This window comes from Salegentibacter lacus (genome assembly GCF_020164555.1).
Taxonomy (GTDB): domain Bacteria; phylum Bacteroidota; class Bacteroidia; order Flavobacteriales; family Flavobacteriaceae; genus Salegentibacter; species Salegentibacter lacus.
On sequence record NZ_JAIQZB010000001.1, the window covers coordinates 1 to 57325 of the forward strand.

At 37.2% G+C, this 57325-nt stretch carries 60 protein-coding genes, 1 tRNA gene, 1 pseudogene and 1 riboswitch (1 of these 63 cut by a window edge); of the genes and pseudogenes, 15 read left to right on the plus strand and 47 right to left on the minus strand.

The window, feature by feature from the left end; genetic code table 11:
* Positions 1 to 197 (minus strand): annotated as a pseudogene (locus LB465_RS00005) (IS1595 family transposase); the annotation flags it as partial.
* Positions 198 to 284: 87 nt separating this feature from the next.
* Between LB465_RS00005 and LB465_RS00010 the strand changes: the two are divergent.
* Positions 285 to 1253 (plus strand): insulinase family protein, encoded by a 969-nt coding sequence (locus tag LB465_RS00010; protein ID WP_224465754.1) that lies wholly within the window; start codon positions 285 to 287, stop codon positions 1251 to 1253.
* A gap of 156 nt (positions 1254 to 1409) precedes the next feature.
* On the opposite strand, the gene LB465_RS00015 is transcribed toward LB465_RS00010, so the two are convergent.
* The 5 genes from LB465_RS00015 to LB465_RS00035 all read right to left on the minus strand — a co-directional run bounded on the left by LB465_RS00015 (position 1410) and on the right by LB465_RS00035 (position 5385).
* A complete protein-coding gene (locus tag LB465_RS00015; RefSeq protein WP_224465755.1) occupies positions 1410 to 1697 on the minus strand; it encodes a DUF6520 family protein in 288 nt (95 codons plus the stop codon).
* A 249-nt stretch (positions 1698 to 1946) separates the two neighbouring features.
* Positions 1947 to 2885, minus strand: coding sequence for a helix-turn-helix transcriptional regulator (locus LB465_RS00020; protein WP_224465756.1), 939 nt, complete (start codon positions 2883 to 2885; stop codon positions 1947 to 1949).
* Position 2886: 1 nt separating this feature from the next.
* Positions 2887 to 3270 (minus strand): DUF7793 family protein, encoded by a 384-nt coding sequence (locus LB465_RS00025; protein ID WP_224465757.1) that lies wholly within the window; start codon positions 3268 to 3270, stop codon positions 2887 to 2889.
* Between the two features lie 247 nt (positions 3271 to 3517).
* Complete coding sequence (locus tag LB465_RS00030) at positions 3518 to 3991, minus strand: UpxY family transcription antiterminator (RefSeq protein WP_224465759.1); 474 nt, start codon at positions 3989 to 3991, stop codon at positions 3518 to 3520.
* A gap of 293 nt (positions 3992 to 4284) precedes the next feature.
* Positions 4285 to 5385: a DUF6544 family protein gene (locus tag LB465_RS00035; RefSeq protein WP_224465761.1), complete on the minus strand. Its 1101-nt coding sequence runs from the start codon at positions 5383 to 5385 to the stop codon at positions 4285 to 4287.
* Positions 5386 to 5825: 440 nt separating this feature from the next.
* On the opposite strand from LB465_RS00035, the gene LB465_RS00040 reads away from it, so the two are divergent.
* The 4 genes from LB465_RS00040 (at position 5826) to LB465_RS00055 (ending at position 8147) form a co-directional block, all read left to right on the plus strand.
* A complete protein-coding gene (locus LB465_RS00040; RefSeq protein ID WP_224465763.1) occupies positions 5826 to 6320 on the plus strand; it encodes a hypothetical protein in 495 nt (164 codons plus the stop codon).
* Positions 6321 to 6324: 4 nt separating this feature from the next.
* The gene (locus LB465_RS00045) at positions 6325 to 7116 is read left to right on the plus strand and encodes a tetratricopeptide repeat protein (RefSeq protein ID WP_224465764.1); all 792 of its coding nucleotides are present in this window, start codon (positions 6325 to 6327) and stop codon (positions 7114 to 7116) included.
* Positions 7117 to 7167: 51 nt separating this feature from the next.
* A complete protein-coding gene (locus LB465_RS00050; protein WP_224465765.1) occupies positions 7168 to 7641 on the plus strand; it encodes a hypothetical protein in 474 nt (157 codons plus the stop codon).
* Positions 7642 to 7721: 80 nt separating this feature from the next.
* The gene (locus tag LB465_RS00055; protein ID WP_224465767.1) at positions 7722 to 8147 is read left to right on the plus strand and encodes a DUF1801 domain-containing protein; all 426 of its coding nucleotides are present in this window, start codon (positions 7722 to 7724) and stop codon (positions 8145 to 8147) included.
* Between the two features lie 269 nt (positions 8148 to 8416).
* On the opposite strand, the gene LB465_RS00060 is transcribed toward LB465_RS00055, so the two are convergent.
* From LB465_RS00060 to LB465_RS00095, 8 genes are all read right to left on the minus strand, one after another.
* Positions 8417 to 9859, minus strand: a complete 1443-nt coding sequence (locus LB465_RS00060; protein ID WP_224465768.1) for a phytoene desaturase family protein — start codon at positions 9857 to 9859, stop codon at positions 8417 to 8419.
* A 45-nt stretch (positions 9860 to 9904) separates the two neighbouring features.
* Positions 9905 to 10774, minus strand: coding sequence for an SDR family oxidoreductase (locus tag LB465_RS00065; RefSeq protein ID WP_224465770.1), 870 nt, complete (start codon positions 10772 to 10774; stop codon positions 9905 to 9907).
* A 177-nt stretch (positions 10775 to 10951) separates the two neighbouring features.
* Positions 10952 to 11140, minus strand: coding sequence for a hypothetical protein (locus LB465_RS00070; protein ID WP_224465771.1), 189 nt, complete (start codon positions 11138 to 11140; stop codon positions 10952 to 10954).
* 395 nt (positions 11141 to 11535) lie between these two features.
* Entirely contained in the window at positions 11536 to 12486 is a 951-nt protein-coding gene (gene rlmF / locus LB465_RS00075) for a 23S rRNA (adenine(1618)-N(6))-methyltransferase RlmF (protein ID WP_224465772.1), read from the minus strand.
* Positions 12487 to 12677: 191 nt separating this feature from the next.
* Positions 12678 to 14552 carry a sensor histidine kinase gene (locus tag LB465_RS00080; protein WP_224465774.1) on the minus strand — a complete coding sequence of 625 codons (1875 nt, stop codon included), beginning with the start codon at positions 14550 to 14552 and terminating at the stop codon, positions 12678 to 12680.
* Positions 14553 to 14798: 246 nt separating this feature from the next.
* Positions 14799 to 15233, minus strand: coding sequence for a CHY zinc finger protein (locus LB465_RS00085; RefSeq protein WP_224465776.1), 435 nt, complete (start codon positions 15231 to 15233; stop codon positions 14799 to 14801).
* Positions 15234 to 15429: 196 nt separating this feature from the next.
* Positions 15430 to 15503 (minus strand) — tRNA-Arg (locus LB465_RS00090).
* A 150-nt stretch (positions 15504 to 15653) separates the two neighbouring features.
* The gene (locus LB465_RS00095; RefSeq protein WP_224465778.1) at positions 15654 to 16106 is read right to left on the minus strand and encodes a GatB/YqeY domain-containing protein; all 453 of its coding nucleotides are present in this window, start codon (positions 16104 to 16106) and stop codon (positions 15654 to 15656) included.
* A gap of 108 nt (positions 16107 to 16214) precedes the next feature.
* Between LB465_RS00095 and LB465_RS00100 the strand changes: the two genes are divergently transcribed.
* The 5 genes from LB465_RS00100 to LB465_RS00120 all read left to right on the plus strand — a co-directional run bounded on the left by LB465_RS00100 (position 16215) and on the right by LB465_RS00120 (position 19121).
* Complete coding sequence (locus LB465_RS00100; protein ID WP_224465779.1) at positions 16215 to 16406, plus strand: hypothetical protein; 192 nt, start codon at positions 16215 to 16217, stop codon at positions 16404 to 16406.
* A gap of 79 nt (positions 16407 to 16485) precedes the next feature.
* Complete coding sequence (locus LB465_RS00105; RefSeq protein ID WP_224465780.1) at positions 16486 to 17745, plus strand: putative DNA modification/repair radical SAM protein; 1260 nt, start codon at positions 16486 to 16488, stop codon at positions 17743 to 17745.
* A complete protein-coding gene (locus LB465_RS00110; RefSeq protein ID WP_224465782.1) occupies positions 17746 to 18528 on the plus strand; it encodes a TIGR03915 family putative DNA repair protein in 783 nt (260 codons plus the stop codon). It abuts the gene before it with no gap.
* Between the two features lie 46 nt (positions 18529 to 18574).
* On the plus strand, positions 18575 to 18811 hold the full coding sequence (locus LB465_RS00115; RefSeq protein WP_224465783.1) for a hypothetical protein: 237 nt from the start codon (positions 18575 to 18577) through the stop codon (positions 18809 to 18811).
* Between the two features lie 79 nt (positions 18812 to 18890).
* Positions 18891 to 19121 (plus strand): hypothetical protein, encoded by a 231-nt coding sequence (locus LB465_RS00120; protein ID WP_224465785.1) that lies wholly within the window; start codon positions 18891 to 18893, stop codon positions 19119 to 19121.
* A 121-nt stretch (positions 19122 to 19242) separates the two neighbouring features.
* Here the strand turns inward: LB465_RS00120 and LB465_RS00125 are convergent, their stop codons facing one another.
* From LB465_RS00125 to LB465_RS00140, 4 genes are all read right to left on the minus strand, one after another.
* Positions 19243 to 20220: a polyprenyl synthetase family protein gene (locus LB465_RS00125; RefSeq protein ID WP_224465787.1), complete on the minus strand. Its 978-nt coding sequence runs from the start codon at positions 20218 to 20220 to the stop codon at positions 19243 to 19245.
* A gap of 79 nt (positions 20221 to 20299) precedes the next feature.
* Positions 20300 to 21343 carry a 23S rRNA (adenine(2503)-C(2))-methyltransferase RlmN gene (rlmN, locus tag LB465_RS00130; protein ID WP_224465788.1) on the minus strand — a complete coding sequence of 348 codons (1044 nt, stop codon included), beginning with the start codon at positions 21341 to 21343 and terminating at the stop codon, positions 20300 to 20302.
* 621 nt (positions 21344 to 21964) lie between these two features.
* The gene (locus tag LB465_RS00135) at positions 21965 to 23005 is read right to left on the minus strand and encodes a hypothetical protein (protein WP_224465789.1); all 1041 of its coding nucleotides are present in this window, start codon (positions 23003 to 23005) and stop codon (positions 21965 to 21967) included.
* Between the two features lie 98 nt (positions 23006 to 23103).
* Entirely contained in the window at positions 23104 to 23439 is a 336-nt protein-coding gene (locus tag LB465_RS00140) for a hypothetical protein (RefSeq protein ID WP_224465791.1), read from the minus strand.
* Between the two features lie 217 nt (positions 23440 to 23656).
* Between LB465_RS00140 and LB465_RS00145 the strand changes: the two genes are divergently transcribed.
* Complete coding sequence (locus LB465_RS00145) at positions 23657 to 24223, plus strand: hypothetical protein (protein ID WP_224465793.1); 567 nt, start codon at positions 23657 to 23659, stop codon at positions 24221 to 24223.
* A gap of 19 nt (positions 24224 to 24242) precedes the next feature.
* Here the strand turns inward: LB465_RS00145 and LB465_RS00150 are convergent, their stop codons facing one another.
* The 11 genes from LB465_RS00150 to LB465_RS00200 form a co-directional block, all read right to left on the minus strand.
* Positions 24243 to 25712 (minus strand): tyrosine-type recombinase/integrase, encoded by a 1470-nt coding sequence (locus LB465_RS00150; protein ID WP_224465795.1) that lies wholly within the window; start codon positions 25710 to 25712, stop codon positions 24243 to 24245.
* 272 nt (positions 25713 to 25984) lie between these two features.
* Positions 25985 to 27040, minus strand: a complete 1056-nt coding sequence (gene queA, locus LB465_RS00155; RefSeq protein WP_224465797.1) for a tRNA preQ1(34) S-adenosylmethionine ribosyltransferase-isomerase QueA — start codon at positions 27038 to 27040, stop codon at positions 25985 to 25987.
* Positions 27041 to 27121: 81 nt separating this feature from the next.
* Positions 27122 to 28351 (minus strand): 3-phosphoshikimate 1-carboxyvinyltransferase, encoded by a 1230-nt coding sequence (gene aroA / locus LB465_RS00160; protein ID WP_224465799.1) that lies wholly within the window; start codon positions 28349 to 28351, stop codon positions 27122 to 27124.
* A 12-nt stretch (positions 28352 to 28363) separates the two neighbouring features.
* Complete coding sequence (locus LB465_RS00165; protein WP_224465800.1) at positions 28364 to 28627, minus strand: hypothetical protein; 264 nt, start codon at positions 28625 to 28627, stop codon at positions 28364 to 28366.
* Positions 28627 to 28953, minus strand: a complete 327-nt coding sequence (locus LB465_RS00170) for a nucleotide pyrophosphohydrolase (protein WP_224465802.1) — start codon at positions 28951 to 28953, stop codon at positions 28627 to 28629. Before LB465_RS00170 ends, LB465_RS00165 begins: the two co-directional genes overlap by 1 nt.
* Before the next feature lie 2 nt (positions 28954 to 28955).
* Positions 28956 to 29408, minus strand: a complete 453-nt coding sequence (gene dtd / locus LB465_RS00175; RefSeq protein ID WP_224465803.1) for a D-aminoacyl-tRNA deacylase — start codon at positions 29406 to 29408, stop codon at positions 28956 to 28958.
* Entirely contained in the window at positions 29405 to 30355 is a 951-nt protein-coding gene (gene rsgA / locus LB465_RS00180; protein WP_224465804.1) for a ribosome small subunit-dependent GTPase A, read from the minus strand. Before rsgA ends, dtd begins: the two co-directional genes overlap by 4 nt.
* Positions 30356 to 30575: 220 nt before the next feature.
* Positions 30576 to 31658: a bifunctional 3-deoxy-7-phosphoheptulonate synthase/chorismate mutase type II gene (locus LB465_RS00185; protein ID WP_224465806.1), complete on the minus strand. Its 1083-nt coding sequence runs from the start codon at positions 31656 to 31658 to the stop codon at positions 30576 to 30578.
* A 23-nt stretch (positions 31659 to 31681) separates the two neighbouring features.
* Positions 31682 to 32530: a prephenate dehydrogenase gene (locus LB465_RS00190; RefSeq protein ID WP_224465807.1), complete on the minus strand. Its 849-nt coding sequence runs from the start codon at positions 32528 to 32530 to the stop codon at positions 31682 to 31684.
* Positions 32527 to 33675, minus strand: a complete 1149-nt coding sequence (locus tag LB465_RS00195) for a pyridoxal phosphate-dependent aminotransferase (RefSeq protein ID WP_224465808.1) — start codon at positions 33673 to 33675, stop codon at positions 32527 to 32529. The genes LB465_RS00190 and LB465_RS00195 overlap by 4 nt, the downstream gene beginning before the upstream one ends.
* A complete protein-coding gene (locus LB465_RS00200; RefSeq protein ID WP_224465810.1) occupies positions 33675 to 34499 on the minus strand; it encodes a prephenate dehydratase in 825 nt (274 codons plus the stop codon). Before LB465_RS00200 ends, LB465_RS00195 begins: the two co-directional genes overlap by 1 nt.
* Positions 34500 to 35012: 513 nt before the next feature.
* On the opposite strand from LB465_RS00200, the gene gldA reads away from it, so the two are divergent.
* Complete coding sequence (gene gldA / locus LB465_RS00205; protein WP_224466185.1) at positions 35013 to 35918, plus strand: gliding motility-associated ABC transporter ATP-binding subunit GldA; 906 nt, start codon at positions 35013 to 35015, stop codon at positions 35916 to 35918.
* On the opposite strand, the gene LB465_RS00210 is transcribed toward gldA, so the two are convergent.
* The 7 genes from LB465_RS00210 to LB465_RS00240 all read right to left on the minus strand — a co-directional run bounded on the left by LB465_RS00210 (position 35905) and on the right by LB465_RS00240 (position 44262).
* Entirely contained in the window at positions 35905 to 36660 is a 756-nt protein-coding gene (locus LB465_RS00210; protein ID WP_224465812.1) for a head GIN domain-containing protein, read from the minus strand. The two genes, gldA and LB465_RS00210, sit on opposite strands and share 14 nt — an antisense overlap.
* Positions 36657 to 37757 (minus strand): acyloxyacyl hydrolase, encoded by a 1101-nt coding sequence (locus LB465_RS00215; protein WP_224465814.1) that lies wholly within the window; start codon positions 37755 to 37757, stop codon positions 36657 to 36659. The genes LB465_RS00210 and LB465_RS00215 overlap by 4 nt, the downstream gene beginning before the upstream one ends.
* Positions 37758 to 37781: 24 nt before the next feature.
* On the minus strand, positions 37782 to 38738 hold the full coding sequence (metF, locus tag LB465_RS00220) for a methylenetetrahydrofolate reductase [NAD(P)H] (protein WP_224465816.1): 957 nt from the start codon (positions 38736 to 38738) through the stop codon (positions 37782 to 37784).
* A gap of 83 nt (positions 38739 to 38821) precedes the next feature.
* Positions 38822 to 41950, minus strand: a complete 3129-nt coding sequence (locus LB465_RS00225) for a vitamin B12 dependent-methionine synthase activation domain-containing protein (protein ID WP_394370910.1) — start codon at positions 41948 to 41950, stop codon at positions 38822 to 38824.
* 8 nt (positions 41951 to 41958) lie between these two features.
* Positions 41959 to 42975 carry a homocysteine S-methyltransferase family protein gene (locus tag LB465_RS00230; protein WP_224465817.1) on the minus strand — a complete coding sequence of 339 codons (1017 nt, stop codon included), beginning with the start codon at positions 42973 to 42975 and terminating at the stop codon, positions 41959 to 41961.
* Positions 42976 to 43027: 52 nt separating this feature from the next.
* Positions 43028 to 43136: riboswitch (SAM riboswitch) on the minus strand.
* A gap of 193 nt (positions 43137 to 43329) precedes the next feature.
* The gene (locus LB465_RS00235; protein ID WP_224465818.1) at positions 43330 to 43836 is read right to left on the minus strand and encodes a hypothetical protein; all 507 of its coding nucleotides are present in this window, start codon (positions 43834 to 43836) and stop codon (positions 43330 to 43332) included.
* Positions 43837 to 44262: an OsmC family protein gene (locus LB465_RS00240; protein WP_394370911.1), complete on the minus strand. Its 426-nt coding sequence runs from the start codon at positions 44260 to 44262 to the stop codon at positions 43837 to 43839.
* A 231-nt stretch (positions 44263 to 44493) separates the two neighbouring features.
* On the opposite strand from LB465_RS00240, the gene LB465_RS00245 reads away from it, so the two are divergent.
* The 3 genes from LB465_RS00245 (at position 44494) to LB465_RS00255 (ending at position 47230) form a co-directional block, all read left to right on the plus strand.
* The gene (locus tag LB465_RS00245; protein ID WP_224465820.1) at positions 44494 to 46215 is read left to right on the plus strand and encodes an RNA-directed DNA polymerase; all 1722 of its coding nucleotides are present in this window, start codon (positions 44494 to 44496) and stop codon (positions 46213 to 46215) included.
* 242 nt (positions 46216 to 46457) lie between these two features.
* Positions 46458 to 46814, plus strand: coding sequence for a DUF6567 family protein (locus LB465_RS00250; protein ID WP_224465821.1), 357 nt, complete (start codon positions 46458 to 46460; stop codon positions 46812 to 46814).
* Between the two features lie 68 nt (positions 46815 to 46882).
* Positions 46883 to 47230 carry a PEGA domain-containing protein gene (locus LB465_RS00255; RefSeq protein WP_224465822.1) on the plus strand — a complete coding sequence of 116 codons (348 nt, stop codon included), beginning with the start codon at positions 46883 to 46885 and terminating at the stop codon, positions 47228 to 47230.
* 177 nt (positions 47231 to 47407) lie between these two features.
* Here LB465_RS00255 and LB465_RS00260 read toward each other — a convergent pair whose 3' ends face one another.
* The 11 genes from LB465_RS00260 to LB465_RS00310 all read right to left on the minus strand — a co-directional run.
* Complete coding sequence (locus LB465_RS00260) at positions 47408 to 48472, minus strand: NAD(P)/FAD-dependent oxidoreductase (RefSeq protein WP_224465823.1); 1065 nt, start codon at positions 48470 to 48472, stop codon at positions 47408 to 47410.
* The gene (locus LB465_RS00265) at positions 48465 to 49058 is read right to left on the minus strand and encodes a precorrin-2 dehydrogenase/sirohydrochlorin ferrochelatase family protein (RefSeq protein ID WP_224465825.1); all 594 of its coding nucleotides are present in this window, start codon (positions 49056 to 49058) and stop codon (positions 48465 to 48467) included. The genes LB465_RS00260 and LB465_RS00265 overlap by 8 nt, the downstream gene beginning before the upstream one ends.
* A gap of 3 nt (positions 49059 to 49061) precedes the next feature.
* Complete coding sequence (gene cobA, locus LB465_RS00270) at positions 49062 to 49844, minus strand: uroporphyrinogen-III C-methyltransferase (RefSeq protein ID WP_224465826.1); 783 nt, start codon at positions 49842 to 49844, stop codon at positions 49062 to 49064.
* Positions 49837 to 51930, minus strand: coding sequence for a HEPN domain-containing protein (locus tag LB465_RS00275; RefSeq protein ID WP_224465827.1), 2094 nt, complete (start codon positions 51928 to 51930; stop codon positions 49837 to 49839). The genes cobA and LB465_RS00275 overlap by 8 nt, the downstream gene beginning before the upstream one ends.
* A 178-nt stretch (positions 51931 to 52108) precedes the next feature.
* Complete coding sequence (locus LB465_RS00280) at positions 52109 to 52738, minus strand: phosphoadenosine phosphosulfate reductase domain-containing protein (protein ID WP_224465829.1); 630 nt, start codon at positions 52736 to 52738, stop codon at positions 52109 to 52111.
* Positions 52739 to 52898: 160 nt separating this feature from the next.
* Complete coding sequence (locus LB465_RS00285) at positions 52899 to 53150, minus strand: DUF2061 domain-containing protein (RefSeq protein WP_224465830.1); 252 nt, start codon at positions 53148 to 53150, stop codon at positions 52899 to 52901.
* A 129-nt stretch (positions 53151 to 53279) separates the two neighbouring features.
* The gene (locus LB465_RS00290) at positions 53280 to 53696 is read right to left on the minus strand and encodes an RrF2 family transcriptional regulator (protein ID WP_224466191.1); all 417 of its coding nucleotides are present in this window, start codon (positions 53694 to 53696) and stop codon (positions 53280 to 53282) included.
* A gap of 95 nt (positions 53697 to 53791) precedes the next feature.
* Positions 53792 to 54955 (minus strand): trans-sulfuration enzyme family protein, encoded by a 1164-nt coding sequence (locus LB465_RS00295; RefSeq protein ID WP_224465831.1) that lies wholly within the window; start codon positions 54953 to 54955, stop codon positions 53792 to 53794.
* Between the two features lie 20 nt (positions 54956 to 54975).
* Positions 54976 to 56049 carry a homoserine dehydrogenase family protein gene (locus LB465_RS00300; RefSeq protein WP_224465832.1) on the minus strand — a complete coding sequence of 358 codons (1074 nt, stop codon included), beginning with the start codon at positions 56047 to 56049 and terminating at the stop codon, positions 54976 to 54978.
* Entirely contained in the window at positions 56012 to 57025 is a 1014-nt protein-coding gene (locus LB465_RS00305) for an alpha/beta fold hydrolase (RefSeq protein WP_224465833.1), read from the minus strand. Before LB465_RS00305 ends, LB465_RS00300 begins: the two co-directional genes overlap by 38 nt.
* Positions 57026 to 57110: 85 nt before the next feature.
* On the minus strand, positions 57111 to 57325 hold the 3' portion of the coding sequence (locus tag LB465_RS00310; RefSeq protein ID WP_224465835.1) for an O-acetylhomoserine aminocarboxypropyltransferase/cysteine synthase family protein. Its footprint extends 1078 nt past the window's final position; 215 of the gene's 1293 nt are visible here — the last part of the coding sequence; the start codon falls outside the window, past its right edge; it ends in the stop codon at positions 57111 to 57113.

Below are 57325 nucleotides of genomic sequence, written 5' to 3' on the forward strand. Positions count from 1 at the left end.
GCAGTGGCAGATTCGATATGGTGGCAAATATTGCATTGCCTGGCAAAATCCTTACGTACTTGACAAGCATTGTGGTTACATCTTGTACATTTAAAGCCATTTTTGGACTTGATTGAAGCAAGGTATTGCTTGCAATCCTCGTTAGATTTGAACCGATCAGAGAACTCCAGAAGATTTTGACCCTTAAAAACATCCATAATTTTAAATATTTACTGGTAATTAAGATACGTATTTAAATACTGACCTCTATAAAATTATATTCCAGTAAAAAAGATTTCGAGACGATGCTTCAACTAATTAATCTATTTTTTACTAAGGCTAAAGTTTCAAAGGTTGCCTTCCAGGATTGGAAGCAAATTGAGCAAAATCTATATCAACATCCTATAGGAGATTTAAAATATTTAGATTTAAACGTCTTAGGAAAAAATGCTATTAATGACCACTCCGGGGTAACCTATGGTACTGCTAGGTTTAAAGGTTTGGAAAAAACAGATATTAATCAAGGATTTAAAATGTATAATAAGGTTTTCGGTAATATAGAGGAATTCACTTTTTTAGTAAGTGGAAATTTTAACCCTGAAGTCCTCTTACCGCTACTCAATAAATATCTTGGTAGTATTCCAAATTCTAGCGATATCCCAAGTAAAAATCCACCTAAGAAAAATACTTTACCATCCGGTCCCATTTTTCAGGAATTTTCATTTCCTGATGCTTACAATAAAAATAATATAATGTATATGCCAAAATATATCAAAAGTAAGGATACTTTGGATGATTGGAAAGAAAGAATAAGGGTTGAAGCATTAGGGGCGGTAACCAACTCCAAAGTTTGGGGCCTCCGTTTTGATAAAGGTTATTCCTTATATATCACAGGGACTTCAGGAAAAGAAAATTATGAAATGGATCGATATGAAATAAATACTTCTTTCGATTGTGTACCGGATGAGCTACCCTTTATAAAAAAAGAATTTAATATCATTATAAATGATTTACGAAAAAAATTAGTTTCCCCTGATCACCTTCAACAAGGTTTGAATAGAATGAAGATGCTTTACAATCCAAAGGGAAGGGGAAATAGTCAACGAGCAATGCAAGAAAAATTATATAAACATTATCGGTTTGGTAGTAAATGGATTAGTAACGGCAAAATTTTACAGTTCATAAATAGCCTTACTCCAAAAGATATCCTAGAAGCAGCTAATAAATATTACCAAAAAAATAATTATTACCAATTTGTTTTAAAATCCGATTAAACTTGCATTACATTTTATAGGAATTCTATCCCAAAAAATATATCTCAGTTTATCTGAGTAATTTCATCACTATAAACGGAAAGATTTCAAAGTTTCCATAAAAAAGACAAGCCGGGATTGACCGGCTTGCTTTTTCAAGAACGTATTCCTAATAATTTAATACAATTCAACAACTTGACCACTTCCTTTTTTTCTGTTTTTAAGGGCTTGATCATCAAATACTGGATAAGCAGGTTCCCCTTCCGCCAACCGGGCTTCACAATTTATTTCTCCCATGCCACAGTTTATTTCAGCAATAGCCACGACACCATCTGGAGTAAGGACATAATCCTGAGCCTCCATTTCAATCATTTCTAAATCTGGCTTAAGGTCTACTGTAGCAAAAGCCATTCCTATGGCAAATACAAATGCCATCATCGGTAAAATTAATTTTTTAAGTTTCATAATTTTCAAATTTAATTATTAATGAATATGCCGTTGTAAAACAGGTATTCGGCCTCACCTGCATCATCGCGCAATAATATTTTAGTACTATTCTGTTTCTATATCCTTGAATTTCAACCTGAATATTGAGTTTAAAAATTTTATAAACCCAGAATAGTTTTTTCTTTTTCTATGAGTATAAAGGTCTGCAATAATCATATTCCAGAGGAACCATGGAATGTTCTGGGAAGGTATTTTTCGGTTCCTGGCCTAATTATGCTTATTAAAGAAGGCCTTCTTTCGGAATTGCAAGGGTGTAATTCCATATTTTTTACGAAAGCGGCTGATGTAGTGTGAAGCTGTCTTAAAACCATAATTTTTAGATACTTCCTTTATTTCAATATCGCTCTCCTTAAGTAAAAAAGTACTGGCCTCAAGACGCTTTTCCATATCGTATTTTAATACTGCCTTGCCGTAACGATCTTTAAAAGCTTTCTGCATGGCACTTATACTGGCTCCTGCCTCACTTGCTATAACCTCTAAAGAAGGAATGGAAGAAGTTTGGTGTTTAAGAAGTGCATCGTGAACCCGTTGTGCCAGCAAAAAATCACCAATAGTTTTAGAATTATTTTTAGCCTTTTTACTGCGAAAAGTTTTTAAAGTATCTTGCTCTTTTGTGCGCAATGAAGGAACCGGCTGTTGGGGATCAAAACCCAAAATATAATACCAGGAATCCTCTAGCAAAGCGCTGCTCTGTCTAACCTGAATATGTAATGGGACCAATAATTCAGTCTCTCCCCGGAAATCCAGGATTCCCATATCGTAACAGCCTAAGGTTTTCTTATCCCATTTATACCAATGTTTTGAGAATATCTTCTTTCCTTTTACGGATAACAAGTCGTTTAGTGTTTTTGGTATTAACTCTTTTGAGATAATTTGGTGGTTCTCATCCGTATGCGTCAGCAATTCTTTCTTTGAATTTATTAGAAGAATAATTTGGGGATGTGTAAAAACCTGGGTTTTCTTGATTTCATTAAACATAGTGTTTAGACGAATATTCGTTTTGTTGATTAACATACCAAGGGTGTCTTTCCAGTCTCTAGCGTCGGAAATGGGAATTCTGTATAAGAAATTACCTGAAGCCATTTTTAGCAAAGCCTTTACTAATTGCATGAACCTGTGATCGTATATCGCATGTGGGGTGAGCATTTCAAAAGGATTTTTTTTGTATAAACTTTTGGAGATAATCCAGCGCTTCTTGTTTGTTACTGAAAATTTGAATAGGTTTTGCGAGGTTATGAAATTTTATAAACACTTCTGCCAGTACACGGTGATAATAAGAATTGCATAGTAATGCTATAGCTGGGATCAAGGCAATCCCTTCCGTGGCGAGGTAATCCGCAGCCTCTTCACTTACAGTCTTAAGGTTATAAATGTTGCATAAAACAGGATAGGGAGTTTTATTCTGAAACTTAAGCCTACTGGCGACAAGTATTTCCGCTTTCTTCAGGTCAAGTTCAGCTATAGGTTTAAATGTAAAAAAAAGAATTCCCTCACTAACCCACATCGTGGCATATTTAGATTCTTCCTGCATATTGTTTTAATTCCAGGTGAAATCTATCGGGTAGGGCTCAAGAATTATTGGGCAATATAAATATAATAAGTTTTTTGTTTACTCAGGAAATTGCCTGGTAAGCCTAAAAAGTGTTCTAAAAAGTTTTATTTGAGTAAAGAAAGATGAATCAACCACCTTCAGAGTTAAATAAGTTTTGGAAAAATAGCAAAATTTTGAAAGAAGGCTGGTTAAACAAAATTACGGGTAACGACCTCTAATTTTTTATCTAAATAACCTCTTTGGTTTGGACTTCTACCGTAAACCCCAGATGGGGTAGTACGAAGCGCATTTTTCTTTTTCCTATATTACGAATAATGGCTTCCTGCTGTTTGAATGCTCCGTTTTTAATGGTGATTTTATCTCCGGCGCTAAGATGCTCTACTTTAGCGTCATCAACCTTATCTTCCTCCAGCCATTCGCGTATTACCTTAATCTCTTCATCTCTTACAATAGCCGGTTTACCCAACCAGAATAAATACCGCACCACGCCCGGCACCTCAAAAACCCGGTTACGTTTTTTTTCTTCCAGCTTTATAAAAACATAAGATTTAAAGAGCGGGGTTTCAATCTTCTTTTTACGATCGCTCCATTGTTTTATTTCTGTGATTAAAGGACAATAGACCTCTACCCCCATTTTTTCCAAACCTTCGGCTACTCTTTTTTCTGTTCTGGGTTTGGTATATAAAACGTACCACGACATATTTAAGATTTATTTGCCTGCAAAAGATGCAGGAACTAATTCTTTATCTCTTCGCAGTAGGGTAATGTTGAAGAAATTTAAATTGAATTGCTAGTTAGTAAATCAAAAATACAAAGATTTGGAGTAATTATAAGAATGCACAAGCCCTGAAATAAAAATCAATTTACGAAGCACTCAGGCATAGTCTGTTGTAAAAGAAGCTCGGTAATTTAGTGAAAGTGCTTTTATAATTTTTCATAAATCAGATTTAAAGAAATAAAAAAAACAGGATTAAGACCCTTCAATTTACCATCTCATCGACTGGCATTCTCGTTATATTTTATATTTGTTACTTCTAATTTTAACCAGGTCCAATCCCTATCGTCAAGTTTCCAGGTTGCAGTCATTCTCGCAGGAACTTTAATACCTTCAAATGTTTTGTAAGCATCAACTAACAAAACCCATTCATGTCTTTTTGCATCTGTTTCATTGCCACGATAACGCATAGCAGAATATTTAATAAAATCCCCTTCAGAATTGAATAAAAATGTCCCACTTCCCTGAGTTCCCTTATAAGTCATAGTTGCTTTTGCCGCAGTATCATTTAACGCTTCCCAGGTAATGTATGGACTTAAAGCCAATGAAAGAAACCATACCATTTCCCCCAGGTATCTTTGTATAGTGCCTTCATCTAATTTTGGCCCTTTTTCATTTACAACATTGATTAACGAATTCATTTTAATCAGCATTTCTCCTTTTCCATTTTCAAATTTATCTCTGCCCTGAAAGTTCAGGAACGAATTCATTTTTACATCAACAGTCCAAATAAAAGCAGGTTTGTCGATAGTAGTATATTGAATTGCAGAAGCCGGCATCCAGTTATTTTGGTCGGGCTTCATTTTCATTTCTGCTTTCTGCATAACCTTTCCAACACTAATAAAAGGTCTCCCAATCGCTCCCGAATTACGCAGCCATTTTTTAACAGGTTCGGGCAAGTCTTTAATATCATTCTCAGTAATCTTATTTTTATTATGGATTTTATCCCGGTTTACTAAAGTGTTTGTTTCTTGTTGAACCTGTTTATGAAAGTTGTAGTGACCAAATGATATGAGTGACATCACTAGAATGACAATATTAGGAATGGTCCCTAATTTGGCATCTTGCCAGAACATTATGATAAGAATTTGGGAAATTCCCACAGCTGCAAATCCAACAAGCCAGGCGTATTTGGAACTTATAAAATCTAAAATACTGTAAGTCAAAAATAGAACAGCTGCAGTGAGCCAAAAAAGACCCATTGGTTTAGAAATGGGAAGTGTCAATTCTTTTACCTCTTTAAGTCCAAAACCTTTTACAAATCCCAGTAAGTGGATTAATCCATGAAGTAAGACGATTATAAAAAATAATATTCTCATTCTGGTCGTCTGTTTTAATTATGCCTATCGCTAAGGTTAAATTAGCTATATAAATTCAGCAATAATCTTAGAATTACTGGCTGTATCGCTTATAAAAATAACACCTTCTCTTTTAAAAATGTAACAAAATTTGAGATATGATACCAATAAGCTACAATCTAAATTGCTTATTATGAAACATACCAACCAGGCTTCTAGTGGCTAAACTGAAATTATCTGATAATAAGAATAGGATTTTATGGATGATTACAGGATTGAGCATCCTTTTTCTTATAGTTTGGCAAATGGGTGATTTATTTGGAAAGGTATTTTATTATCTCAGCCATAGTTAGTAAAAGTTTTGAAATTCCTGATTTATTTTTTCTGACCAATGCATACCAAACCAATTCCAGCCTACATGCAAATGTCACCGCTAATCAAAGCCATTTTAAACTTCAAAATTGAAAAGTAAAACCAACTTTTTCTTATTAACAAGCATTCTACTTGCGACAATTATCACCGGATGGCTGTATTATCAAACCGTTAATAGAGTTGGAGATTTAAGTAAGAATAAACAGCAGGATGCCAATTTTCAGGTTTGCAATGAGGATAAGATTTTTCAGTATTATAATCTGGACACAGATTATCAAGGAGGTAAAAAAGCAATAAAAACCGGAATTTTTGAAGATCTGGAAAGCTTGAACTTTAAAAACCCAGGCTTAATAACATCTCGTTTTATTGTGAACTGCAAAGGTGAACCAGGAAGATTTAGGTATAAATCGACTGATTTAGATTTAAAGGAAATGAAGGTTGATAGCGAAAATATTGAAAAGATAAAATCAGCTGTACTAAAACTGGAGAACTGGAAACCTGCAAAAAGCGAGAATAACCTTTATGATAGTTATTACGTCTTAAATTTCAAAATCAGGAATAATAAGATCGTAGATATATTTTAGCCGGATGAAAAGATTTTTCAAAATACTCAAATTAATTTTCGCAACTCTGCTTACATTATTTTCAGCGGCAATTATTTATTTACTTTTATTTTCCCCAACAGAAAAGCGATATGATAGCGCGGCTCACCTTCAGGGAAGTTTTTTGTCCCAATCGCTTTTCGAAATTTTAAAATTCCAGGATCCTGAAATTTATTTTGAGCAGTCTGTAGCGTTTAATAAGCGAGGTGATTATAAAAAAGGATTTGAATTGCTTGACCAGGCTGTAGAATTAAATTCTAAAGCACACCTCGGTTATAGAGGATACATGAAACTTCGGTTTTTAAGGGATTTTAATGGTGCTTTAAAAGATTTTAATCGGTTAGACTCTTTAACCCCGAATTTCGTAGATGCGCCCTGGAGCGAAGACATTAACTTTTTGAGAGGAGAATCGTATTTCGGTTTAGAAGATTATGAAAAAGCAAAATCTTATTTCGAAAAGAGTATAGAAACTCAAGGGGAAAACTGGGTAGATATACAAGCATTTGTTTATGCCGGAATTTGTGAATATAAAATGGATAAGCCGGTAGAAGCTATCACTTTTTATAAAAAAGCGTTGGAACAATCAAAATATACCGTTGAAGCCCATTTAGGACTAGCAAAAATATATCTGGAAATAGACGATTTAGAAAACGCAAAATTACATTCAGATTTGGCGCAGAAATACTATACCTATAAAAGAACTGATCCTTATAATGAATATTTAAATGAGGTATATAAAAATGATATTGAACAGCTAAAAAGTACAATCATTAAATAAAATTCATAAAAAAGTATCATCCATTAAAAATCATTAATCAACATTTTCAATATGAAAACACTTAGTTTATTATTTTTCTTACTCTTAGGAATAAATTCCCTTTCTGCCCAGGAAATCCAGTCCGAAAAAGTATTCCTTGGCTACAAATTCACGATGAACAATAAGACATTAGATTTTAAAGGAATGCAAAAGCTTATGATCGCAGATACAGAAGCTACGCGTCTAATTAAAAAAGCACGGAAAAATAACACTATTTCAACTATTCTGGGAAGTGTAGGTGGGAGTTTTGTAGGAATTCCAATAGGAGCAGCTGTTGCCAATGGAGATGCACCCTGGGTATTAGCTGGGGTTGGAGCAGCTTTTATTGGGGTAGCTATACCTATTTCTATTAAAGCTAATAATCAAGCGCTTCAGGCAGCAGAAAGAATTAATCAGGTTAATTCATCGCAACCTAATCCTTTATTACCGGTTACATTTAAACTCACAGGAAATCAGCAAGGGCTTGGCCTGGCATTATCTTTCTAACTTTAACTACAAAGTATTTTCTTCCCTTTTATCTGAATTTAAGTCCACGGGCAACCAAATTATAGATCCAGACTATTAAGATGAAAACAACCATATCCACCGATCCCAGGCTAATTGATGTCTTCAGGAATTATCCGGATTTTGTACGTCCCCAATTGGAATATTTAAGGGAGCTTATAATAGAAACTGCTGCAGAAACCGAAAGCGTATCAGAATTGGAAGAAACCCTCAAATGGAATGAACCCAGTTTTGTGACCAAATTTGGAAGTACTTTACGAATAGACTGGAAAGAAAAACAACCCAATCAATACGCTATGTATTTTCAATGCAACAGCAGGTTGGTAGATACTTTCCGATTAGTTTTTAATGAGACCTTTGAATTTGAAGGAAAACGAGCTATAATCTTCCAATTAGACCAGCAAATATCAAAAACCGAATTAAAACAATGCATTAGAACCGCGCTAACCTACCATAAAGTAAAGCATATGATAAGTTTAGGCTTATAATTGTACGGTTATTCGCTTAAAAAAAAGGAATGATTATCGTTTTCTGTCCATAAAAAAGTCCGCAGCGAAAGCTACGGACTTTTCATTCATCCGTGACCCCGGCAGGAGTCAGTTTAGGCTATCGCACCCTGTATGTATAAAGGTTTTTCTATTCTGTGTTGATGATTTGTGAACCTTAATTTTGAATCGTTTTGTACTAATTTAGTAATAAGGTTTGACTCCCGGAAAAAAAGTCCGGCTAAAAAGTTGGACTTTTTTATTTTATAATTTCAACTGAAATGATCCTTGATAGCTTGTTTAGCTGCGTTATACCCACCCATTCCGTGAACGCCCCCGCCGGGAGGAGTTGAAGAAGAGCACAAAAAAACATTATTATTGGAAGTCTTATAAGGGGAAATTTTAGCTACAGGTCTTGTAAATAATTGGGTAATATCCTGCCGCCCGCCGTTGATATCGCCTCCCACCAAATTAGGATTAAAAACTTCCAATTCCCTGGTGTTCATCGTGTTTTTAGCAAGTATCAAATTTTTAAATCCCGGGGCAGCTTTTTCTATTTGATTTTCGATAATCCTGGTACAATCTTCTTCACTGCCATTAGGTACGTGGCAATAGGCCCAGGCAGTATGTTTCCCTTCCGGCGCCCTGGTTTTATCAAAAACGCTGGGCTGTACCAATAACACATAAGGCTGGTCTGAAATTTTTCCTTCGGCCGTAAGTTGTTCCGACTTTTCCATTTCCTCCGGACTAAATCCAATGTGAATGGTACCCGAGTGCCTACATTTATCGCTTGTAAAAGGAATAGGTCCGTCTAATGCCCAATCTATTTTGAAGACTCCGGCGCCATATTTATAATTTTCTAATCGTTTTCTATAACTCGAACTTAGATCCAGGTCTTGAATTTGTAATAATTGCCGGGGTGTGAGATCATAAATTTGAACTTTAGTCTGGGGAAGTTCAGAAGCTTTCTTAACGGGAGCATTTAAAACTAACTCTCCGCCCATATCTTTATAGTAATCTAATAATGCTTCAATTAGTTTTCCCGAACCTTGTTTAGGAAATGGCCAACCATTTAAATGCGCCATCAATCCAAGTACTATCCCGAAGGACGAAGAAAACAAGTTCGTTAAGGGTAAGGTAGAATGTGCAGCTGCACCATAAAACAAAGCTTTAGCATCCTCCTCTTTAAAAAGGGAATTAGTCAGAAATTTAGCGGAAGGAAAAGCCTTTAAGCCAAACTTTAAAAATTTCATAGGATGAGAAGGAATCCCCAATGGGCCGAGTACATCTTCCCCAATGTCGCCCCAGTTTTCGACTAAAGGCTTCATAAAATCAATATAACTCTCCTTATCCTTTCCTAGCTGAGCAGCGGTTTTTTCAATGCTTTTATAGCAGGCTACTGCCCTACCATTCTCCAGCGTTTGCGAAAAAGGAATTTCCGGGTAGATCCATTCTAAACCGTATTTTTCTAAGGGAAGTTGCTGAAAAAAAGGAGAACTATACGCCATAGGAAGCACCGTAGAACCGATATCATGTTTAAAGCCTGGCAATGTAATTTCAGCCGTTTTTGTTGCCCCGCCTGGAACAGATGATTTCTCGTAGATCACCGTGCTTAAACCTTGCTGTTGAAGATGGATAGCTGCCGCAATACCATTGGAGCCACTACCGATAATTATGGCATCATATTTTCTTGAATGTGGCTTACTGACTTCCATTTTGTAAAATTAAGAGGAATTAATTCTGAACTTCTTAAGAGTGGTTTACTCAATATTATCCAGATCAATTTGATTCAAGTAATCCTTAAAAGTTAATGTTCCCCTGGATTGGCCTATCATATCATTACTCATAATGTAACTAAAATAATCCAGCTTATGACCCAGGTTTTCTTTAGCAAAAAGCTTGGGGACTTCACTACCGGTTTTGGCTATGGCCTCCGGTACTTTAATTATCTTCCCTCCTATTTTTTCCTGAATCATCACAGCCATTTCCTCCCGGGTATGAATTTTTGGTCCACCTATTTCTAAAATTTCAGGTAATCCAGTAAAGTTATTGCTTATAAAGCTCGCCAAATCCCCGTGAAAAATACTATTCGTCTTAGCTTTTCCATCTCCAACGAGCGGAATCACCTTCTTCCTGGCCATAATAATTAGATCGTGTAAACCGGAATAAAATCCAACAGGTCTTATTATGGAATAACTCAGGCCTGAATTCTGGATCTCCTTCTCCGTTTTTCTATGGGTACCAGGAATTTTAAATTCAGAGGCGGTATCTGCTCCCAACATAGAAACATATATAAACTTTTTTACCCCATATTTTTTCGCATCTTCCAGCAGGTGACTATTAGCTTTGTAATTACTTTCATAAAAAGTATCAGAATCGGGATGAAAGAGGCTAATGGATTTTCCCAAAGCTGAGACCACATAATCCATACCTTTGGTAAGTCCTTCTAATTTCCCTTTATCTTCACTGGCATCCAGGTAATGGATATCTTCCACCTCTCCTTTGAGTTTCTCCAGGCCTTCTTCTGAATGGGTTAATACCCTCACTTTAAAATCCTGGGATTGAAAATCCTTAAGAAGTTTGAAACCCAGAGCACCCGAAGCACCGGCAATTAAAATTGATTTAGACATTAGCTTTAATTTATTCGAAATTAGAAAACGCGACCTATTTTCTAAAGTTAAGTAATGCCAAAGGAAAAAGGCTGCATCTTAAGATTTTGGAAAGAAATTATAGGAAAATTTTAGACTTTTCAGAATTGAAATCAAAAGCTCAAATACTCTTTATTTTTTTACAAAAATCGGTTTATACTATTTCGTTGTTTTAGTTCCAGATTTCTTCCTGAATTTTGAAATAAGAAATCCTGAAATTCCCAGGGTTACGAGGAAAAGCGGAATTGCTCCTGGTTCACTATCAACTACTATTTTAAAGATCAACAAGATCACTCCAATAGCAATTATTGAAAGCCACAGTATATTTAGAATTTTAATTGTCTTCATTTTTTAAATGTTTTAACCAATAGAGCCCTGATAAACAAAATTATACAAAAATAGCTTTGGTGATTTTTATTTGTCAGAATTTATAAGTGGCGTATTTTCAGCAAGCCAGAGTTTTCAGTCCAAAAACTTTAGAATGCTGTTTTGAATATTGAACTAATAATGTTTTCATAAAGACCAGCTATCTCTTTAATGAAAAACAATTCAAAGGAATAAATAGGTTAAGCTCGAGATTTTCTTTGCTACGGCTAAGCTATTATAATAAATTATTGAATTCTGGATATTCCCATCATCAACTTTTGTATTTAAATGATAGGAAGTTTAATATCTGTATCATTTTCAGTAAACGAATAAGTGCCCCGTTTAGCTGCTTAAATGGAATTTCACAGCTTTAGTGCTTAGCACTCTTCTATCCAAACCTTTTGTTCTTTCTTTGAGAGGAACGTCCAGGCTACAATTCGGCTGCTTTTATTGCCGGTTCCCATGGCAATGGTTTTAGACTGAGCGGGTTTTACTTTTTCCAGTAATTTATAAATACCCTTAAGATTAGATTGCTTTGATACCAAAGTTGAAAACCAGAAACAGCTTTTAGCAAATTCTTCACTTTCGAGAATCATGTTTTTGATGAATTGATATTCTCCTCCTTCGTAGATAAGTTCATTTTTAGCTCCTGAGAAATTTAGTTTAGCTTCATTTCTTTTATTCCCGGAGAGGTTCTTTACTTTTCGTTTACTACCTCTTTGAGCGTCCTCAACAGAGGCGTGAAAGGGTGGGTTGCAAATAGTGAAATCAATCTTATCATTTTTATCGATTATTCCTAGAAAAATTGCAGTCGGATCTTTTTGTAATCTACAATCTACTTTGTCTTTTAAAGATGGATTTGAATTGATAATTTGCTGAGCTGAGGCAATTGATTTGGGATCAATGTCAGAAGCTATAAAGTTCCAATCGTATTCTGTAACGCCAATAATTGGGTAGATGCAAGTTGCTCCAACTCCAACATCAAGACCACAAATTTGACTGCCTTTTTGTATTTTATCGGCATTGCTTTCGCTTAGCAAGTCAGCAATATAGTGAAGGTAATCAGCTCTACCCGGGATGGGTGGACATAAATTCTCATCAGGGAACTCCCAGTTGTTTATACTATAATAATACTTTAGAAGCGCTTGATTTAGAAGTTTTACGGCTTTTGGATTTGAAAAATCTACTGAATCTCCTCCATATTTATTGGGCTTTATATGATTTTTTAATTTTGGAATAGCATCTACCAGAGCTTTCAAGTCGTAAGGTTCCCGGTTTCTATTCCGCTTATGAAGCCTGGTTTTGATTGGTGGATTTTTTGATGGCATAGAATGCTAAGGTTTCTTAGATATACATTAGATAATACTCCACTTTGCAACGGTCTAGCATATCGTTACTTGTAGAGTAAGAGAATAGATTTTTCGGCTTAGTATTGGTTCGGCGGTCAAGTTAATTATTTCCTTTCTAAGGCTGCTGGCTATAGGCAAAATTATTGATCAAGGGCCTTAACTAAACCCAATCATCGAGCAAAATCAAATTCAATATGAGTTCCATCCTCTACCCGTTCCCTCATTTTCCCATTGAGTTGTTGAGTAAGTAATTTCACCAATTGGGACCCAAAACCGGTTCCTTTGGGAGCAAGCCCCCTGATTTTACCTACACCATTATCCCTGATTTCCAATTTCAAGATCTGATCGCTGTATTTTTCTAAACTGATATTGATAACGCCCTCTTTTTGATCAGGAAATGCATATTTAAGCGCATTAGTAAGTAGCTCATTTACAATAAGACCAATTGGAACCGCCGTATCCACATCCAGTTCCAGGTTATCCATAGCACATTCGATTTTCACTTTATCTGCTGCATTAAAACTATCTAAAATACCTTCACTCAGATTTATGAAATAATCCTTCATTTCAATACTTCCCAGGTTTTCTCCCTGATATAATTTCTGATGAATAATTCCCATAGACTGTACCCTGTTCTGGCTGGCTATCATAGCGTCTTTAGTGGCCGGATCATCTATTTGAGCCGATTGCAAAGCGATTAAGCTTTTCACCATTTCCAGGTTATTCTTTACGCGGTGGTGTATTTCTTTCAGCAATAATTCTTTTTCGGCATTTTTAGCCCGTATAATTTTAGTGGCTTTTTTATTCTTGTAGAAGAAATAAAGTAAAGAAAGCAGAAACAAAAGCAATAATGAGGCTATCACAATAAAGAGCGTTTGCGTCTTATTTTTTTGTTCGATCAATGCAGCCTGAGATGCCAGGGCTTCATCCTTTTTTTCGGTTTCATACTTTATAGCCATTTCAGATTCAATACTACTAATCTTGTCCTCAAGCATCTTTTCTGAATTGGTATATGCTTTTTCTCTATAGCGCAGGGCATTTTCAAAATCGCCTAACTGCCTGTAAGTTTCCGATAGATCTAAATAAGGTTGAACAAAACCAATTTGGCCTTTATCTTCATAAGCGTTTACCCCGGCTAAAAGGTGATCTAAAGCTTGCTCATATTCTTTCTGCAACAAATATATTTTCCCAATTTCGGTACGATAAGTGGCGCAACGTTCTTCTCCAATATGTTCTATACACAGTTCCCAGGCTTTTAAATAATCTTTTAAAGCATTCCCATAATCCTCTGCTTTAATATAGACGTCGCCGCGGTAGGAATATGCCCTAACCGGCACAAAAATTTCTTCCGGAACTTTTGTTCTAACAATTTCCAGGCATTCTTCTGTTGCTGCATAAGCTTTTTCATACTCCCCCAATTCGCCATAACCAATAATTAAATTGAATTGGGCGATGGCTAAAGAACTGTAATTTTCGGTTTTTTCTAATAAAGGAATCGCCTGGTTTGTGTAAGCTACAGATTTTTCAAAATCTCCGGTCACGCGGTATTTCACCCCTAAAGTACGATAAGCACTTCCCAGGCCCCCATCGTCATTTAATTCTTCATATAAGTCGATTGACTTAAACAAGACTTCCTGTGCTTTTTCTAATTCTCCTGTATTTAAATAATCAATGGAAAGTGACCTGTAAGTATCAGCAATTTTCTTTTTATCATTCGCCTTTATATGATAATCCAGTGCTTTTTCTGCGTGGTACACTACCGAGTCTGGAGAAAACACTCCATTATAAGAATGCCAACTCGCTAAAGATTCGTGAATTTGGGCAGTTATACTATCTGGCCCTGATTTTAAGCTACGCTTTAAAGTGTTAAGGGCAATGGGATGGAATTCTTCTAAATACTCATCTGAAGTTTCGTGAGAGCGCATCCAGCTAAGGCTCGAGTCTATAGGCTGATCTTTTAGATCAGTTCCGTTTAAAGTTTTGGACTGCGAAAAACCGAGCCCAGCATAAAAACAAACCAGTACAATTGCGAAAATTATTTTCATAGCTATTGAAATACTGGGAGCAAAGTATAGCTATGAAGATACAACAATCTCTCTTAAAATTTACAGGGATAATTTTATAAAAAATTGAATTACAGTTAATTTACTGTAGTCCTGGATTACTTCAGAAGAATATGATATTATATCACTTGGAAAGCGTTATTGTTCTCGGGTTTTATTTTCGAGTCTTCCGGCAAATATGGCCTATGTATCTTACCGGGTAATAATTTAATAGACTAAAGAATAGAATTAAGCATCGTCGGTTTCAAAATACAAATGATAATGATTACTGCATCCCGGGTTAAAGCTGGCTTTACAATTTGGGCAGGTATTGCTGGACTCCATATAATCCTGGATACTAAGTTCATGGCCACAAACGCCACATAAAATGGCTTTTTCAGTAAACTCAGTTTTAGGCCATACCTCGTGTTCGTGGTCAGCCGCTTCTTCGTGACATGAAAAGCACGGATAGTATTTACCGCAACATTTAAATTTTATAGCAATTACATCCAATGCTGAATGCCAATGTATACAACGAGTTTGTTTGTCTATAGATTGGCCGTAAACAGTAGTCCCATTAAGCTGAAAAATATTAGTAGATTCCGGCATCTTTTCCTGGGCGTAAGTTGCGTTGAAACAAAACAATACTATTAAGAAGTTGATTAGATGCGTTATTTTCGTCATTTGGTAATTCTTTTCAAGTCTTCATGAATTGCACTTCCAGACAAGGTTTCAAAAGTAAGTATTTTGTGGGTGCTGTTTCCAAAAGATCATCAAAACATTGATTTGATAAGCTTTAAATTTAATAAATCTTCAGGCAAGCTCAGATTTTTTGGGGAAATAAAAAAGTCTACACTGGAGTGCAGACTTTTTGCTTTAGTGACCGCGGCAGGATTCAAACCTGCAACCCTCAGAGCCGAAATCTGATGCGCTATTCAGTTGCGCCACGCGGCCAGTATAAAAATAGCCTGATTGAAAAGTTCTATGTTCGCCAAGTTGAACTTGTTTCAACATCTAATATACTTTAATTAGCAAAAACTTAGATCCTGAAATAAATTCAGGATGACGATTTATAAAACTTTTTATACAGTCTAAAATCAATAATTATTTGCTCAATTTACTTTTTACAATAGTGGAAATCGTTTTGCCATCAGCTTTACCAGCTAATTCGTTACTAGCCATTCCCATTACTTTTCCCATATCCTGCATTCCGCTGGCACCGGTTTTAGCGATAATTTCGTCTACTTTGGCTTCAATCTCAGCTTCGCTTAATTGTTCAGGTAAAAAAGACTCAATTACAGCGGCTTGCTTTTCTTCAGGCTCTGCCAAATCTGGTCTGTTCTGCTCCCGATAAATTGCAGCGCTTTCTTTGCGTTGCTTTACTAGTTTCTGCAAAATTTTAAGCTCCTCATCTTCAGTTAAACCTTCTTTTGCAGAGCTCTCAGTATTGGCCAATAAAATAGCACTTTTAACCGATCGTAAAGCCTCCAGCTTTTCGCTGTCTTTAGCCTTCATAGCAGCCTTCATCTCTGCCATTACTTTATCCTGTAAACTCATAGCTTTTTAATCTAATTTCCGCAGCGAAGATAAAATATTAAAATTAAAATCCCCACTTATTCTCCCTGCAAAATTGAGTATCTTGAAGCTTCCTAAAATATCTTGCTTATGAAAGATTTGATTTCCATTGGTTTATTTCTGATAAGCTTTTCAATTTCAGCACAACAGCGATTTATAGATGATTCTTTTCAGTTGAAAGACACTGAAACCAAAACCTATGCAACCAAAAACGGAGAAGCATTAAAGCTGGACATTTATCAACCTGAAAATGATACCATGCAGCAAAGGCCGCTACACTGAAACCTATCCGGGCTTTAATAATTAGTATTTAATCCAAAATATAGGATTTTTTCCTATTTTTGGATCAAACTTCAAGACTATGATGTTTGATCGAATAAAGGAAAAACTGGAAATTCTGGCTGACGCAGCGAAATACGATGTTTCCTGTTCCAGCAGTGGTAGCAAACGCTCTAATAAAAATAAAGGCCTGGGAAATTCTGACGGAATGGGAATTTGCCATTCCTATACCGAAGATGGGCGTTGTGTTTCTTTGCTTAAAATCCTGCTTACCAATCATTGTATTTTTGATTGCGCTTATTGCGTGACTAGGAGAAGCAATGACATAAAACGGGCAGCGTTTAAAGTGCAGGAAGTTGTAGATCTCACTATTAATTTTTACCGAAGAAATTACATTGAAGGACTATTTCTAAGTTCCGGAATTTTTAAAAATGCCGATTTCACGATGGAACGTTTAATCCAGGTTGCTAAGAAATTACGCCTGGAAGAAAATTTTAACGGCTATATTCATTTAAAATCAATTCCCGGTACTAGCGATGAGTTAATGTATGAAGCCGGACTTTATGCCGATAGACTAAGTGTAAATATTGAAATTCCCACAGTTTCCGGCTTAAAAAAATTAGCTCCCGAGAAAGATCACGCCGATTTTATAAAACCTATGGAAAAGGTTAAAAATGAAATCATGCAATACAACTCCGAAAAAAAAATTATAAAAAGCACCCCAAAATACGCACCGGCGGGACAAAGCACGCAAATGATAGTGGGTGCAACGGGAGAAAGTGACCGGGAAATTATGCTTTCCGCAAATCATTATTATAAAAATTATAATATGAAACGGGTGTATTATTCCGGTTATGTGCCCATTCGAAACGATCCAAGATTACCTTCCCTGGGTTCGCAGGTTCCCATGCTAAGGGAAAACCGATTGTATCAAACCGATTGGTTAATGAGATTTTATGGTTTTAATGTAAATGAATTATTAAACCAGCAGTTTCCTAATTTGGATGTGGAAGTAGATCCAAAATTAAGCTGGGCTTTGAGAAACCCGCAGCATTTCCCGGTAGATATTAATCGTGCAGAAAAAGAGACTTTGCTAAGAATTCCCGGTATTGGTTTAAAATCGGTAAGCAAGATTTTGAACGCGAGAAAATATAGAAAACTAAATTACGATCATTTAAAAGCTATTGGCGTTGCCCTTAACCGGGCGCGATATTTTATAATCTGTGATTCTCGTGGTTGGGAAACAAGGGACTTAGGTTCAGCGAAAATCAAATCGCTTATTCTTCGAAATTCGGTTGGAAAATTCAGAAAAGAATATAGTAGCCAATTAAGTCTATTCTAAATGCAGCCAACAACTTCATTAATTTACGACGGCACTTTTAATGGTTTACTTAGCGGTATTTTCTTAAGCTATGAGGAAAAATTACAGGTGGTGGCGATAAACCCTCCGGGACTTGCCAATGAGGAATTATTTAGCGAAAGTCTTGAAGTAATAACAGATAAATCTAAGGCGGATAGGGTTTGGAAAGCTTTTAAAAAGATTGCTTCTCCTCGCGGTACAAACGCTGTATATTATGCTTACTTAAGCGAAGAACCGGGAATTGAATTAGAAATTTTAAAGTATTTTCAACACACTTTTCACTATAAAAAAAGTATAGATGGAGATTTTGCGAATTCACATGTGCTTAAAATTGCACAAATCGCTAAAAAGGTAAGTCGGGAAAAACACCGTATAGAAGCCTTTGTAAGATTTCAATTAACAAAAGACAACATCTATTTTGCAAAGATTGAACCTGATTTTAATGTACTTCCTATTATAAAAAAACATTTTACAACCCGCTACAGCGACCAGGAATGGATAATTTATGATGTGAAGCGTAAATTCGGGCTCTATTATAATCTACATAAAACTGAAATCATCAATATCGATTTTTCTGAAAATTTGGGTTCATCAGAAGAAAACCGGTATTTCTTTGATGGCAGTGAAAATGATTTTCAGAAATTATGGAAAAGTTATTTTGGTGCTACCACAATCAAATCCCGCATAAACACAAGGCTTCACCAACAGCATGTCCCCAGGCGATACTGGAAATATTTGACTGAAAAGAATCCCTTGCATAATTAAAAAATAGTTTAAATTTGTTCCTTCAACTAATTAACATATTTCTAAAATGAAAAAATTATTTTTACTTTTTGCTGTTGCAACAATGTCACTTTCTATCTACTCTTGTAGAGAAACTACTGAAGAAAAAACAGAAGACGCTATGGAGTCTGCTGGTGAAGACATCGAAAACGCTGCTGAAGAAGCAGGAGATGAGATGGAAGAAGCTGGTAACGAAATAGAAGCTGAAGCTGAAGAAGCTGAGCAAGAAATGGAAGAAGAAATGAACGAAGACGACAATATGTAATCGTTTCTTTCAAAGAAATTTTAAAGCTGCTTTCTTAACTGAAGGTGGCTTTTTTAGTTTAAACAAAAACCAGATTACCGTGAAAAAGTTAGTATTTATTTTAGTTGCATTTTTTGCACTCAGTTTATATTCCTGCCGTGAAACTACCCAGGAAAAAACTGAAGATGCTGTAGAAGCTATAGGCGAAGACATCGAAGACAATGTGAATAAAGCCGGCGAAAAAGTGAAAGAGGGTGCCAGAAAAGTTGAGGAAGGTGCAGAAAAAGTAGAAAGAGAAATAGATGAAGAAATTCACGAAGACGATATTTAATGGATAAACTCTTTAAAAATGACTAAGGTTGTTTTGTAGAAATCAGAATACCACGAACGGTTTTCAATAGGATTTTAGACCCTGAAACAAGTTCAAGGTGACGGTATACTACAAAGCAGCCTTATTTTTTACGTTCTATCACGTAATTCACCATAAGCTCCAAAGATTCACGATAAGGTGAAGCCGGATAGTCTTCCAGAATCACCATAGCTTCCCGCTGAAATTCTTCCATACGTCTCACCGCATAGTCCAGACCGTCCTTGTCTTTCACAAACTGAATTACCTCTTTTACCCGCTTCTTGTCTTTATTGTGATTTTTAACCGAATTGATTACCCAATCTTTTTCTTTTTTAGTCGAATTATTAAGCGCATAAATCAAAGGCAAAGTCATTTTTTGTTCCTTAATATCAATCCCGGTGGGCTTTCCTATTTGTTCATCGCCATAATCAAAAAGGTCATCCTTTATCTGAAAAGCCATCCCGATTAACTCACCAAAACGTCTCATTTTAGCAATCTCATCAGAATCTGGCTTGACAGAAGCAGCGCCCAAACTACAGCAAGCCGCAATTAAAGTCGCAGTTTTTTGCCGAATAATGTCGTAATAAACCGTTTCGGTAATATCTAAACGCCTGGCTTTTTCAATTTGCAGCAACTCACCCTCACTCATTTCCCGAACGGCTACTGAAATAATTTTCAGCAGGTCGAAATCATTATTATCTATAGAAAGCAACAAACCTTTGGAGAGTAAATAATCCCCCACCAAAACCGCGATCTTATTTTTCCATAAAGCATTTATGCTGAAGAACCCGCGACGCCGGTTAGAATCGTCCACAACATCATCGTGCACTAAAGTAGCAGTGTGAATAAGCTCTATAACAGAAGCTCCCCGATAGGTGCGTTCGTTTACGCTGCCGTCCGAAACCATTTTGGCAACAAGGAAAACGAACATAGGGCGCATTTGCTTCCCTTTGCGGTTAACGATGTAATGAGTGATCCTGTTAAGAAGCGCCACTTTAGAAGACATGGCTTCCAGGAACTTTTTCTCGAAAAGTTCCATCTCTTTCTCAACCGGAAGTTTTATTTGGGAAATTACTTTCATTAAGCCACCAAAGATAATTATTTATAGAGAATATTCATCGAGGGTTTTTCTTTCAAAATCAAGAAGCCAAAATGAAGGATTATGCCGATTTATTAGCCAACTGGCCACAAGCGGCATCGATATCTTTTCCGCGGGAACGTCTCACTGTTACTGTAATTCCATTACGTTCCAAAATTTGCTGGTACATATCTGTTGCACTAGAAGATGCTTGCTGGAAATTACCATCATCTATAGGATTGTACTCAATTAAATTCACTTTACACGGTACATAATTGCAGAAACGCACCAGGGCTTCCGCATCTTTTCGCGTGTCGTTAATATCTTTCCAAACGATATACTCGTAAGTAATTCGGCTTTTGGTTTTTGAATACCAATATTCCAAAGCTTCCCGAAGATCGGCTAATGGAAAAGTTTCATTAAAAGGCATTATTTGCGTTCGCACCTCGTCTATTGCGGAATGAAGGGAAACCGCAAGTTTGATTTTAGCTTCATCATCGGCCAGTTTCTTGATCATTTTTGGCACTCCTGAGGTTGAAATGGTAATTCGTTTTGGAGACATTCCCAAACCTTCGGGAGAAGTGATCTTTTCTACCGCTTTCATTACGTTATTATAGTTCATAAGCGGTTCACCCATTCCCATAAAAACGATGTTGCTCAGCGGCCTGTCGAAATATAAACGGCTTTCATTATCTATGGCTACTACCTGATCGTAAATCTCATCGGGATTCAGGTTGCGCATTCTTTTTAATTTTGCTGTGGCACAAAACTGGCAATCTAAACTGCAACCTACCTGGGAAGAAACACAGGCCGTAGTTCTACTAGACGTAGGAATTAAAACAGATTCTACCGTAAGTTGATCGTGCAGCTTAACGGCATTTTTAATGGTTCCATCGCTGCTCCGTTGCATCCGGTCTACCCTAATGTGGTTGATCACAAAGTTCTCGTCCAGCATTTCACGCGTGGCCTTAGAGATATTGGTCATCGCCTCAAAGCTATGAGCGCCTTTATTCCAAAGCCATTCGTATACCTGACTACCGCGGAAAGATTTATCGCCATTGGCTACAAAAAATTCTTGCAGTTGTACTTTGGTAAGTGCCCGTATGTCTTTCTTCTTGTTTTTCACGCTGTAAAATAATAATTATTTGTAATTAATTGATAAGCAATACATTATAAATTAATAATCTAAATTCGTACAACATTAGTACAACAAACTATGATTTTTAAGATTTTATTAACAGAATTATGTCGTATTGAAGCAATCAATTAGCTGACAAAGGTAATCAATTTATACCCCCCAAAAAATTACCTGATTTTTCTATTAAAAATTTTTAATGGAAACCCGCATGGTGATTCACGAAACTGTTTTTTTTTACCTATTGTAAGAGCGGAGTTGGTGATTTTTAATTGATTATTTGATACTATCTAAAATTTGGGCTACAGTGGGGAGGACTTTAACCAGCCCCCCCCTACATACCCAGGGAGGAAGGAGTAATGTTCATTATGATAAACCAGAACCGAAATTGAAACTGTCCTTACACACTAACCTACCTTTTTTAAGGGTTTTGATAGTGTTTCCTGTATTTTACACCAAATACACCTCCTATTTAAGTTGTCATATACTAATGATATAGTTACAATAATTCTTGTTATCTACACCATTTATAAATCTTCTATTCTATATACCTCATCTCCTCACAAGAGATATTTACCCAGTATCATAGTTAAGCAATCACTACTTTAATACTTATTTTTCCAAAATGAACTGAAGTGGTGTATTATACATCCAGGCACCTGCATTAACTTCACAAAAGTACTCTTTATATAAATCCTCAAATTTCACACGATATTTAAACGCATTGTTCGCATTCAATGATGCGGTAATATCTTCTATTGCTGCTGAATAACTTTGACCCGAATCCAATTTAGACTTGAGCAATTCAAATAACATTTGCTGGGCTGGTGGTAGCTGAGGTTTCACTATATTCTGTTTCACTTTACGGAAATCAACTACACGCCCCAAAACCTCTTGTTTAATTTCATTTTTCCTTTGGTCAGTTAAGCTCAAAATCCCAAATAAGGAGCAATCAAAAATTTCATATCTGGTAAAGTGTTTTTTGTTTTTAAGGTTAAACTCAATCCTTCTCAGACCATGAGTGTTGGCTCCGCTCAAGAACTTACTTTTAAAGACTTGATTCTTCTTTTGTTGTATTTCCTCATGCTTATCATATAATTCCACAAACGGATGCGAAACAGGTGCCTGTGCCCTTCTATTCCACGTTATCCCAGTATTAAATTCCATATAACCAATGTTCAATTTCTGAGATAAAGGGGTAGCCCTTTTCATCTCATTTTTCATCCTATCATATACTTCATTCGTACAAACAAAATCTTGTTTGATTTCCACGTCAGTACATATAGACTTATTTAGAAACACATCAAAATCAAAATGTACAATATCAAGGTATTGAATTTTATCATACACTTTTCTTATATTATCTATTGTTATGCCTTCCAAATATTGATGTTCAAGTATTTTGGCATTCAGGGTCATCACAAGATAATGCTCTGCGTATCCCCTATATTTTTTATCCTGCAATGAGAAGTAAATTTCATAACCGTCTAACTCTCTAATTAATCGCTTACTACGTTCACTATCTTCCATTTCTTGAGTATCTACATTGTAGTGTACCCACGTATCGCAGATTCCTGATTCCTTATTAACCCTAACATCTTCGTAAGGTATTCTAAGTAAACAGGAATCCAAACTTATTTTTCCTGCAACCACTTTAATAGTGATTAATGAGCTACTTATGGTTTTCTTATAAATAAACGGTGCCGAAAACCACTATCAAAAGCCGCCTCTTGCTCTCCTTATTTTTGCACCTATTCGTGATCTGGCTGTGCCAGATCACAATCTATTATTTCAATAAACATATCATATAGCTCTTGAACCTCAGCCCTTCTATCATCCCTGTCAGCTATTCTTCCATCGAAATGTTCATAGGAAGGAAGGTATGGAGGATATAGACATTCCGCATACTTCTGCGCCAATAGCTTCTTACCTGAGAGTCCGAACCTGTTCCCGATGGTCACCATCAAAAAAACTGTTTCCCTCTTATTCGCTGGCAGCTCATGAAATGCCGCCACATTTTTCAATCTTACCACATCACCAACTTTGGTGGTGTAATAATCAAATCTTACTCCTGTTTCAATTTCCATTTTTTTAGTTAATAAATCAGTTATAATTATATATACACCATTATACTCTATTCGCACCACAAAGTCAATAGTCCATGTAAATATATTTTTCTCTGCCCCCGAATAGCCCAGCAGATAGGCATCACTTAGGAAAGAAATTTAAATAAAAAATAACATTTTTTTTGTAGGTATGAAAAAACACGTAGATTGCCGCTCATAAAAAATCAAAAAAACTATAATGCAGAAAATTCTTTTAATCCTCGCTTTCCTATCATTACCGTTCATTGGTACATCCCAAACCTCCACCAGTGTTGAAAACTCTACATATGGTGTCCAAACAGGTTTCTTAGGAATTTGGGGTTACAATGAATCAAGATTATCAAATGAGATTGCTCTACGGACTGAGATTGGTCTTGACGCTTCTATATTTGGGGGTGCTTTTCTACCAAAGACAGGAGTAATTTTTGTTCCTACAATTAATCTTGAACCAAGATGGTACTATAACCTGAGTAAAAGAGAGAATAAATCCAAAAGAATTGAGAACAACAGCGGAAATTTCCTTTCATTAAAGGGGACATATCGCCCAGACTTGTTCACCATCTCCAATTATGATAATATATCAGTGATACCCAATTTATCATTAATTCCAACTTGGGGAATAAGAAGACACATTGGAAGCCACTTTAATTATGAAGCAGGGATTGGTTTCGGTTACAATCACATCTTTGCTAAGAGTGCAGGTTATGCGGAAGATGAAGGAGAACTTGCGGTCAACCTACATTTACGCATAGGTTACAGTTTTTAATTTTCACACCACCTCAATCTTAAAATATATCTTGTAATTTTTCATTAACCTTATCAAGTGAGGATGAATCCATATCACGGAGATAATTTGCTGTAATCTCAATAGAAGAATGCCCCATGGCTTTTGATATAAAATACACGTTGAGGTTATTATCTGAAAGAAATTGGGCATAGGTATGCCTTGCCTGGTGAGATGTAATTGGGGGATAATTTAGTTTTTTACATATCACTTTTAAGTGATAATTATACTTTAATGTAGCCCTATGAATAATCTTTAAACTTCTTTTGGTTACTACACCGCTACGGTGTATTTCAGAGGCGTCTATAAACCCAAAAATAGTTTTTTGTGGATTTGCCTGTTCCCTGCTTATAATTTCCTTATAGGTCTTAAAAATCTTTTTGTTGATTGATTTCAACTGAAGATTGAGGTAAGCAATGGTGGCTTCTTTATCAACAGGTGCTTCATCACTATTTGTGGGTAAACGGTAATCTCGCTCATCAAAATCAATCATACTATCCTGCGTTTCCACAAATAAATCATACTCATTTAATTTCTCTTTTTTATCTTTTATCCTTTCAGCTAATATTGAAACCTTTTCCTGGTACTCCTCTATCAACTTAACCTCAGCTGGATAATTTTCATTTAAGACCCTATGTAGGCACTTCATAGCAACTAAGGGAATCTTTGGCACCATCTCCGTTCTTGATTTCCCTTGTCTATAATAAAGTTTTACTTCATCATCATGGAATTTAACATTGTTCCAACTTAACATTAAGAAATCACCCACACGCATACCACCACACATAATTTGAAATAAAAACATATCCCTAACAAAGGCTTGATTTGGTTTGAACTCAAAGTCTTGAATATCCTTAAGAAATTCTTTACTTACTGTCTTAGGCTTTTTATTCCGAAATGGTTTGAACTTCACATTCACAAATGGATTTACCTTATAATAAACAAGTTCTTCATTCTTAGCCTTATTTACAACAGCTTTTAAAAAACCCATATAGGTTTTGGTGGATTCTGGGGTTAACCCCACCTCGGACAGATACTTATTGAACATGTCCACATGATTTGGTGCTAATTGCGAGAAGGTCAACTCACTTTGCCCTTGAATACCAAGAAATTTAGTGAAATGATTAAATGCGGTGCTCCTGATTGCTTCAGTCGATGCTTTCGGGGTTGTTTTGATATATGAGTACCAATAATTTAAAATAGTGGTAGAATCATCATCAAGGCTTGTAATGTTATTTTGATTATCGTTTAAATCTCTTAAGACCTTAGAAATCTCAGAATTAAAATTCTTATACTCATTTTTAAGGCTGGGTAATACACGTTGATTAGCCTCATCCCAATGCTTAGCCGACAGTTTTATTCCAAGACTCCTAAATTTTGATACCCTATTTGCGGTTGTCCTAACGTGAAGATGCCCTATTTTAGAACTCTTTCGGGATTTTCGGAATACAATTTTAACAGTGGTACTCATGTTGGTGATGTTTTCCCAAATATAGGAAAATACAACATGCGTACAACATTTTCATAAAAATATAAGCAATGTTGTACTCAACATATCTCATCACACCAGTAAAATCAATACTTAATCCATTTCTTATTTTACACGCTGCAAAAGTATGAAGAATTAAAGGATTTTTAAGTTAAGCTGAAGCTAAGTGTTTTAATTTCTGATGCTAAGCAAAATCAAAAAAGCCACAACCTAATTTTATAAGCTGTGGCTTCTGTATTTAAAACTTTTTTCAGTTAGATGATCAACATCGCATCTCCATAAGTATAGAAACGATATTTCTCTTTTACCGCTTCTTCATAAGCACGCTTCATAAAGTCATGACCGGCAAAGGCCGAGATCATCATTAAAAGAGTAGATTTTGGTGTATGAAAGTTAGTGATCATACAATTGGCAATACTAAAATCGTAAGGAGGAAAGATAAATTTATTGGTCCAGCCACCAAACTCGTTTAAGGTATGGTTTGAAGAAACCGCGCTCTCCAACACACGCATTACAGTAGTACCTACTGCACAAACACGTCTGTTTTCCAGTTTTGCTTTGTTTATGGTTTGCGTAGCTTTTCTTTCAATAAAAGCTTCTTCGCTGTCCATTTTATGTTTGCTAAGGTCTTCCACCTCTACCGGGCTAAAAGTTCCTAAACCAACATGTAGGGTTACTTCAGCGAAATCTACTCCTTTTATCTCCAAGCGCTTTAAAAGATGCTTAGAAAAGTGAAGTCCGGCAGTTGGGGCAGCTACAGCTCCTTCTTCTTTTGCGTAAATGGTTTGGTAACGTTCCTGATCTTCAGGTTCCACATCACGCTTTATATATTTTGGAAGTGGAGTTTCCCCTAGTTCCTTAAGTTTCTTTCTGAAATCTTCGTAAGAACCATCGTAAAGAAAACGTAGGGTTCTTCCGCGGGAAGTAGTGTTATCTATAACTTCTGCAACTAAACTTTCGTCTTCACCAAAATAAAGCTTATTCCCGATTCTGATTTTTCTCGCAGGATCTACAAGAACATCCCAAAGTTTGGTTTCAGGATTTAATTCCCTTAAAAGAAAAACTTCGATTCTCGCACCGGTTTTTTCTTTATTACCATATAAACGTGCCGGAAATACTTTAGTATTGTTCAATACCATTACATCTTCAGGCTCGAAATAATCCAGAATATCTTTAAATTGTTTATGTTCAATTGTTTGTTCTTTTCGGTTAAGAACCATTAACCTGGCTTCGTCCCTGTTCTCTGAAGGGTACTCGGCCAGAAGTTCATCCGGAAGTTCAAAATTGAAGTGTGAAAGTTTCATTCCCATAATTGCATTTTTAGAAGCGGCAAATATACAATCTCAAGGTAGGGGTTGTCAAGTAATTAACGGTTTATTTAAAAAAAGCTTTTAAATTGATGTTTTTTCAATCTCGAAATTAAGTTTTTCGAAATCTTCCCAAAACCCCGGATAGGATTTTGAAACAACTTCAGCATCCTCAATGTCAAATGGAACCTTGAGTCCCAGCGGAGCAAAAGCCATCGCCATACGGTGATCGTTATAAGTTGCTACGGAAACATTTTCTGAAAAATCTTTCTGCGGAAAAAGCTCCAAACTGTTATGGGTGACTTTTACTTTACTTCCAAATTTTTCAATTTCCGTTTTTAAAGCTTCCAGCCTGTCGGTTTCTTTAATTTTCAAGGTATGTAAACCGGTTAAATGGCAGGGTACGTTTAAGGCCAGGCAGGTTACCGCTATGGTTTGGGCGATATCTGGTGAATTTTGAAGGTTTTCTTCAATATGTTTTGGTTTACTACCCGGGCGTTTCTCAAGGATAATATGATCGCCTTCAAATTTAGTAGTAACCCCAAATTGTTTATAAATTTCCGCAAGACAGGAATCTCCCTGCAAACTGGTTTTTCTATACGTACTTAACTTAAGGTCGGCAGTTTCGCTTATCGCCGCCAGACTATAGTAGTAAGAAGCCGAACTCCAATCTGATTCTACCGCTAATGTTTGGTTTTCTACTACTGGAGTAGGTTCTATTTTGATGGTATTTCCTTCAAAAATTCCTTCAACTCCCGCTCGCTGCAAGATTTCCAAAGTCATCTTAATATAAGGAGTAGAAGTTATTTTACCTTCCAGATTAATCTCGAGTCCGTTGGGTAGGGAAGGAGCAATAAGCATCAAAGCAGAAATATACTGACTACTAATATTAGCCTCCAAAGAAACACGATTCGCGGTAAGTTTTTTTCCTTTAATTCTTATAGGTGGGTAGCCTTCGTTTTGTTCGTAAGAAATATCGGCTCCCATTTGTTTTAGCGCATCCACCAAAAGTTTAACAGGACGCTCGGTCATTCTCTTACTTCCGGTTAAAACCACTTCCCGGCCTTCTTGAGCCGAAAAATAGGCAGTTAAAAACCGCATTGCCGTCCCGGCGTGATGAATATCTACTAATTCCTCTTCACTTTGTAGGGCTTTTTGCAAATAATGGGAATCGTCACTATTGGAAAGATTACTGATCTTTAAGTTGGGATATAAAGCCTGTAAAATAAGTAAGCGATTAGATTCACTTTTAGAGCCGGTAATTTTTATATTTCCAGCAAGATGCTTTTTGGTATTCGAAATCTTTAAATTCATTAATTGGCTGTATTAATTTTCAGCATCTTTCTTTTGTTTTGCTCTAAACTGCCCAAACGATATTATAAAACCATAAGCAAAAGCTGCAAGCAGTTGGCCCGCGATAAAACGAAATAACTTTCCGTCTTCTGTACGTTCGGTAAAATAGGCTTCAAAATGAAATCCGCCGTATTCAAACAGCATACTTACGATATCATATACAATCAGGAAGCCGATGCCAAGAAATAAAACCGATTTCCAGAAAGGCCTTTGCGAAATCATCTCTTTGAACTTCATTATTTTAACTTTTCGTTATTATGATGCCTGTCGTGGTCTCTTTTTGTTTTTAAATCCAATTTTTTATCAAAAGCTTCCTGAAGATCCACCCCTGTTTGATTGGCAAGACATAGCACTACAAACATTACATCTGCCAGCTCTTCTCCCAGGTCCTTTTCTTTATCAGATTCCTTTTCGCTTTGTTCGCCATAACGGCGGGCTATTATCCTGGCAACTTCCCCTACTTCCTCGGTAAGTTGCGCCATATTAGTGAGTTCGTTAAAATACCGAACTCCATGTTCTTTTATCCAATCGTCTACAGCCTTTTGAGCGTTTTCTATGTTCATTTTTATTCCCTTTGTTTTGAATCTACAATTATTGTCACCGGTCCATCATTAATTAACTCCACTTTCATATCGGCACCAAATTCTCCGGTCCCAACTGGTTTTCCTAATGTTTCTTCCAGTTTTTCGATGAATTTCTCATAAAGCGGAACAGCAACATCTGGTTTGGCAGCTTTTATAAAACTCGGCCGGTTTCCTTTTTTGGTAGAAGCGTGTAAAGTAAACTGACTCACCACAATGGCGTCACCGTTAACATCTAATAGTGAGAGATTCATCGCGTCATTTTCATCGTTAAAAATGCGCATTTTTACAATTTTATTGCAAAGCCAGTCTATATCCTCCTGGGTATCTTCGTTCTCGATGCCTAGTAAAATCAATAAACCGGTACGCATTACAGCATTAATTTTGTGGTTTATTTGTACGGAAGCCTTAGAAACCCGTTGTAAAACTATTCTCATTTTTTTGGATAAATATCTGTTCTGTAATTGTCTTCTTCTCCTTCTAAAATCTGCAAATAACTTTTATAACGGCTCCAGGCGATCTCGCCTTCTTCCAGTGCATCTTTTACCGCGCATTGCGGCTCTTCCAGGTGTAGACAATTATGGAATTTACAATCCTGCTTCATCTTAAAGAACTCAGGGAAGTAATTTCCCAGCTCTTCCTTTTCTATTTCTACCACACCAAAACCTTTAATTCCGGGGGTGTCAATTATCCTGGCGTCAAAATTAAGGTCGAACATTTCAGCAAAAGTGGTGGTATGTTGGCCTTGTTTATGTTGTTCAGAAATTTGAGAAGTTTTTAAATTCAAACCGGGTTCAATCGCATTGATCAATGTGGATTTTCCGGTTCCGCTATGGCCCGCAAACATACTGGTTTTACCTAGCATCATCTCCTTTACCTTATCCACATTTTTTCCGGTGGCAGCAGAAATCCCGATACAATCGTAACCTGCATTTCTATAAATAGCGGCGAGATATTTAATCTCTACCAGCTCGTCTTCGTTATAGGTATCTACCTTATTAAAAAGCAAAACCGCCTTTACGTGGTAAGCTTCCGCAGTAACCAAAAACCGATCTATAAAAGTGGTAAGTGTGGGCGGATTATTAAGTGTAATAAGTAAAAAAACCTGGTCTATATTCGCCGCAATAATATGGGTTTGCTTAGAAAGGTTAACCGATTTACGAATAATGTAGTTTTCGCGTGTATCGATTTTCTTGATTACTCCCTGCTCCGCACCTTCCTTGTCTTCAATATCAAATTCCACGCGGTCACCCACTGCAACCGGGTTGGTACTTTTAATACCTTTAATTCGGAATTTTCCTTTAATACGGCAATCGTAAAACTTTCCGGCTTCACTTTTTACCTGGTACCAGCTTCCGGTAGATTTATAAACGGTTCCTTTCATTCACATTATGGTTTTTTAAGTGGCTGGTTGAAAGTTTTGGAAACGTCATCCTGAACTCGTTTCAGGATCTAAGTTGTTCATATTAGATATTAGATCCTAAATCCCGAAGCTTCGGGACAGCTTGACGAAAAAAAGTCTTTCAAACAGCCACTTTGCTAAAATAGCAAATGCAGCATTCACTACTTGCCTTTAAACCAAAAATCATGGAAAACAAGGTTTATTATGCTTTCATAATTTTTTCCTGGTGGTTAATGGATTCCTGGTGAACCGCTTTGAATAAACGCAGAATAAATTCTTCGCTCAAACCGTGCTGCTCTCCCTCCAGAACCATATTTCCAAGAATTTCGTTCCATCTTTTCGTCTGTAAAACAGAAACGTTCTGTGATTTTTTAACCTGACCTATTTCATCGGAAATTTTCATTCGTTTTGAAAGCAGCTCGATCAATTGGTTGTCGGCTACATCAATTTTAGCTCTTAAAGTGTTCAATTTATTCTTAAAATCTTCACTTTCTGAAACCTCTTTTCTAATCTTCAAATCTTTCATAATCTGAACAAGTGTTGCGGGGGTGATTTGCTGTGCAGCGTCACTCCAGGCATCATCAGGAGTGTGATGAGTCTCAACCATAAGTCCGTCATAATTGAGGTCTAAAGCAGTTTGACAAAGATCAAAAATGATATCCCTACGTCCCGCGATATGCGAAGGATCTAAAATTAGCGGAAGATCTGGGAATTTATTCTGAAGCTCAATAGCGATCTGCCATTCAGGATTATTTCTGTATTTGGTTTTTTCGTAAGCTGAAAATCCACGGTGAATTACCCCTAGATTTTTGATATCGGCAGTATGAAATCTTTCTACCGCACCTAACCAAAGTGAAAGATCCGGGTTTACCGGGTTTTTAACCAAAACGGTTTTATCGGTTCCTTTAAGTGCATCAGCAATATCCTGAACAATAAATGGCGAAACCGTTGTTCTGGCGCCAATCCATAGAATATCAACATCGTTTTCCAAAGCAAGGTCTACATGGTTCGCATTTGCAACTTCGGTAGTGGTTAACATTCCGGTTTCTTCTTTGGCTTTTTTCAACCATTTTAAACCAAGCGCACCAACACCTTCAAAGTTTCCCGGTCTTGTTCTTGGTTTCCAGATTCCGGCACGTAAAACTGTGGCGTCAGTATCTTTTAATTGGTGAGCGATCTTTAAAACCTGCTCTTCAGTTTCAGCGCTACAAGGGCCTGCGATTACCAGTGGATGATCTAATCCGAAATCATCAAGCCATTTTCTTTGTTCTTTGTTGTTTTCCATAATTTAAAATTTAATCCTGATTTTTAATTTATTCCGTTTAAAATTGATTTAATATGATTGGTGCGTTGCATTTCATTATAAACTTCCTGGAAATCATCATTTTCCAGCAAGTCTTTAAAATGCGTAAGATTATTAATATATTCAGTTAAAGTTTCCAGCACATTCTCTTTATTTTCTCTGAAGATTGGCGACCACATTGCCGGGGAACTTTTTGCAAGTCTTACGGTAGAAGCAAATCCACTACCCGCTAAATCGAAAATATCACGTTCGTTTCGTTCTTTTTCCAAAACTGTTTTTCCCAGCATAAACGAACTTATATGCGATAAATGCGATACATAAGCAATATGCCGGTCGTGGGAAACAGGATCCATATACCTGATGCGCATTCCCAGTTTCTGAAAAATATCCAACGCCCGCTCCTGAAGTTTAAAAGCCGTCTTTTCAACCTCACAAATAATATTGGTTTTATCCCGGTACAGATTAGAAATCGCTGCTTCAGGACCGGAAAACTCGGTTCCCGCAATAGGATGAGCGGCTAAGAAATTTCTTCTATTTTTATGATTAGCAATCTCTTTACAAAGTCTCGATTTTGTGGAACCTGCATCAAAAACCAGTGTGTTTTCGTTAACCAGGTCTAAAACATCAGCAACTACTTTATTCGCTACATCTACCGGAACTGCGATCAAAACAACATCAGCGTGCTCAACATCTTCAATTTTCGCCGGGTGATCTATAATCCCAAGTTCCTGCGCCTTCTTCAAATTCTTTTCATCGGCATCACTTCCAAAGATTTCTGCTTCAGGAAAAGCCGATTTAATATCCAGCGCAAAAGAGCCGCCTATAAGTCCGATTCCTATTATTTGAACTTTCATTCTACTATCCTTTTGATTGCCCGGTTAATATTCTCCTCGGTTGCGCAAAGTGAAAACCGTATATAACCTTCGCCATTACTTCCAAAAATAAAACCCGGCGCAGTAAAAATGTGGTATTTATTCAACAGAAAATCCACAAAAGCTTCTGCGTTTGTTCCCTTTGGAACCTTTGCCCAAACAAACATCCCGGTTTGGTCTTTTTCGGGTTCGCATTGTAAAGCTTCAGCAAGCTCCAATACTTTTTCTTTTCGGCTTTGATAAATTTCATTTTGAGCAGAAAACCAGTCACTATTTAATCTTAAAGCAGCAGCTGCTCCGGCCTGAAGCGGATAAAACATCCCGCTATCCATATTGGTTTTCACTTTCAGTACAGTGTTCAGATTCTTTTCGCTTCCGCAGAGCATTCCTATTCGCCAGCCGGCCATATTAAAGCTTTTGCTTAAAGAATTCAATTCCAAAACCACGTCTTTAGCACCTTCAGCTTTTAGAATACTTTTGGGATTATCGTTAAGAATAAAACTGTAGGGATTATCGTTCACGATCAAAATTTTATTGGCTTTGGCAAATGCTACCAGTTCTTTAAAAAGGCTTTCGTTTGCAGAAGCTCCGGTGGGCATATGCGGGTAATTCACCCACATGAGTTTTACTTTGCTTAGATCTTTTTTAGCCAGTTCTTCTAAATTTGGCAGCCAGCTTCCTTCGCCATTCAAATCGTAATAAACCGCTTTAGCTCCTACAAGTTCGGTAACCGAAGAATAAGTAGGATAGCCGGGATTTGGAATAAGCACCCCATCACCTTCATTTAAAAAAGCCATAGAAATATGGGTGATTCCTTCCTTACTACCCATAAGTGGCAGGATTTCGGTCTCTGGATCGAGAGCTACCTGGTAATGATTTTGATAAAATTCAGCAATTGCATTTCTAAAATCGGGAGTGCCTTTATAAGGCTGATATTGGTGTGCCCCGGGATTTACCAAAGCTTCATTCAACGCCGAAATTACCTGCTGCGGTGGCGCCAAATCGGGGCTACCAATGCCCAGATTAATAATATCTTTCCCGGCAGCCGCCATAGCACGTACTTCCTTCAATTTTGTAGAAAAATAGTACTCTTTTACGTTACTCAACCTTTTGGCCTGCTCTATCATTACAAACTGTTTTTGTAGGTTCCTAAAATTGTTAATCGCTCGGTCATTACTTCCAAAATATCCATGGCTTTTTGAAATTCTTCGTATTCTTCAAAGATCACATCGATAAAAAATGAATATTTCCACGGAAATTCAATAATGGGCATACTCTGTATCTTGGTCATATCCAGGTTAAAATCCCTTAAAATATTTAACACTGAAACCAGGCTCCCGCGTTTGCTTTCCAGTTCAAACTTTAAAGAAGCTTTGTCTATTTTATCACCGTTTGGCTCTTTCTTTTTTGTGCTTATGATCAAAAAACGCGTCGCATTACTTTTCTTCGTATGAATGCTTTCTGCTAAAATTTCAAGTCCGAATAAATGCGCCGCAGCTTTACTGGCCACCGCCGCTACCTTTGTACTTCCTTTTTCTGAAATTCTCCTGGCAACTTCAGCGGTATCGGTATCTTCAATCAATTTAATGTGCGGGTGCTTTTTAAAGAATTCTTTGCACTGCAAAAGCGCCATAGGGTGCGAATAGACTTTTTTGATGTTTTCTATCTTTTGCCCCGGCATTGCCATAAAATTCATATCTATTGGGATGTAATGCTCCCCAACTACTTTTAGATTATTTTCATCTATAAGCGCGTAATTCGGTAAAATAGAACCCGCAATAGAATTTTCTATAGCCATCACGCCTTCATTGGCTTCACCTTTTAGAAGGCTTTTTGTGAGTTCGGCAAAAGACATACATTCTAAAACCTCAACCTCCTTATGGTAATATTCCTGTGCCACCAAATGGTGAAATGAACCCTGTACCCCCTGAATTGCAATAATTTTATCCATTAATTTTTTATAATAAATCTCACTTAGCAGATTAATATTCTACAGTGAAGCCAACACACATTAAGTTGAAAAAACAAAACATTTAAACTCTAACGCTACACAAATTAAATCTCCCTTAGTGAGCAAAAAAAAAGTCCCGATTTTATCGGGACTTTTTTATATAATATTTTTCTTAATTACATAGCATTCCCGTTCCTATCTCTGAAATAGAAATAAAAAAAATAGAATGCGTTCCAGCTAATTAAGTGATTCATTGTTTCTTTGTTACGGGGCTAAATTAGAATATAATTCTTTAATGAAAAACCATTTTTTAGAATTTTTTAAGCTTTTAGAGGCTTTTTACAGACTTGGCTTTTTTTATACAGAATCATCGAAAATTTTCTAATAGGGTTTAAAATAAACACTTAGTAATTCCGAAATCTACAATGAAAATACTTTTTATAACCGGAATAAATGCTGATTCGACCTATTTCCGGCGATTTAAAAATCCTTACTTTTGAAAAAATGCTTGCTATGTCTATTCATGTTGAAGGAATTTCAAAATTTTACGGTGAACAAAAAGCACTAGATTCTGTTTCTTTTAGATTGAACAAAGGAGAAATTGTGGGCTTTTTGGGACCAAACGGCGCGGGAAAATCTACTTTAATGAAAATCCTTACCGGTTATTTAGCTGCTTCCGAAGGAAAAGCTGAAGTAAACGGAATTTCCCTTGAAGACGATTTACATAAAATTCAGCAGCAAATTGGCTATTTACCAGAGCATAATCCGTTATACACTGAAATGTATGTGCGTGAATATTTAGAATTCAACACTAAAATTTATAAAACCGCTAAATCACGAATAGAAGAAGTTATCGAACTTACCGGCCTAATGCCGGAAGCCAATAAAAAAATCGAGCAACTTTCTAAAGGGTACCGCCAACGTGTGGGACTCGCCACCGCCCTGTTACACGACCCCGAGGTTTTGATTTTAGATGAACCTACCACAGGACTGGATCCTAATCAATTGGTGGAAATCAGGAACCTCATTAAAAATATCGGAAAAGAAAAATCTGGTAAAACTATTTTTCTTTCTACTCACATTATGCAGGAAGTAGAAGCTATTTGCGACCGTGTGATTATTATTAGTAAAGGAAAAGTTGTTGCTGATAAAAATTTGAAAGATCTACGCGAAGAAAATGAACAGGTGATTTTAGTTGAATTTGATTACCGGGTTGAGCAAATTGCACTTCAGAAAATACCACATCTTCTTTCTGCTAAAAATGTTGGCGGATTTGCCTATGAACTCACTTTCGATACTAAAGAAGATATGCGCCCAGCAGTTTTCGATTTTGCCCACGATAACGGATTAAAAACACTTCAGTTAAATCAAAAAACCAAGAATCTGGATAGTTTATTTGCTGAACTTACTCAAAAATAAGTCGCCCGGTGTAGTGTTCTTCTATGCTTACTTCGGTTGGGCGGTTTTTAGAAATAATATCTCCAAACCCAAAAATATCCCCTCTTAAAGATTGCTGCGGATTGATGATTAATTTATTGGTTCCACGATGTAAAATATCATAATGTTGCACGATAAACTCACCTGCTTCCAGCCTTCCGTCTCCATTCGCAAAAAACAGGTTTACTTTTTCGGCACTTCCAGTGAGGAAATAATTGGAAATATTATCGTTGGTAATTCTTAGATTTTCTACTTCCAGGTCAAGAATAAAATCACCGTTGGTATGAATATCGGGATTACGTTCCTGGTTAAAAGATCGTAACCAAAGCTCCGGGAAATTTAGTGTACCAATACTTTCTATAGCACTTCCGCTGCTGTTTTGCAACCAGTTTAAACTCGGTGTGGTTACATAAATTTTTGTGATCTCATAATCCCGAAAAAGATTGCAGGAATTTTCATTTCTGAGTTCAAGTCGGTTATTTACAACTTCAGCATATACATTTTCCCGAAGGTTTTCCCCGGTTTCAATCTTCACCCTATGTTCATCGCCCTGTTCAACAAAGAGCTTAACACGTTCGTAGACCATAATTTCTTCAAAGGAATCAACAGTGAATTCTTCAGAAATTATCTCCCCTGAAGTTTGTATGCAGGTGGGCGCTTCTTCAGAATCACATCCTAAAAAGATAAAAACCAATATCGCTATGCTTAAAATTCCTTTTTTCATAATCGATACCCTATTGAAAGTTCTACAGCTTCCGCATTGGCATAATGAGATCGCACGGTAAGTGAAGCCCAAAGATTCTCGGTAATTTTTCTTTGCAAACCAACCCTGTTATATAATTGATCTACAAAATGTTCGTAAGGATAATACACATAGTAACCCAAATGCGTGATCACCGATAGTTTATTGAAATTCAACTGGTGACCAACAAAAACCCCAACCCGTTTAGAATCCTCATTCCCGGTGGTATTTCCTGAAGGAAAAGCTACCGACTGGTAATAAATACGTTCTTCCATGGCTTTTGAAAAGAAAACTTCTGTTCCCGCCTGAAGCGTACTTTTATGGTTAAGCACCTTATCGGCATAAGCTGAAAAAGTCAAAAATGGGTATTGCTTAGACCCGATAATTCCCATAGTATTTACGCCACTTCGCAAAGCAAAATTAAGATGAATCGGCTCTGTATATTTTTCTTTTGGTCCTTTTGGAATATAATTGGGCAGGTTTTGATGATCCAGTGTATAATTTACTCCCAGGTTAAAAGTAATCGTATTGGTGCTGGCATTGGGCGATTTAAAATCGGCGTTGGAATAATGAATCAACGAAAGCCCCGCCTGCACGCCCAGACCTTCAAAAATATTTTCTTTTTTATAATTCGCCATCAGGTAAGTAGAGCTCAGCAAGCGTGAACCGTAAGCATTATTCTTATAATTATCATCCGGATGGTAAGGATTGGAAGCATAAGCCATCCCCTGTCCTATCCTAAACATTAAATTGCGTTTAAGCAGGTAGAAGTTCATATGAGCGTAAAGTCCGTAATTTTCTCCTAAACTCGGATTTTTCATATCCTGGTAGGTAAAAGAAGCACCTATATCGGGATAATTGTAGCGCTTTTCCCAGGTTTCAAATCCGAAACTTTTTTTGTTGAACCCCAGAATTAAACCCGTGGGATGCCCGGTAATTAAATGGGCAATATCCGGACTGTGCTTGGCAATGGTCCCGTAGAAATAATTCGCATCAAAAGAATAATAGTTCTTCCCGGAATCCTGGGCCGAAATATCAGCAAGGATAAAAAGAAAAATAAGGGCGGTAATTTTCTTCATTATCCGCAAATGTAGCCTAATATTTTAAAAAACCGCCTCCGCAATTTTCTGAACATTAGTACTTTTTCCCATTGAATAATAATGCAAAACTGGAACTCCGGCTTCTTTCAGTTCTTTAGATTGCGCTATAGCCCATTCAATACCTACTTTTCTTACTTCCTTATTATTATCACAGGCTTCTACACTTTTTATTAGTTCCTCGGGTAAATCTATACTGAAAACCTGCGGTAATAATTGCAAATGTTTTTTAACTGCTATGGGTTTTATACCCGGAATTATAGGCACAGTAATCCCTGCTTCCCTTGCCTGGGCCACAAAATCAAAATAGGCCTGGTTATTAAAAAACATTTGGGTAACTACATAATCTGCACCGGCATCAATTTTTTCCTTAAGCCTTTTTAGGTCGGTTTGCAGAGAAGGTGATTCCAGGTGTTTTTCGGGATAACCGGCCACACCAATACAAAAATCGGCGTTATTATCAGATTCAATAACTTCGTTTAGGTATTTTCCTTCTCCCAAATCTTTAATTTGTGTTACCAGCTCACTGGCAAAACAGTTTCCACCATTTGTAGGTTCAAAATAGCGCTGGTGTTTCATCGCATCCCCACGCAAGGCCATTACATTTTCAATTCCCAGGTAATGACAGTCTACCAGTAAATACTCGGTTTCCTCCCTGGTAAAACCGCCACAAAGGACGTGCGGAATAGTGTCTACATTATATTTTTGCTTTATTGCGGCACAAATACCAACCGTTCCGGGTCGCATACGGGTAATTTTTCTTTCCAGTAAACCGTCCTCCTTTTTAATATATATGTGTTCTTCCCGCGAGGTAGTCACATCTATAAACGGCGGATTAAATTCCATTAACGGATCTATATTATTATAAAGATCCTGAATATTTCTTCCCTTTTGTGGCGGAACAATTTCAAAAGAAAACAAGGTTTCTCCTTTTGCCCGGTTTATATGTTCTGTTACTTTCATTTAATTTTTATTGTAAACTATCGATTGTAAATTGTAATTTCCTGCTTCATTTTTACAATCTACCTTATACTATTTATTGCGTTTTAATCTGCGATATTCGGGTTTAGCCATTTTTCGGCTTTTTTCAACGGAATTCCTTTTCTTTCGGCAAAGTCCCTCACCTGGTCGTCTTTAATTTTTCCAAGGCCGAAATAACGTGCTTCAGGATTGGCGAAATAATAACCGCTCACACTGGCTGCCGGCCACATCGCCAAACTTTCGGTAAGTTCAACGCCTATGCGCTCTTTTACCTTTAAAACTTCCCAAATACTTAGTTTCTCTAAATGATCGGGACAGGCCGGGTAACCCGGTGCCGGCCGAATTCCCTTATAAGTTTCTTTTATTAATTCTTCGTTGCTTAAATTTTCTTCTGGAGCATATCCCCAGTCTTCCCGCCTTATTTTCTTATGTAAATATTCGGCAAAAGCTTCCGCGAGACGATCGGCCAGGGCTTTTATCATAATCGAATTATAATCGTCAAAATCTTCCTCAAATTTTGCGGCCAGTTCTGCAGTTCCAAAACCTGTTGTCACACAAAAACACCCGATATAATCCTGAATTCCCGTTTCTTTTGGCGCAATAAAATCGGAAAGTGCAAAGTTTGGTTTTCCTCCGTGTTTTTTTAATTGCTGCCGAAGCGTTCTGAAAAGAATCGTTTTTTCTTCGGAATCTTCTTCATAAGCAACTTCAATATCATCATCATTAACCGTATTCGCCGGAAACAACCCATAAACCGCTTTTGCTTTTAGTAATTTCTCGTCAAGGATTCTTTTCAGCAAAACTTTTGCATCGGCAAATAAAGAAGTTGCCTGTTCGCCTACCACTTTATCCTCTAAAATATCGGGATATCTTCCGTGTAAATCCCAGCTTCTAAAAAACGGGCTCCAGTCTATAAAAGGCTCAAGTTCTTTTAAATCGAAATCATCAATCTGCTGAATTCCCGGCTTATTTGGCTTAGTGATTTGAGTAGTTTCCCACTTAATCGAATACTTGTTTTTTCTTGCTTCTTCTATAGGTAAAAAGGATTTCACCTTACTCCTTTTCTTAAAATTAATCCTGAATTTATCATATTCAGCTTTAAGATCACTCATATATTTTATGCGCGTATCTTCCCGCAATAAATCACCAATTACAGTAACTGCACGGGAAGCATCGTTTACGTGGGCAACCGCATTTTTGTACTGCGGATCTATTTTTACCGCCGTGTGCGCTTTTGAAGTTGTAGCGCCGCCAATTAGCAAAGGCACATCAAAATTCTGCCGTTCCATCTCTTTGGCCAGGAAAACCATCTCGTCTAAAGAAGGTGTAATTAAGCCACTTAACCCGATAGCATCAACGCCTTCTGCTTTAGCAGTTGCGATAATTTTTTCTGAAGGCACCATAACGCCCAGGTCTATAATTTCATAATTATTGCAGCTCAATACCACACTTACGATATTCTTTCCTATATCATGAACATCTCCCTTTACGGTGGCCATTAAAACTTTTCCTGCCCCTCCCGCACTCGAGGGAGGAGCCTTTTTAAGCATTCTGGAGATTTTATTTAAAACGCTGTCCAGGTCAGAACGTATATCATCGCCCTTAAACCTAATAATTCGGAACTCGTGCTCTTTAAGCCAGGCCGTTCTTTCTTCGTTATTCGTTTTATCTTCGGGCAATTGATGGATCAAACCATCAATTGCTACCACAAGCTTTTCTTTAAGGCACACAAAATCGGCGATATAACTTCCTATTATATGTTGTTTCTTAAACTCATAATCCTGTAAGTCCCCACTACCTAAAGCATCCCCCAAAATGGTCTCAGCTTCACTAATATTATTATAACGTTGTTTTTCGGCAAATTCCTTCATGGAGGCAAAGAGTTCAGGCTCTTCCTTTTGCCAATACTCTTCCCCTTTTGGAGGTTGGGGAGCTTTTTTTGCTGCTTCAATATAAGGTAACAAGTATGCTACCGCTTTCTTCATTACCCGCGCGGATTTAACTACCTGGGGAAGGAACATCTTTCCGCTACCAAAAAGATCACCCACAACATTCATCCCTATCATTAAATGGCCTTCTATAACTTCAATAGGTTCCTCGGCTTCCTGGCGGGCCTGCTCTATATCTTCTATAATATAAGCGTCTATTCCCTTTACAAGCGCGTGGGTAACCCTGTCCTGCAAAGGTTTTTCCCTCCAGGAAAGATCTACTTTGCTCTCTTTTTTAGAACCTACCACTGTTTCGGCAAAGTCAAGTAGGCGCTCGGTGGCATCTTCTCTCCTGTCAAGGATTACGTCTTCAACGTGCTCCAAAAGATCTTTCGGGATATTATCATAAACTTCAAGCAGCGCGGGATTTACTATCCCGATATTCATTCCGGCCTTGATCGCATAATATAAAAACACCGAATGCATCGCTTCCCGAACCGGATTATTTCCGCGGAAGGAAAACGAAACATTACTTACCCCACCGCTAATACTACAATGTGGAAGGTTTTCTCTTACCCAACGCGTGGCTTCAATAAAATCTATGGCATTGCGTTTATGCTCGTCCATTCCGGTTCCTACCGGGAAAATATTCAGGTCAAATATGATGTCCTCAGGTGGGAAGTTTACTTTATTGACAAGGATGTCATAAGAACGCTTCGCTATTTCAATTCGGCGGTCATAATTATCGGCCTGTCCCACTTCATCAAAAGCCATAACAATTACTGCAGCCCCGTAGCGTTTTATTTTCTTAGCGTGATCTATAAATTCTGCTTCGCCTTCTTTCAGGCTTATAGAATTCACCACGCATTTTCCCTGCACCACCTGCAAACCGGCTTCAATAATCTCCCATTTTGAACTGTCTATCATAATAGGCACCCGGGAAATATCGGGTTCGGCTACAATGAGATTTAGGAACTTGACCATCGCCTCTTTACCTTCAATAAGGCCATCGTCCATATTGATGTCGATGATCTGTGCACCACCGTCTACCTGGTCCCTGGCGACTTCCAGGGCTTCTTCAAAATTCTCCTCTTTAATTAAGCGCAGGAATTTTTTAGAACCAGCCACATTGGTTCTTTCCCCAACATTTACAAAATTACTGTCGGGGGTGATTATTAAAGGTTCAAGGCCCGATAATTTTAAAGGTCTCACCTCTCGCTGTTCTCTTTCCGAAGAAATTTCTTCCTGTTTATTTTCTTTTTTCACTGTTTCTATCATAAAGCGGTGGAAAATTCAGGTTTCTCTATTTTTCGCGGATTATAATCTTTGGCAATTTGTGCAATAGCTTTAATATGCTCGGGGGTGGTACCGCAGCAACCTCCCAAGATATTTACCAGTCCTTTTTCTAAATATTCCCTGATCTGTCTTGCCATTTCTTCAGCATCCTGGTCGTATTCTCCAAAGGCATTTGGTAAACCCGCATTCGGATAAGCCGAAACTCCACAATTCGCAAAACGATTTAAAACCTCGAGATGAGGTGTTAATTGTTCAGCGCCCAGAGCGCAGTTAAATCCCACACTCAGCAACGGAATATGCGATACTGAAATAAGAAAAGCTTCAGCAGTTTGCCCCGATAAGGTTCGCCCGGAAGCATCGGTAATGGTTCCGCTTACCATTATTGGAATAGCTATTTGCAATTCTTCCTTAAGTTCCTCCAAAGCAAAAAGCGCGGCTTTAGCGTTTAAAGTATCAAAAACAGTTTCTACCAGCAGAATATCCACTCCGCCTTTTATTAGCGCCCTGGCTTGTTGTTTATAAGCCACACGCAATTGATCAAAAGAAATTGCCCTGAAACCGGGATCGTTTACATCCGGGCTCATACTGGCGGTTTTGTTGGTTGGACCAATAGCGCCAGCTACAAAACGCGGTTTTTCAGGATTTTCTTCAGTCATTTTCACGGCGACTTCCTTGGCAATCCTGGCCGACTCATAATTGAGTTCGTCTACCAGTTCTTCCATTTTATAATCGGCCATAGCTATGGTGGTTGCAGAAAAAGTGTTGGTTTCCACAATATCGGCGCCGGCTTCAAAATATTTGCGGTGTATTGTTGCTATTGCCTCGGGCTGGGTAATAGATAACAGGTCGTTATTTCCCTGTACGGAAACCGGCCAATCTGCAAAACGTTTTCCACGGAAGTCCTCTTCAGAAAATTTGTATTCCTGAAGCATCGTGCCCATGGCACCGTCTAAAATGAGTATATTTTTTTGAAGTTGTTCTTCTAATTTCGACATATAATTTTATCTAAAATCACTATCAAAAAAAGAAGCGGGAAAGAATTCTTTCTTGTTATCTATCTGCGCCAAAAGCGAAGTAGAATGTAGCACCTTCTCCCATTACAGGAGGGTTGCCAAGGTTTCAACGGGTCTATTCCCTCAACCTTTCTTGATAACGATGTTATAAACAATGAACTTGAACCAGCAAATATACGGCACAGCCTTTTAAATGCAAGGCCCGGGAGTAATTTTTATGAATTATGTATTTAATAGGATTTCCAGAATTATATTTTCAGAAAAATAGAAAAAACAATACTTAAAAATTAAAGAATGCTCCTAAAGCAGGCTTTAATTTCCATATTTTCTATAGTATTAAAACGCAGAATTACCGAATTTCTTTATTTCAAGTGCATCAGCAGCATTTAATTCATTTAGAAAAATTTTCAGCTCTTCTTTCTTTTGTTTATTCTGAAGAATGATCTCATAATTATATTTCTCACCCGAAAGCGTAGTAAAATAAATATGATTTTTGTTTCCGTATAAAGTATACTTCCAGAAACTGGCGTAACCTCCATATTTAAAGCCAATTTCTCGTAAATCGGAAATTAAAAATTCCTTTTTGGAATTGGCTAAATCTATTTTCACCCTGGTTTCATCTATTTCAATATTACCGCGATATTTCGGCTTAACAAAAGACTGACTTAAAGCACCAAACATTCCCAGCATAAAAGCAATACTACCGGTAACTCTAAGCCAATTTTCTTCTACCTCAAAAATCGATGTGAGCGCACTACCTCCAAGAAGGAGAATAATAAAAACAATCCTTAAAAACACCGAAGGCTTCCAGGTACTAACTATCCTGGTTTCAAAAGATTTCATCTAGTTAATAAGCTCGCCATTTAAAGTGATCGCATAATTGATCTCGGCTGCCTTTTCCAGCATTTTAGAAACCGAACAATATTTCTCCATAGATAGATCTACCGCGCGTTTTGCTTTTGCTGCCGGTACCTCACCTTTTAAAAGAAAATTAAGCTGAATTTTCTTAAAAACATTGGGTACCGCACCATCTTCCCTAAAACCTTCAACCTCAACCTGAAGATCCTCCAGTTCCAGGTGTTGCTTTTTAAGAATCATTACAATATCAATGCTGCTGCAACCGGCAATGGCACGTAATAAAAGATCCATTGGGCTGGCACCCTTTGGCTCGGCATCGGTTTTATTGTCTAAATGAACAATGTCTCCACGCTCGTTTACGGTTTCAAAATGATAATCTTTATTGAGTCTTTTAAGGTTGATCTTCATCATAATCTTGTTTTAAACAAATTTAGGGAAAGCTTAATAAAAAACCTATAGTTCTAAAGCTTATGCCGGGTTTAGGGTTTTCCGTAAACGATATTAACGAATTTTTGATAGATTTACAGGAAGCTTAGAATAAAAATGCTTTTATCCTGAATACGAACTTTGCTATCGTTTGGAAAGCTGGGGATATAATGAGTTGTATAAAATTTTAATATAAAAATCTAGGAAATAAACCCAATGAACCTAAAACGCTTAATCGAAAGAGGATATTTTCCAAAAGAACTACCTCCACCTTTCCATTCCGGAATTTTTGCAGAAAAATTTAGATACGTAAATACTAAATGGAGTAAAATTATCAATGAAGAAAAACTAAAGCAACACGGAGAAAGTAGAAGTGCAGCTAGAAGAAGATTTAATGATTCTTATGGTAAATATAACAGCTCTCAACTTGCAATATATGGTTTGGCGAAAGGAATATATTCAAGAAGAAAACTCGGAATACCAAATCCTAAACAATTTTCGGATTTATCTGAAGCTATCATAGATAATTGGAAACTTTTAAGAAGCACCTATAAGCTCAGTAACTATTCAGAAAGTACCCCTGTTGAAATTCGTGCACGTAGAGCCGTAAGGACAAAAAGTATTTCATGGGATAACTTTAAATTTCAATTAATTGAAAAATCTTTTGATAAACGAGTAGAATTGAGATTAGATATCGCACAATTTTATCCAGCAATTTATACTCATTCAATCCCATGGGCTATTTTAGGTAAAACCAAAGCCAAGAGACTATTCAATATTGCTAGCACAAATCAGACTAGATGGGAAAGTCTTTTAAGAACAAATCCTGATGCAAAAGCTTATCGATCAGCCGACTTTATTGATACTTTAGTAAGAAATTGTAATGATCGCCAAAGTGTAGGATTATGTATAGGCCCAGATACTTCTCATATTTTAGCAGAAGTAATTGGTAATAGAATTGATTTTGAAATTGATAAGAGGTTAAAAAATATAACACATTCAGGAACCAGATATTATGATGATTATTACATCTATTTCAATAGCGTTAGCGACGCGGAGAATGCTTTAAAAATAATTCAACAAGTTCTTTATGAGTTTCAGTTAGAAACAAATGAAAATAAAGTAAGTATAAAGGAATTACCTTTTCAATATATTGAGGTCTGGTCAGAGGATTTTGACAAATTTCAATTTGTTAATGTAGATAAATTTGAATTAAGAAATTATTTTTCAATTCTTCATAATTCTATTCAATCGAACAAAAAAAACTCCTCATGGGTAATAAAATACGCCTTAAAAACCTTTAAGACTGGTACAACAGTCGTTGAATTAGAAAATTGGGATACTTTTCTTTCTTTTCTTTTACAAACATTAATTATCGACTCTAGTACAATTGATCTGATCTTTGAGATCATATTTATTTATGAAGAGTATTTAGATAGTCAATCAAAAAAGAAAATTAAAAATGTATTAGCTGATATAATAAAAGATCACTTGGTCCTTAACCATTCTTATGAAGTTTCTTGGGCTTTATGGATTTTTATCACTTTTCATATTAAAGCTCCAAAGAATTTAATTGAGGCAGTATTTGATAGCAAAGACTCAATTTCGAAAATTCTATGTCTTCATCTAATAAAAGAAGGACTATATGAAGGGCGAAAACCTAGTTTAAAACAGGTAGAATCCTTAATTAAAAATTCAAGCACCTTCGGGGAGAATTGGCTTTTAATATATGAAACCATAGCGAAGGAATGGATTTCATTTACCGATAAAAACTCAATCCTAAATAATGAGTTTTTTGAAATAATGTTAGAGTATGGTATTTCATTTTATGACTACGAAAAACAGATTCGTCCAAAAGTAAAAATGGAATATGATTTCTTTGAAGGTTATAGAATGGTAGAAGTTGAATATGATATCGAGGAAGATGGTTGGTATTAAAACTTCAAACAACAACGGCTCATCGCAATTAACTGTTATTTCCGAAAAAGTGTAATTTTAGAAACCAGTTAAAAATGATTAAGCCGACAAGTCCGTATCCTTACTTCAACTTTCGATAACCGCAACTTTGGTTAACATTTTTTTCAAAATCCTGCTGTCATTACGGAAAACCGTAAGGTTAATCAATAAAATCTCTTTTAATTTGATTTTACTAAAAAGTATTAATCAATTAATTAAATCTTATGAAAAAATTATTACTTCGTATTTCCTTTATTTTGTGTATTACAGTTTTATTTTCAAGTTGCGCTGCAGGCCTTACCGGGTATATGAACAATTCAGCTGCATTGAGCTCAAATAACTACACCTATGTAAAGAAAGATCTCCAGGGAATGTCTCAAGCAACATATGTTCTTGGAATTGGAGGTATGAATAGAGAAGCCATTGTAGATGAAGCAAAACAAAAAATGCTCGAAAACTACACACTAGAGGATGGGCAGACGTTAGCGAATACAACAGTAAACTTTAAATATTCAAATTTCTTGGGTATAGTTGCTACTACAAAATGCTTTGTTACAGCAGATATTGTAGAATTTAAATAAATTACAATTTAGTTTATAAAACGGATTGAACTAAATAGTTTGATCCGTTTTTTTTTAACTTATCGAAAATGAAATTAAGAAACCTATATACTTTTACACTAGCCTCCATTTTATTATTTTCAAGTTGCGCTAGCTCAACAATAATTGATTCTTCTCCCTCAAATGCCAAGATTTACGTTAATGGGGAGAATGTTGGAACTACTCCTTACAAACATAGAGACACAAAAATTGTAGGTAGTACAAATCAAGTAAGAATTGAAAAGGAAGGTTATAAAACATATAATACCACATTTTCAAAGAATGAAGAAATAGCAGTTGGTCCGTTAATAGGAGGTCTTTTTGTATTAGTTCCCTATTTATGGATAATGAAATATAAAAAAGCAAGAGTTTTTGATCTAACTCCCAGAAGTGATTAGAGATAAAATTATTTAGTTAAAAAAAACTCCTCCTTTTGTGAAGAAAAGCTAGCATTCAGAAAAAAGTTCAACCACCCCGGCCTATCGGCCACCCCTCCTTAAAAAGGAGGGGTGCTTAATAAGCTTTAAAACTTTGGTATTTTATTCTAATTAATTCCCCTCGGAGATAAATGACAATTAAACGCCAATACTCTGTACCACTTCTTTTTTGGCTTCTTTTTTACTACCATCAAATCCGTTTACACCACCAACGGTAGTATATTTAAGCACATATTTTTTATCAGGAAAAATTCGCTGATAGGCACTTTGACACATAATAGCCGCTTCGTGAAAACCGGAAAGGATCAATTTCAACTTTCCTTTGTAGGTATTTACATCGCCAATGGCATAAACCCCGGGAATGTTGGTTTGATAATCGTAAGAATTATCAACTTTAATCGCGTTTTTTTCTATTTCCAGTCCCCAGCTTCCAATTGGTCCCAGTTTAGGCGACAATCCGAAAAGCGGGATAAATTCATCTACATCTTTAAATTCCTCTCCGCGGGCTTCATCTTTATGTCGAATCACCACCTGCTCCAATTGATCTTCACCTCTCAGGCCAACCACCTCGGCATTGGTGATCATCTCGATCTTACCGAGTTTTGCCAATTCTGAAACTCTTTCCACAGAATCTAATGCCCCACGGAATTCAGCCCTACGGTGTACCAGGGCAACTTCAGCAGCAACATCGGCCAGGTAAATGGCCCAGTCTAAAGCTGAATCGCCACCCCCGGCAATCACCACTTTTTTATCACGGTAAACTTCCGGATCTTTAATAAAATAAGAAACGCCCTTATCTTCAAAATCTGTAATATTAGCAATTGGGGGTTTTCTGGGTTCAAAAGAACCCAATCCGCCGGCAATTGCTACCACCGGTGCGTGGTGTTTTGTTCCTTTATTGGTGGTCACTATAAAAGTACCATCGTCCAGTTTTTCCAAAGTTTCGGCGCGTTCGCCCAAAGTGAAGCCTGGTTCAAAAGGTTTTATTTGCTCCATGAGGTTTCCAACCAAATCTCCCGCTAAAATCTCTGGAAATGCCGGAATATCATAAATGGGTTTTTTAGGATATATCTCAGAACATTGCCCGCCGGGTTGCGGCAGCGCGTCTATTAAATGGGTTTTTAACTTTAGTAATCCCGCTTCAAAAACGGTAAACAAACCGGTTGGGCCGGCCCCAATTATCAGGATATCTGTCTTAATCATCACTCTTGTTTTTAACTTTTAAAGATTCGGTTATAGAATTCATTTGCTCTACTTTGGCTTCAAAATCGCCCTTTATAGTGCTTCGGTATTCATTCAGGTTTTCTACCATTTGGTTCACGTCTTCAGGAATTACTTCCTCAAAAAACTGGCGTAAACGCTTTGCCGCTGTAGGCGATTTCCCGTTCGTGGAAATCGCTATTTTCACGTGACCTTTGTTTACAATTCCACCCATATAGAAATCACAGAGTTCCGGGGTATCGGCTATGTTGGCCAGTAAATACCGCTTTTTGGCATGTTTGTACACCCGTTTGTTCAATTTCGCATCGTTGGTCGCCGCGACTACAAAATGACGGTTTTTTAGGTATTTTCTTCTATACCTGCCTTTGGTTAATTTGGCCCCGTGTTTTTTTGCCAGTTCTTCTGTTTCAGGCAAAAACCATTTCGCCACAATTTCTACATTGGCATTCGGACTAGATTTAAACAGGAAATGCAATTTTTCGTGTCCCACCTGTCCGCCTCCAACGACCAGGATATTTAGCTTATTGACCTTTAAAAAGACCGGGTATAATTCGTTTCTTTCTTCCATAGCCTAGTCTAAAATTGGGGAATTTCGAAATTCGTATTCCTTGACATTTTTAAACACCGCTTTAAGCTGTCCGCTTTCGCGAACTACTTCCCCGATTACGATAATGGCAGGAGCGGTTAATTGTTTTTCAGCAACTACTTTTTCAATACTTTTAATGGTTCCAAAGCCCGATTGCTCATTAGCTGTAGTTCCATTTTGAATAATCCCTACCGGAATATTTTCTTTTCCGTAGTGGCTAAAAATTTCTACAATTTCAGCGAGTTTCGCCATTCCCATTAAAATCACCACTGTTGCGGTAGATTGTGCTGCCAGGCGAACATCTTCAGAAAGTTTCTTTTGCGTAGTTGTCCCGGTAATCACCCAAAAACTTTCAGAAGTTCCCCGTTGAGTTAGCGGAATCCCAACATTTGCCGGAACTGCTATTGAGGAAGTAATTCCTGAAACCACAGCCGTTTCCAAACCTTTGCTTTTGGCATAATTAATCTCTTCAGATCCCCTTCCGAAGATAAATGGATCGCCACCTTTTAATCGTACCACGTGGCCTCTTTCCAGGGCATATTTGACGATAAGCTCGTTAATTTCATCCTGCGAATAGCGGTGCTTATCTTTTCGTTTTCCTACAAAAATATGCTCGGCTTGCGGTGCATATTCTAAAAGATCACGGTTGATTAGCGCATCAAAGAGCACTACTTTCGCGTCTTTTAAAGTATTTAAAGCCTTTATGGTGATTAGTTCCGGATCTCCCGGCCCGGCGCCAACCACGCTTAATTTTGGTGAATTATACATTTTGCACCTCCTTCGTTCTAAATGCATCTACTCTTTTTAAGAATAAATGCGCGTCTTCTAAATATTTATTGGCAAAAGCTTCAGTCGGCTCGTGCTCATTCATTTGGTAAACGAATTCTTTAAAAGAAGTCGATAACTCAATTTTTTTGGTATCTACAAACAACTCGTCAAACTGAGAAATAATCCCAGCCTGGGTGTTGGTCTTTACATCCTCAGCAAGCAATAATGCCTTAGCAGAATTCACGATTGATGTATAGGAATGATAAATACTATCTGCCCAGGCTTTTCTTTCTAAAGCGCTTTTTGCATTGTCGATCTTTTCTTCACTTTCAAATAAAAGTGTAGCGATAAGGTCTATTACCACTCCGGCACATTCACCCACACCAACTGCTTTTATATAAGGTTCTTCGTGGCCCCAGTCTACAAATTCGTTCGCTGTTAGGTTTGAAGTATCGGCCAGTTCTTTTAATAGATCGTAGAAATAAGTTTTTCCCTGGCGATCGTAATATGCTGCAAATTTTTCTTCAGTATTCGCATTTGCTTCAAAATCGTTTAGCAAAAAGCGTAAAGCTTCTGGCCCACGTTTACTAGGCACTTTTACCACTTTATCGGCAAATCGGCCCTGGCCATCTCCAAGGGTTCCGCCGCCCAATAATACCTGAAGTGCCGGTGCCACAGTTTTGCCAACTTTAACCGACATTCCCTGGAAACCGATCTCGGCCATATTATGCTGCCCACAGGCGTTCATACAACCACTTATTTTTATAGTAATATCTTTCCCGTTTATAAATTGCGGATATTCTTCTTTTAAAACATCTTCCAGCACATCGGCAATCCCGGTACTACTGGCAATCCCCAGGTTACAGGTATCCGTTCCCGGGCAGGCGGTGATGTCTACTGTTTTATCATAACCGTTTTCAGCATAATCCAGCTTTTTTAATTCTGAATAGAAAAATGGTAAAAATTCTTCCCGCACGTGGCGAATTAAAATATCCTGTCTTAAACTCAGCCTGATCTCATTCCCGGCGTATTTTTTAACTAAATCTGCCAGTTTCCTGGCGCCACCGGTATAAAAATCTCCTAGCGGAACACGAATTCCAACCGCAAATAAGCCTTCCTGTTTCTGCGGAAGTACATTAGTACTTTTCCAGGTTTCAAAATCTTTCTGGTCCTCTATTGTTACTGCAGGAACCTCAACCTCCTGAAGTGACGGTGCAGTTTCAAATTTTTCAACTTCAAATTTCGGATGGTTTTTTGAAAGCGCCGTATTTTGTTCGGCTACGAGTTCCATAAAAGCCTCTTTTCCTATATCTTTTACAAGAAATTTCATCCTTGCTTTTAAGCGTTTTGCACGTTCGCCGTAACGATCAAAAACTCTTAGAACACCTTCTATCAGCGGTAGCAATTCTTCGGCAGGAAGAAAATCATAAAGTTCATCGGCGTGTCTTGGCTGAGAACCGAGTCCGCCGCCAAGCATCACTTTGAAGCCGCGTTTTCCGTCTTTCAATTTTGCGATAAAACCAAGATCGTGAATGTAACTCAGCGCAGTATCCTCATCTGAAGAAGAGAAAGAAATTTTAAATTTCCTTCCCATTTCCTGGCAAATCGGGTTCCGGAGGAAAAACTGAAAAGTTCCGTGCGCATAGGGCGAAACATCAAAAGGTTCGTTTACATCAATTCCCGCAGTTGGCGAAGCGGTTACGTTTCTTACCGTATTTCCGCAAGCCTCACGCAAAGTAATATCATCTTTTTCCAGCTGTGCCCAAAGTTCCGGCGTTCTGTCTAAACTCACGTGGTGAATCTGGATATCCTGGCGCGTAGTGATATGCAAACGCCCTTTGGAATATTCATCTGAAACATCGGCTATTCTGTGCAGTTGTTCTGAAGTTACTTTTCCAAATGGCAGTTTTATTCGAACCATTTGTACTCCCGCCTGTCGTTGCCCGTAAACTCCACGTGCTAAACGCAGGCTTCGGAATTTCTCTTCATCTGCTTTTCCCTCACGAAACAACCTGATTTTCTTTTCTAAATCAAGGATGTCTTGCTCTACAATTGGGTTCTCTATTTCGGTTCTAAAACTTTGCATTATGGATAATTTTTAAGTTGAAACCTGAACAACAGGTATTTAATAAAAAAGTCCTTTTTGAATTTCATTTAAAAGGACCTTTTATAATTTTTATAAAAAGCTTCTTTTAAGTGCAGAGAATACACATTAGTGAACGGTACATCACAGTATATTTTTGCTCTTTTTTCATTTGAATTTATTAAGCGTGAAGGCCACATTCACGGTTTTCCAAAACTTTAGTGGGATCAAAATATTTAAACTCATTGGGCAATTCGTGTTGCTCTAAATAAGCATCCAGTTTTTCGTCACTCCAATGGTAAAACGGACTTACTTTTAAAATTCCGTCTTTGCTATAGCTTAAAATATCTATACTATCCCTAAAACTAGTCTGGCCTTTTCGAAGATTCGTAAACCAAACATCAGGATTTTGCTGGCGCATAGCCCGCAGAAAAGGCTCCAGTTTTACCTGTTTGGTAAACTCTTCGTGCTGCGGATTATTAATATCCGGGATTCCGCCAAAAAGCGCATCACGATAGGCCGCTGTTTGCTTTGGTGTGTAAAGTTTTACATTAAGCGATAACTGGTCTATCACCTGTTTCGCGTGCTTGTAAGTTTGCGGCGTATTGTAACCGGTATCGCACCAAATTACTTTTATTACCGGGTCAATCTCTGAAACCGCGTGTAAAATTGCAGCTTCATAAGGTCTAAAATTAGTGGTAATCACCGGCCTGGCCGAGTTTGATATTACCCATTGCACAATCTCTGCCGGCGTAATTCCTTTAAACTGCTGGTTGAGGATCTTTAATTCTTTTTCGCTGTACCGTTTCATCTTTTACAAATTTTCTGGCCCTTTTCCGAACCTAACTATACTTTATATACTTTCTGAAATATATTTTTACTCGATAATCGAGATTTAAATGCTCCTATGCTTGCCTCGAAAACTAAACAATGTTCTTCATCAATGCCTCGTGAGTTTAATCCGAGGTAGTTTACTCTTTCCCAAAACTGATCATATTCCAAAGCCGCTCGTGGCCAAAATATAAGATCATCTTAGTTACTAATTCTACGGACCCAATTGCAAGTGCGGTTTCGATCTCCCCTGTAAGAACCCAGGAAATAACTATCGTATCTATGGTTCCTACAATTCTCCAACTCACCGTTTTTAAAATACTGCGCAAGGGCTTTTCTGAAGTCCTGTCTTTTTTATAAGTGGTTTTAGATTTTACCTGATCCAGTATCATACTACTTTTTCTTTAAATTCTATTAACCTATCGGATTAGTAGGTTATAAAACAAAAGTAACTTTGTTTTTTTATCAGACCAATTATTAAAGGCCTAAATTTCAGTATTTAACATTTAATTTTTGAATTCTTATTTTTTCGCAGAAATATCAGCTAAAGTATTATCACCCAGCACTTTTAATGTACTATCTCTAACCTGAATCATCAAACTATGAACAGAACAGGCTTCTTCACTGGGGCAATCGTCACACTTTTCGTAATAATTTAGGCTTACACAAGGTACCATCGCAATAGGACCTTCCAACACCCGAATTACTGAAGTCATTAGGATATCTTCCGGTTCTTTAATTAAATAATAGCCACCGCCTTTACCTTTTTTAGACCCTAAAAATCCCGATTTTCGCAATTCCAGAAGTATGCTTTCAAGGAATTTTTGCGAGATATTTTCACTTTTTGAAATTTCAGAAGTTTGCACCGGTTTTTTATCACCTCTTTTTGCGATAAACGCCAGGGCTTTAATACCGTATTTGGTCTTTTTTGAAAGCATATTGCGAATATACTTAAAGTTTGACTTTTTCGCATTCATAATTGAATTCTCTACGGAAAAATCAAAAAGTCCGGTTCCTGCTAAAATTACCATAACTAAATTGAGTTTAGTGCCTGTTTTAAATCGGCTATCACATCTTCCACATGTTCTAATCCTACTGAAACTCTTACCAAGCCAGGTTTTATTCCTGCTTCTAATCTATCTTCTTCACTCAACTTGCTGTGGGTGGTAGAAGCAGGATGTGTAACAATACTCCTGGTATCACCCAAATTAGCCGATCTTGAACAGAGTTTAATTGCATCTATAAACTTTCTTCCAGATTCAATGCCTCCCTTAATCTCAAATGAAACAATATTTCCGCCTTTCTTCATCTGCTTTTTGGCAATCTCGTACTGTGGGTGCGACTTTAAAAATGGATATTTTACATTTTCGGCATTGGCTTCGGTCTCTAAAAATTCTGCTACTTTTTCAGCATTTTCACAATGCTTATCCAAACGTACCGCGAGCGTTTCCAAACTTTTAGAAAGCACCCAGGCATTAAACGGCGACAGAGCCGGCCCCGTATTCCTTGAGAACAGGTAGATTTCCCTAATAAGATCGGCATTTCCAACTGTTACACCGCCCAGAACGCGGCCCTGACCGTCTATTAATTTTGTAGCCGAATGTATTACCAAATGCGCCCCGAATTTAATAGGATTCTGTAACCAGGGCGTAGCAAAACAATTGTCTATAATTAAAATAAGATTGTGCTTTTTTGCAATTTGCCCTAAAACTTCCAAATCCAAAACATCTACACCGGGATTGGTAGGCGTTTCTGCAAAAATAATTTTGGTTTCCGGCTTTATTAAACTTTCAATTTTATCCACTTCGTCCACATTAAAATAAGTATGTGAAATATTCCATTTTGGAAAAAACTTAGTAAACAAACTATGCGTAGAACCAAAAACCGATCTCGCTGAAATGATATGGTCTCCACTATTTAAAAGTGCCGCCAGGCTAGAAAATACAGCGCTCATTCCGGTTGCAAAAGCGAACCCGGCTTCTGCCCCTTCCATTTTGGCAATTTTCTCAGTGAATTCTGAAGTATTGGGATTGGTAAATCGGCTGTAAATATTGCGTTCTTTTTCTTCAGAAAATGAAGCTCTCATATCTTCGGCATCATCAAAAACATAACTGGACGTTAAGTACAGGGGCGTGGAGTGCTCCTGGAACTGGGTACGTTCGTTTTGTGTTCTAATAGCTTCGGTTTCAAAATGCATAATTGTTGGTTTTGTTGTTTTTAATTTAATCTTTGGGATAATTTAAGCACATCGCTAACTACACCACGCGCAGTTACCGCTGCTCCTGCCCCGGCTCCCTGAATTACTAGCGGTTGATCACCGTAAGATTCAGTATAAATCTCAAAAATATTATCTGCGCCTTTAATTTGTCCCAGCGCGGTATTTTTTGGTTCAGAAATAAGTTTTGCCTCCAGGTTGGCGCTCCCTACTTCAATTTCCCCAATGTACCGCAGCACGTGATCTTTATTTTGATCTTTTTTATGCTGAAAAAATATTTCATCCAGTTCTCCTATTCTACGCTGAAATTCTTCTGCGGAAGTCTGTCCGTTTAATTTCTCCGGAATTAATGATTGGATTTTAATTTCCTGAAATTCCTTTTCCAGCTGAAGTTCGCGAGCCAGGATCAATAATTTTCTTCCCACATCGTTTCCGGAAAGATCTTCGCGGGCATCAGGTTCTGTATATCCCAATTTTCCGGCTTTTCGCAATACATCAGAGAATTTCTCCTTGTTTTCAGAAAATGTATTGAAAATAAAACTCAACGAACCGGAAAATACACCTCGAATTTTGGTAACTTTTTCACCAGCCTGGTGCAAGCCCTGTACGGTTTGAACAATTGGTAAGCCTGCGCCCACGTTGGTTTCGTAATAAAAATATTTCCCGTGGTAATCTAGTTCTTTTCGTAGTTTGTTATAAAAATCGGCAGAAAGGGTGTTGGCTACTTTATTGGCGGCTACCAGGTTAAAGCCGTTTTGAATTAGCCGAATATAAAGCGCTACAAATTCCTTACTCGCCGTAGCGTCTATCGCGATAAGATGTTCCAGGTCGTTCTCTTTTGTAAAATCGAGAATATCTTCGAGTTTGTATTTTTCAGCAGATTTTTTGAAATCTTTCTGCCAGTTTTCAGAAATTCCTTCTGCATTAAAAAGGGCTTTTTTTGAATTCGCAATCACGGGAATACTTACCGAAACCCCGGAATGCCTTTCCCATTGCTCTTTTGCGCTGAGTAATTGCTGGATTAAGGTACTGCCTACGTTACCTATTCCAAACAAGATGATGTTCACTTTTTTCATTTTCTTTATTGTTGGTTTTAAATACAGGTTTTAAAAATCTGGACAATTGCGAAGCTTCAATTAAAAATGCATCGTGCCCGTGAATTGATCTAATTTCGTGAATACTCACATTACTTTTTACTAGGGAAAGATTTACATAAGTGTCCCAATTCTCATCGGCCAGGAAAAACCAATCTGAATTTACGGTTACAATATGAACATCCCCTTCAATTTTCTTTGCAGCTTCCAGGTAATTACCGCTGCCTTTGCTAATGTCTATAGTAGTTAGCAAATGATTCATAAACTTATAAGAAGCCAATTGAAAACGTTCCTCTAGTTTATCACCGTGGTATTGCAACCAGCCTTCAACTTTATAACAAGGCTTCACCTCTTCTTTGGTCCGGTTGAATTTCTTGCTTAAAGATTGCGGGGTTCGGTAAAAAGTCATTGCGTGCATTCTGGCATCTTTTACCGGCTCTTTGGAATTATTCAAAATTTGCTCTTGAACTTTACAATTTGCCAGCACCCAATCTGTCGCTTTATAATCTGTGGCGATTGGAATAATATTTTCAGATAAACCAGGTTTTAAAGCAGCCAGTTCCCACGCTAAAGCTCCACCAATAGAACCGCCAATTATGGCAAAAAGTTTTTCTATTTTCAGTTCCTGAAGCGCTAAAGCCTGAATTCTGGCAATATCCCGAAGCGTAAATTCCTTGTAATTTTCAATTAGATGTTCTTTTTTTCCGTTAAACCCATTTCCCGGAATATTAAAAGCCAGGATGCTGAACTTATCGGTATCAATACATTTCTGAGGGCCAACTATATTTGTCCACCAGCCGAGTTTTCCTGTTATTTGGGAGTTTCCGGTAAGCGCGTGGTTTATTAAAACAACCGGCGCAGTTTCGGAATTTTGCCCAAATTGCTGAAAACATAAATAAATATCCTGAACCGTTCCTGCGGAATTTTCAAAATCTTTTAAACAGAGTTCCTGAAGCATTTTTTTCTTTTTTTGAGTTAGAAAGAGCAAAAGGAAAAAGACTTAACCTGGCTGCTTTTTCCTTTGCCTTTCCACCAACAATAAATTATACCAGTGCTTTTTTCTGAATTTTAGCAAAAGCCTCTTTTAGGTCTGCTTTTAAATCTTCTACAGCTTCTAAACCTACCGATATACGAATAAGATCTTGCGTAACTCCGGCGGTTGCCTGTTGTTTTTCGTCCAGTTGCTGATGCGTGGTGCTTGCAGGATGAATTATCAATGATTTAGTATCTCCTATATTAGCAACCAGGGAGAAAAGTT

Excerpts from the sequence above, each read along its gene's own strand:
- aroA (WP_224465799.1), bottom strand. The coding sequence starts at position 28,351 with ATGAATTTAAAGATTTCGAATACCAAAAAGCATCTTGCTGGAAATATA.
- LB465_RS00195 (WP_224465808.1), bottom strand. The coding sequence starts at position 33,675 with ATGATAGAGCAGGCCAAAAGGTTGAGTAACGTAAAAGAGTACTATTTT.
- LB465_RS00110 (WP_224465782.1), top strand. The coding sequence starts at position 17,746 with ATGCAGCCAACAACTTCATTAATTTACGACGGCACTTTTAATGGTTTA.
- LB465_RS00025 (WP_224465757.1), bottom strand. The coding sequence starts at position 3,270 with ATGCAGGAAGAATCTAAATATGCCACGATGTGGGTTAGTGAGGGAATT.
- LB465_RS00185 (WP_224465806.1), bottom strand. The coding sequence starts at position 31,658 with ATGGAAAACAACAAAGAACAAAGAAAATGGCTTGATGATTTCGGATTA.
- LB465_RS00275 (WP_224465827.1), bottom strand. The coding sequence starts at position 51,930 with ATGCAAAGTTTTAGAACCGAAATAGAGAACCCAATTGTAGAGCAAGAC.
- LB465_RS00240 (WP_394370911.1), bottom strand. The coding sequence starts at position 44,262 with ATGATGAAGATCAACCTTAAAAGACTCAATAAAGATTATCATTTTGAA.
- LB465_RS00265 (WP_224465825.1), bottom strand. The coding sequence starts at position 49,058 with ATGGAAGAAAGAAACGAATTATACCCGGTCTTTTTAAAGGTCAATAAG.
- LB465_RS00165 (WP_224465800.1), bottom strand. The coding sequence starts at position 28,627 with ATGAAGTTCAAAGAGATGATTTCGCAAAGGCCTTTCTGGAAATCGGTT.
- LB465_RS00085 (WP_224465776.1), bottom strand. The coding sequence starts at position 15,233 with ATGACGAAAATAACGCATCTAATCAACTTCTTAATAGTATTGTTTTGT.
- LB465_RS00115 (WP_224465783.1), top strand. The coding sequence starts at position 18,575 with ATGAAAAAATTATTTTTACTTTTTGCTGTTGCAACAATGTCACTTTCT.
- LB465_RS00210 (WP_224465812.1), bottom strand. The coding sequence starts at position 36,660 with ATGAAAAAAGGAATTTTAAGCATAGCGATATTGGTTTTTATCTTTTTA.
- LB465_RS00290 (WP_224466191.1), bottom strand. The coding sequence starts at position 53,696 with ATGCTTTCAAAAAAGACCAAATACGGTATTAAAGCCCTGGCGTTTATC.
- LB465_RS00215 (WP_224465814.1), bottom strand. The coding sequence starts at position 37,757 with ATGAAGAAAATTACCGCCCTTATTTTTCTTTTTATCCTTGCTGATATT.
- LB465_RS00050 (WP_224465765.1), top strand. The coding sequence starts at position 7,168 with ATGAAAACACTTAGTTTATTATTTTTCTTACTCTTAGGAATAAATTCC.
- LB465_RS00305 (WP_224465833.1), bottom strand. The coding sequence starts at position 57,025 with ATGCTTCAGGAACTCTGTTTAAAAGATTTTGAAAATTCCGCAGGAACG.
- rlmF (WP_224465772.1), bottom strand. The coding sequence starts at position 12,486 with ATGCCATCAAAAAATCCACCAATCAAAACCAGGCTTCATAAGCGGAAT.
- rsgA (WP_224465804.1), bottom strand. The coding sequence starts at position 30,355 with ATGAAAGGAACCGTTTATAAATCTACCGGAAGCTGGTACCAGGTAAAA.
- LB465_RS00200 (WP_224465810.1), bottom strand. The coding sequence starts at position 34,499 with ATGGATAAAATTATTGCAATTCAGGGGGTACAGGGTTCATTTCACCAT.
- LB465_RS00150 (WP_224465795.1), bottom strand. The coding sequence starts at position 25,712 with ATGAGTACCACTGTTAAAATTGTATTCCGAAAATCCCGAAAGAGTTCT.
- LB465_RS00145 (WP_224465793.1), top strand. The coding sequence starts at position 23,657 with ATGCAGAAAATTCTTTTAATCCTCGCTTTCCTATCATTACCGTTCATT.
- LB465_RS00260 (WP_224465823.1), bottom strand. The coding sequence starts at position 48,472 with ATGATTAAGACAGATATCCTGATAATTGGGGCCGGCCCAACCGGTTTG.
- LB465_RS00300 (WP_224465832.1), bottom strand. The coding sequence starts at position 56,049 with ATGAAAAAAGTGAACATCATCTTGTTTGGAATAGGTAACGTAGGCAGT.
- LB465_RS00230 (WP_224465817.1), bottom strand. The coding sequence starts at position 42,975 with ATGTCGAAATTAGAAGAACAACTTCAAAAAAATATACTCATTTTAGAC.
- LB465_RS00100 (WP_224465779.1), top strand. The coding sequence starts at position 16,215 with ATGAAAGATTTGATTTCCATTGGTTTATTTCTGATAAGCTTTTCAATT.
- LB465_RS00010 (WP_224465754.1), top strand. The coding sequence starts at position 285 with ATGCTTCAACTAATTAATCTATTTTTTACTAAGGCTAAAGTTTCAAAG.
- gldA (WP_224466185.1), top strand. The coding sequence starts at position 35,013 with ATGTCTATTCATGTTGAAGGAATTTCAAAATTTTACGGTGAACAAAAA.
- LB465_RS00045 (WP_224465764.1), top strand. The coding sequence starts at position 6,325 with ATGAAAAGATTTTTCAAAATACTCAAATTAATTTTCGCAACTCTGCTT.
- LB465_RS00055 (WP_224465767.1), top strand. The coding sequence starts at position 7,722 with ATGAAAACAACCATATCCACCGATCCCAGGCTAATTGATGTCTTCAGG.
- metF (WP_224465816.1), bottom strand. The coding sequence starts at position 38,738 with ATGAAAGTAACAGAACATATAAACCGGGCAAAAGGAGAAACCTTGTTT.
- LB465_RS00255 (WP_224465822.1), top strand. The coding sequence starts at position 46,883 with ATGAAATTAAGAAACCTATATACTTTTACACTAGCCTCCATTTTATTA.
- dtd (WP_224465803.1), bottom strand. The coding sequence starts at position 29,408 with ATGAGAATAGTTTTACAACGGGTTTCTAAGGCTTCCGTACAAATAAAC.
- LB465_RS00020 (WP_224465756.1), bottom strand. The coding sequence starts at position 2,885 with ATGCTCACCCCACATGCGATATACGATCACAGGTTCATGCAATTAGTA.
- LB465_RS00060 (WP_224465768.1), bottom strand. The coding sequence starts at position 9,859 with ATGGAAGTCAGTAAGCCACATTCAAGAAAATATGATGCCATAATTATC.
- LB465_RS00245 (WP_224465820.1), top strand. The coding sequence starts at position 44,494 with ATGAACCTAAAACGCTTAATCGAAAGAGGATATTTTCCAAAAGAACTA.
- LB465_RS00105 (WP_224465780.1), top strand. The coding sequence starts at position 16,486 with ATGATGTTTGATCGAATAAAGGAAAAACTGGAAATTCTGGCTGACGCA.
- cobA (WP_224465826.1), bottom strand. The coding sequence starts at position 49,844 with ATGTATAATTCACCAAAATTAAGCGTGGTTGGCGCCGGGCCGGGAGAT.
- LB465_RS00170 (WP_224465802.1), bottom strand. The coding sequence starts at position 28,953 with ATGAACATAGAAAACGCTCAAAAGGCTGTAGACGATTGGATAAAAGAA.
- LB465_RS00280 (WP_224465829.1), bottom strand. The coding sequence starts at position 52,738 with ATGAAACGGTACAGCGAAAAAGAATTAAAGATCCTCAACCAGCAGTTT.
- LB465_RS00190 (WP_224465807.1), bottom strand. The coding sequence starts at position 32,530 with ATGAAAGTTCAAATAATAGGAATCGGACTTATAGGCGGCTCTTTTGCG.
- LB465_RS00285 (WP_224465830.1), bottom strand. The coding sequence starts at position 53,150 with ATGATACTGGATCAGGTAAAATCTAAAACCACTTATAAAAAAGACAGG.
- LB465_RS00295 (WP_224465831.1), bottom strand. The coding sequence starts at position 54,955 with ATGCATTTTGAAACCGAAGCTATTAGAACACAAAACGAACGTACCCAG.
- LB465_RS00015 (WP_224465755.1), bottom strand. The coding sequence starts at position 1,697 with ATGAAACTTAAAAAATTAATTTTACCGATGATGGCATTTGTATTTGCC.
- LB465_RS00065 (WP_224465770.1), bottom strand. The coding sequence starts at position 10,774 with ATGTCTAAATCAATTTTAATTGCCGGTGCTTCGGGTGCTCTGGGTTTC.
- LB465_RS00250 (WP_224465821.1), top strand. The coding sequence starts at position 46,458 with ATGAAAAAATTATTACTTCGTATTTCCTTTATTTTGTGTATTACAGTT.
- LB465_RS00030 (WP_224465759.1), bottom strand. The coding sequence starts at position 3,991 with ATGTCGTGGTACGTTTTATATACCAAACCCAGAACAGAAAAAAGAGTA.
- LB465_RS00035 (WP_224465761.1), bottom strand. The coding sequence starts at position 5,385 with ATGAGAATATTATTTTTTATAATCGTCTTACTTCATGGATTAATCCAC.
- LB465_RS00070 (WP_224465771.1), bottom strand. The coding sequence starts at position 11,140 with ATGAAGACAATTAAAATTCTAAATATACTGTGGCTTTCAATAATTGCT.
- queA (WP_224465797.1), bottom strand. The coding sequence starts at position 27,040 with ATGGGAATGAAACTTTCACACTTCAATTTTGAACTTCCGGATGAACTT.
- LB465_RS00235 (WP_224465818.1), bottom strand. The coding sequence starts at position 43,836 with ATGAAATCTTTTGAAACCAGGATAGTTAGTACCTGGAAGCCTTCGGTG.
- LB465_RS00080 (WP_224465774.1), bottom strand. The coding sequence starts at position 14,552 with ATGAAAATAATTTTCGCAATTGTACTGGTTTGTTTTTATGCTGGGCTC.
- LB465_RS00140 (WP_224465791.1), bottom strand. The coding sequence starts at position 23,439 with ATGGAAATTGAAACAGGAGTAAGATTTGATTATTACACCACCAAAGTT.
- LB465_RS00125 (WP_224465787.1), bottom strand. The coding sequence starts at position 20,220 with ATGAAAGTAATTTCCCAAATAAAACTTCCGGTTGAGAAAGAGATGGAA.
- LB465_RS00095 (WP_224465778.1), bottom strand. The coding sequence starts at position 16,106 with ATGAGTTTACAGGATAAAGTAATGGCAGAGATGAAGGCTGCTATGAAG.